At 69.5% G+C, this 57,208-nt stretch carries 54 protein-coding genes, 1 tRNA gene and 1 pseudogene (1 of these 56 cut by a window edge); 28 read left to right on the top strand and 28 right to left on the bottom strand.

The annotated features are described in order from the left end of the window. Window positions 1-1,579 (top strand): annotated as a pseudogene (gene mqo, locus MKK69_RS23900) (malate dehydrogenase (quinone)); it begins 149 nt to the left of the window's first position. A 55-nt stretch (window positions 1,580-1,634) separates the two neighbouring features. Here mqo and MKK69_RS23895 read toward each other — a convergent pair. The 5 genes from MKK69_RS23895 to MKK69_RS23875 all read right to left on the bottom strand — a co-directional run bounded on the left by MKK69_RS23895 (window position 1,635) and on the right by MKK69_RS23875 (window position 7,730). Continuing rightward, complete coding sequence (locus MKK69_RS23895) at window positions 1,635-2,369, bottom strand: DUF3750 domain-containing protein (protein ID WP_243972002.1); 735 nt, start codon at window positions 2,367-2,369, stop codon at window positions 1,635-1,637. A 25-nt stretch (window positions 2,370-2,394) separates the two neighbouring features. Next, window positions 2,395-3,297, bottom strand: a complete 903-nt coding sequence (gene mdcB / locus MKK69_RS23890; RefSeq protein WP_409564867.1) for a triphosphoribosyl-dephospho-CoA synthase MdcB — start codon at window positions 3,295-3,297, stop codon at window positions 2,395-2,397. A gap of 118 nt (window positions 3,298-3,415) precedes the next feature. Then, complete coding sequence (locus MKK69_RS23885) at window positions 3,416-5,398, bottom strand: acyl CoA:acetate/3-ketoacid CoA transferase (protein ID WP_243972001.1); 1,983 nt, start codon at window positions 5,396-5,398, stop codon at window positions 3,416-3,418. A gap of 689 nt (window positions 5,399-6,087) precedes the next feature. After that, on the bottom strand, window positions 6,088-6,600 hold the full coding sequence (locus MKK69_RS23880) for a cupin domain-containing protein (protein WP_243971999.1): 513 nt from the start codon (window positions 6,598-6,600) through the stop codon (window positions 6,088-6,090). 155 nt (window positions 6,601-6,755) lie between these two features. Beyond that, on the bottom strand, window positions 6,756-7,730 hold the full coding sequence (locus MKK69_RS23875) for an amidohydrolase family protein (protein ID WP_243971996.1): 975 nt from the start codon (window positions 7,728-7,730) through the stop codon (window positions 6,756-6,758). Window positions 7,731-8,471: 741 nt separating this feature from the next. Between MKK69_RS23875 and MKK69_RS23870 the strand changes: the two genes are divergently transcribed. The 3 genes from MKK69_RS23870 (at window position 8,472) to MKK69_RS23860 (ending at window position 9,824) form a co-directional block, all read left to right on the top strand. Further along, on the top strand, window positions 8,472-8,858 hold the full coding sequence (locus tag MKK69_RS23870; RefSeq protein WP_243971994.1) for a hypothetical protein: 387 nt from the start codon (window positions 8,472-8,474) through the stop codon (window positions 8,856-8,858). Between the two features lie 73 nt (window positions 8,859-8,931). Continuing rightward, a complete protein-coding gene (locus MKK69_RS23865; RefSeq protein ID WP_243971992.1) occupies window positions 8,932-9,108 on the top strand; it encodes a hypothetical protein in 177 nt (58 codons plus the stop codon). 413 nt (window positions 9,109-9,521) lie between these two features. Beyond that, entirely contained in the window at window positions 9,522-9,824 is a 303-nt protein-coding gene (locus tag MKK69_RS23860; protein WP_243971991.1) for a hypothetical protein, read from the top strand. Window positions 9,825-9,949: 125 nt separating this feature from the next. Here MKK69_RS23860 and katG read toward each other — a convergent pair whose 3' ends face one another. The 5 genes from katG to MKK69_RS23835 form a co-directional block, all read right to left on the bottom strand. Beyond that, entirely contained in the window at window positions 9,950-12,271 is a 2,322-nt protein-coding gene (gene katG / locus MKK69_RS23855) for a catalase/peroxidase HPI (RefSeq protein WP_243971989.1), read from the bottom strand. Between the two features lie 299 nt (window positions 12,272-12,570). Further along, a complete protein-coding gene (locus tag MKK69_RS23850) occupies window positions 12,571-13,707 on the bottom strand; it encodes a glycosyltransferase (RefSeq protein ID WP_243971987.1) in 1,137 nt (378 codons plus the stop codon). Window positions 13,708-14,021: 314 nt separating this feature from the next. Further along, window positions 14,022-15,404 (bottom strand): sensor histidine kinase, encoded by a 1,383-nt coding sequence (locus MKK69_RS23845; protein WP_243971985.1) that lies wholly within the window; start codon window positions 15,402-15,404, stop codon window positions 14,022-14,024. After that, the gene (locus MKK69_RS23840) at window positions 15,401-16,078 is read right to left on the bottom strand and encodes a response regulator transcription factor (RefSeq protein ID WP_243971983.1); all 678 of its coding nucleotides are present in this window, start codon (window positions 16,076-16,078) and stop codon (window positions 15,401-15,403) included. The genes MKK69_RS23845 and MKK69_RS23840 overlap by 4 nt, the downstream gene beginning before the upstream one ends. 272 nt (window positions 16,079-16,350) lie before the next feature. Further along, the gene (locus tag MKK69_RS23835) at window positions 16,351-16,914 is read right to left on the bottom strand and encodes a cytochrome b (RefSeq protein WP_243971981.1); all 564 of its coding nucleotides are present in this window, start codon (window positions 16,912-16,914) and stop codon (window positions 16,351-16,353) included. A 782-nt stretch (window positions 16,915-17,696) separates the two neighbouring features. Between MKK69_RS23835 and MKK69_RS23830 the strand changes: the two genes are divergently transcribed. Continuing rightward, window positions 17,697-18,083 (top strand): hypothetical protein, encoded by a 387-nt coding sequence (locus MKK69_RS23830; protein WP_243971979.1) that lies wholly within the window; start codon window positions 17,697-17,699, stop codon window positions 18,081-18,083. 42 nt (window positions 18,084-18,125) lie between these two features. Here the strand turns inward: MKK69_RS23830 and MKK69_RS23825 are convergent, their stop codons facing one another. The 3 genes from MKK69_RS23825 to MKK69_RS23815 all read right to left on the bottom strand — a co-directional run bounded on the left by MKK69_RS23825 (window position 18,126) and on the right by MKK69_RS23815 (window position 19,690). After that, window positions 18,126-18,839, bottom strand: a complete 714-nt coding sequence (locus MKK69_RS23825) for a hypothetical protein (RefSeq protein WP_243971977.1) — start codon at window positions 18,837-18,839, stop codon at window positions 18,126-18,128. Between the two features lie 210 nt (window positions 18,840-19,049). Continuing rightward, window positions 19,050-19,316, bottom strand: coding sequence for a hypothetical protein (locus MKK69_RS23820; RefSeq protein ID WP_243971975.1), 267 nt, complete (start codon window positions 19,314-19,316; stop codon window positions 19,050-19,052). A gap of 116 nt (window positions 19,317-19,432) precedes the next feature. Beyond that, on the bottom strand, window positions 19,433-19,690 hold the full coding sequence (locus MKK69_RS23815) for a hypothetical protein (protein ID WP_243971973.1): 258 nt from the start codon (window positions 19,688-19,690) through the stop codon (window positions 19,433-19,435). Window positions 19,691-19,995: 305 nt separating this feature from the next. Here MKK69_RS23815 and MKK69_RS23810 point away from each other — a divergent pair, with 305 nt between their 5' ends. Next, a complete protein-coding gene (locus MKK69_RS23810; protein ID WP_243971971.1) occupies window positions 19,996-20,280 on the top strand; it encodes a hypothetical protein in 285 nt (94 codons plus the stop codon). A 144-nt stretch (window positions 20,281-20,424) separates the two neighbouring features. Here MKK69_RS23810 and MKK69_RS23805 read toward each other — a convergent pair whose 3' ends face one another. Then, window positions 20,425-21,381 carry an alginate O-acetyltransferase AlgX-related protein gene (locus MKK69_RS23805; protein WP_243971970.1) on the bottom strand — a complete coding sequence of 319 codons (957 nt, stop codon included), beginning with the start codon at window positions 21,379-21,381 and terminating at the stop codon, window positions 20,425-20,427. 134 nt (window positions 21,382-21,515) lie between these two features. Then, window positions 21,516-21,806: a PilZ domain-containing protein gene (locus tag MKK69_RS23800; RefSeq protein ID WP_243971969.1), complete on the bottom strand. Its 291-nt coding sequence runs from the start codon at window positions 21,804-21,806 to the stop codon at window positions 21,516-21,518. A 450-nt stretch (window positions 21,807-22,256) separates the two neighbouring features. Here MKK69_RS23800 and MKK69_RS23795 point away from each other — a divergent pair, with 450 nt between their 5' ends. Beyond that, window positions 22,257-23,288, top strand: a complete 1,032-nt coding sequence (locus tag MKK69_RS23795; protein ID WP_243971968.1) for a hypothetical protein — start codon at window positions 22,257-22,259, stop codon at window positions 23,286-23,288. 18 nt (window positions 23,289-23,306) lie between these two features. Here the strand turns inward: MKK69_RS23795 and MKK69_RS23790 are convergent, their stop codons facing one another. Both MKK69_RS23790 and MKK69_RS23785 read right to left on the bottom strand, forming a co-directional pair. After that, window positions 23,307-23,648: a hypothetical protein gene (locus MKK69_RS23790; RefSeq protein WP_243971966.1), complete on the bottom strand. Its 342-nt coding sequence runs from the start codon at window positions 23,646-23,648 to the stop codon at window positions 23,307-23,309. Window positions 23,649-23,718: 70 nt separating this feature from the next. Next, on the bottom strand, window positions 23,719-24,582 hold the full coding sequence (locus MKK69_RS23785) for a formyltransferase family protein (protein ID WP_243971964.1): 864 nt from the start codon (window positions 24,580-24,582) through the stop codon (window positions 23,719-23,721). Window positions 24,583-24,692: 110 nt separating this feature from the next. On the opposite strand from MKK69_RS23785, the gene MKK69_RS23780 reads away from it, so the two are divergent. Both MKK69_RS23780 and MKK69_RS23775 read left to right on the top strand, forming a co-directional pair. Then, a complete protein-coding gene (locus MKK69_RS23780) occupies window positions 24,693-25,427 on the top strand; it encodes an SDR family NAD(P)-dependent oxidoreductase (RefSeq protein ID WP_243971962.1) in 735 nt (244 codons plus the stop codon). A gap of 4 nt (window positions 25,428-25,431) precedes the next feature. Further along, window positions 25,432-27,030 carry a cryptochrome/photolyase family protein gene (locus tag MKK69_RS23775; protein WP_243971960.1) on the top strand — a complete coding sequence of 533 codons (1,599 nt, stop codon included), beginning with the start codon at window positions 25,432-25,434 and terminating at the stop codon, window positions 27,028-27,030. Here the strand turns inward: MKK69_RS23775 and bcsS are convergent. Next, complete coding sequence (gene bcsS, locus MKK69_RS23770) at window positions 26,997-27,713, bottom strand: cellulose biosynthesis protein BcsS (protein WP_243971958.1); 717 nt, start codon at window positions 27,711-27,713, stop codon at window positions 26,997-26,999. The two genes, MKK69_RS23775 and bcsS, sit on opposite strands and share 34 nt — an antisense overlap. A gap of 300 nt (window positions 27,714-28,013) precedes the next feature. Between bcsS and MKK69_RS23765 the strand changes: the two genes are divergently transcribed. Continuing rightward, the gene (locus MKK69_RS23765) at window positions 28,014-28,619 is read left to right on the top strand and encodes an exopolysaccharide biosynthesis protein (protein WP_279598581.1); all 606 of its coding nucleotides are present in this window, start codon (window positions 28,014-28,016) and stop codon (window positions 28,617-28,619) included. Window positions 28,620-28,625: 6 nt separating this feature from the next. Here the strand turns inward: MKK69_RS23765 and ldtR are convergent, their stop codons facing one another. Beyond that, the gene (ldtR, locus tag MKK69_RS23760; protein ID WP_243971956.1) at window positions 28,626-29,138 is read right to left on the bottom strand and encodes a transcriptional regulator LdtR; all 513 of its coding nucleotides are present in this window, start codon (window positions 29,136-29,138) and stop codon (window positions 28,626-28,628) included. A gap of 161 nt (window positions 29,139-29,299) precedes the next feature. Further along, on the bottom strand, window positions 29,300-29,758 hold the full coding sequence (locus MKK69_RS23755; RefSeq protein ID WP_243971955.1) for a DUF6163 family protein: 459 nt from the start codon (window positions 29,756-29,758) through the stop codon (window positions 29,300-29,302). 210 nt (window positions 29,759-29,968) lie between these two features. Here MKK69_RS23755 and hemB point away from each other — a divergent pair, with 210 nt between their 5' ends. From hemB to MKK69_RS23700, 11 genes are all read left to right on the top strand, one after another. Continuing rightward, on the top strand, window positions 29,969-31,015 hold the full coding sequence (hemB, locus tag MKK69_RS23750) for a porphobilinogen synthase (protein ID WP_243971953.1): 1,047 nt from the start codon (window positions 29,969-29,971) through the stop codon (window positions 31,013-31,015). Next, on the top strand, window positions 31,012-31,380 hold the full coding sequence (locus tag MKK69_RS23745) for a hypothetical protein (RefSeq protein ID WP_243971951.1): 369 nt from the start codon (window positions 31,012-31,014) through the stop codon (window positions 31,378-31,380). Before hemB ends, MKK69_RS23745 begins: the two co-directional genes overlap by 4 nt. Window positions 31,381-31,473: 93 nt before the next feature. Further along, window positions 31,474-31,962, top strand: coding sequence for an RDD family protein (locus tag MKK69_RS23740; RefSeq protein ID WP_243971950.1), 489 nt, complete (start codon window positions 31,474-31,476; stop codon window positions 31,960-31,962). A 124-nt stretch (window positions 31,963-32,086) separates the two neighbouring features. Next, the gene (locus tag MKK69_RS23735) at window positions 32,087-32,833 is read left to right on the top strand and encodes an arginyltransferase (protein ID WP_243971948.1); all 747 of its coding nucleotides are present in this window, start codon (window positions 32,087-32,089) and stop codon (window positions 32,831-32,833) included. A gap of 103 nt (window positions 32,834-32,936) precedes the next feature. Then, on the top strand, window positions 32,937-34,244 hold the full coding sequence (gene purB / locus MKK69_RS23730) for an adenylosuccinate lyase (protein WP_243971946.1): 1,308 nt from the start codon (window positions 32,937-32,939) through the stop codon (window positions 34,242-34,244). A 39-nt stretch (window positions 34,245-34,283) separates the two neighbouring features. Continuing rightward, on the top strand, window positions 34,284-34,529 hold the full coding sequence (locus tag MKK69_RS23725) for a DUF2335 domain-containing protein (RefSeq protein WP_243971944.1): 246 nt from the start codon (window positions 34,284-34,286) through the stop codon (window positions 34,527-34,529). A gap of 52 nt (window positions 34,530-34,581) precedes the next feature. Further along, on the top strand, window positions 34,582-34,935 hold the full coding sequence (locus MKK69_RS23720) for a hypothetical protein (protein WP_243971941.1): 354 nt from the start codon (window positions 34,582-34,584) through the stop codon (window positions 34,933-34,935). Between the two features lie 28 nt (window positions 34,936-34,963). Then, window positions 34,964-35,815, top strand: a complete 852-nt coding sequence (locus tag MKK69_RS23715) for a D-amino-acid transaminase (protein WP_243971939.1) — start codon at window positions 34,964-34,966, stop codon at window positions 35,813-35,815. A 110-nt stretch (window positions 35,816-35,925) separates the two neighbouring features. Then, window positions 35,926-36,213 (top strand): hypothetical protein, encoded by a 288-nt coding sequence (locus MKK69_RS23710; protein ID WP_243971937.1) that lies wholly within the window; start codon window positions 35,926-35,928, stop codon window positions 36,211-36,213. A 143-nt stretch (window positions 36,214-36,356) separates the two neighbouring features. Continuing rightward, a complete protein-coding gene (locus tag MKK69_RS23705; RefSeq protein ID WP_243971935.1) occupies window positions 36,357-37,649 on the top strand; it encodes an adenylosuccinate synthase in 1,293 nt (430 codons plus the stop codon). A 281-nt stretch (window positions 37,650-37,930) separates the two neighbouring features. Then, window positions 37,931-39,340 carry a histidine kinase gene (locus MKK69_RS23700; protein ID WP_243971933.1) on the top strand — a complete coding sequence of 470 codons (1,410 nt, stop codon included), beginning with the start codon at window positions 37,931-37,933 and terminating at the stop codon, window positions 39,338-39,340. 52 nt (window positions 39,341-39,392) lie between these two features. Here MKK69_RS23700 and rpoH read toward each other — a convergent pair whose 3' ends face one another. Together rpoH and MKK69_RS23690 are read right to left on the bottom strand one after the other, a co-directional pair. Next, a complete protein-coding gene (gene rpoH / locus MKK69_RS23695) occupies window positions 39,393-40,286 on the bottom strand; it encodes an RNA polymerase sigma factor RpoH (protein ID WP_243971931.1) in 894 nt (297 codons plus the stop codon). Between the two features lie 237 nt (window positions 40,287-40,523). Further along, window positions 40,524-41,528 carry an RluA family pseudouridine synthase gene (locus tag MKK69_RS23690; protein WP_243971929.1) on the bottom strand — a complete coding sequence of 335 codons (1,005 nt, stop codon included), beginning with the start codon at window positions 41,526-41,528 and terminating at the stop codon, window positions 40,524-40,526. 103 nt (window positions 41,529-41,631) lie between these two features. Between MKK69_RS23690 and MKK69_RS23685 the strand changes: the two genes are divergently transcribed. Continuing rightward, a tRNA-Glu gene (locus MKK69_RS23685) sits at window positions 41,632-41,707 on the top strand. A 591-nt stretch (window positions 41,708-42,298) separates the two neighbouring features. Here the strand turns inward: MKK69_RS23685 and MKK69_RS23680 are convergent. The 6 genes from MKK69_RS23680 to MKK69_RS23655 form a co-directional block, all read right to left on the bottom strand. Beyond that, a complete protein-coding gene (locus MKK69_RS23680) occupies window positions 42,299-43,462 on the bottom strand; it encodes a VWA domain-containing protein (RefSeq protein ID WP_243971927.1) in 1,164 nt (387 codons plus the stop codon). Next, window positions 43,459-45,756, bottom strand: a complete 2,298-nt coding sequence (locus MKK69_RS23675) for a DUF5682 family protein (RefSeq protein ID WP_243971925.1) — start codon at window positions 45,754-45,756, stop codon at window positions 43,459-43,461. The genes MKK69_RS23680 and MKK69_RS23675 overlap by 4 nt, the downstream gene beginning before the upstream one ends. A gap of 9 nt (window positions 45,757-45,765) precedes the next feature. Beyond that, window positions 45,766-46,866, bottom strand: coding sequence for an ATP-binding protein (locus MKK69_RS23670; protein ID WP_243971923.1), 1,101 nt, complete (start codon window positions 46,864-46,866; stop codon window positions 45,766-45,768). Next, window positions 46,863-48,449, bottom strand: a complete 1,587-nt coding sequence (locus MKK69_RS23665) for a DUF5691 domain-containing protein (RefSeq protein WP_243971921.1) — start codon at window positions 48,447-48,449, stop codon at window positions 46,863-46,865. The genes MKK69_RS23670 and MKK69_RS23665 overlap by 4 nt, the downstream gene beginning before the upstream one ends. Then, a complete protein-coding gene (locus tag MKK69_RS23660) occupies window positions 48,449-49,801 on the bottom strand; it encodes an SWIM zinc finger domain-containing protein (RefSeq protein WP_243971919.1) in 1,353 nt (450 codons plus the stop codon). Before MKK69_RS23660 ends, MKK69_RS23665 begins: the two co-directional genes overlap by 1 nt. 226 nt (window positions 49,802-50,027) lie before the next feature. Next, window positions 50,028-50,381, bottom strand: coding sequence for a hypothetical protein (locus MKK69_RS23655; RefSeq protein ID WP_243971917.1), 354 nt, complete (start codon window positions 50,379-50,381; stop codon window positions 50,028-50,030). Between the two features lie 307 nt (window positions 50,382-50,688). Here MKK69_RS23655 and MKK69_RS23650 point away from each other — a divergent pair, with 307 nt between their 5' ends. The 6 genes from MKK69_RS23650 to MKK69_RS23625 all read left to right on the top strand — a co-directional run. Continuing rightward, window positions 50,689-51,321 carry a LuxR C-terminal-related transcriptional regulator gene (locus MKK69_RS23650; RefSeq protein WP_243971915.1) on the top strand — a complete coding sequence of 211 codons (633 nt, stop codon included), beginning with the start codon at window positions 50,689-50,691 and terminating at the stop codon, window positions 51,319-51,321. A gap of 164 nt (window positions 51,322-51,485) precedes the next feature. Beyond that, window positions 51,486-53,132: a hybrid sensor histidine kinase/response regulator gene (locus MKK69_RS23645; RefSeq protein WP_243971913.1), complete on the top strand. Its 1,647-nt coding sequence runs from the start codon at window positions 51,486-51,488 to the stop codon at window positions 53,130-53,132. A gap of 531 nt (window positions 53,133-53,663) precedes the next feature. Next, entirely contained in the window at window positions 53,664-55,124 is a 1,461-nt protein-coding gene (locus MKK69_RS23640; protein WP_243972025.1) for a helix-turn-helix transcriptional regulator, read from the top strand. A gap of 248 nt (window positions 55,125-55,372) precedes the next feature. Beyond that, complete coding sequence (locus MKK69_RS23635; RefSeq protein ID WP_243971911.1) at window positions 55,373-55,879, top strand: CsbD family protein; 507 nt, start codon at window positions 55,373-55,375, stop codon at window positions 55,877-55,879. Between the two features lie 100 nt (window positions 55,880-55,979). Then, entirely contained in the window at window positions 55,980-56,903 is a 924-nt protein-coding gene (locus MKK69_RS23630) for a PhnA-like protein (protein WP_243971909.1), read from the top strand. 122 nt (window positions 56,904-57,025) lie between these two features. Then, window positions 57,026-57,208 (top strand): CsbD family protein (locus MKK69_RS23625; protein WP_243971907.1); only part of this gene is annotated, 183 nt, incomplete at its 3' end.

Below are 57,208 nucleotides of genomic sequence, written 5' to 3'. Positions count from 1 at the left end.
CAGCAAGGTCGACGTGCTGCTGATCGGCGGCGGCATCATGAGCGCCACTTTGGGCGTCTGGCTGGACGCGCTCCAGCCCGACTGGTCGATCCAAATGATGGAGCGCCTGGATCAGGTCGCGATGGAGAGCTCGAACGGCTGGAACAATGCCGGCACGGGCCACTCGGCCCTCGCGGAGCTGAACTACACCCCGGAGAAGAACGGCAAGGTCGAGATCGCCAAGGCGGTGGAGATCAACGAGGCGTTCCAGGTCACCCGGCAGTTCCTGGCCCATCAGGTCAGGACCGGCGTGATGAAGGATCCGCAGACGTTCAGCAACTACACGCCGCACATGAGCTTCGTCTGGGGTGACGACAACATCGCCTATCCGAAGCGGCGCTGGGAGGCGCTGAAGGCCAGTCCCCTCTTCGCCGGCATGGAGTATTCGGAGGATCCGGAATAGCTGCGCAAATGGATGCCGCTGATGATGGACGGGCGCGATCCGAAGCAGAAGATCGCCGCCACGTGGTCGCCGCTCGGGACCGATTGCGAATGGGGCGAGGTCACCCGGCAATACGTCGCGTATCTGCAGAAGCAGCCGCACTTCAAGCTGCGACTCTCGACCGAGGTCGAGGGCATCGCGAAGAACCCGGACGGCTCCTGGCGGGTGACCTCCAAGAACCTCAAGGACGGATCCCGGCAGAGCGTCGACGCCAAGTTCGTCTTCATCGGGGCTGGCGGCGGCGCGCTGCACCTGCTGCAGAAGTCCGGCATCCCCGAGGGCGACGATTACGGCGGCTTCCCCGTGGGCGGCTCGTTCCTGATCAACGACAACCCGGACGTCGCCACGCTGCACCTCGCCAAGGCCTACGGCAAGGCATCGGTGGGGTCACCGCCGATGTCCGTACCGCACCTCGACACGCGGGTGATCGGCGGCAAGCGGGCGATCCTGTTCGGGCCGTTCGCGACCTTCTCGACCAAGTTCCTGAAGGAGGGATCGTATCTCGACCTTCTCAGCTCGACCACGAGCAGCAACGTCTGGCCGATGGTCCGCGTCGGCATCGACGAGTTCCCGCTGGTGGAATACCTCGCCGGGCAGCTGATGCTGTCGGACGACGACCGGATCGCCGCGCTGCGGGAATATTTCCCGAAGGCAAAGAAGGACGAGTGGCGCCTCTGGCAGGCCGGGCAGCGCGTGCAGATCATCAAGCGTGACGCCGACAAGGGCGGCGTGCTGAAGCTCGGCACGGAGATCGTCAATGCGCGGGACGGGAGCATCGCGGCGCTACTCGGCGCTTCGCCCGGCGCGTCCACCGCGGCGCCGATCATGCTGCAGGTGCTGGAGAAGGTGTTCCCCAAGAACGTCGCGACACCGGAATGGCAGGCCAAGATCCGCGAGATCGTCCCAAGCTACGGCACGAAGCTCAACGACGATCCCGAGCGCGTCGCGCAGGAATGGGCCGCCACCAGCACCGCGCTTCAGCTTCCGACGCCGCCCCGGATCGACCGCTCCGTGCTGAAGCCGGTCCCGGTCAGCGGCACCGTCCTGAACAGCAACGCCACGCCGGTGACGGAGCCCGTTCACGACCTCGCGCCCTGAGCGATCGGCGGCCGCGCCAGCGCATCGTCCGGGACTTCGGAACCGGCACGATGCGCTAGAAACCCACCCGTCCGAGAGCCGGCAGCTTGATTCCCGGGCGGCGCAGGTCGAGACCGGCGACGCCGCCGAGCAGGTTCAGTTCAAGGCCCTCGACCCAGCCAAGGGTCAGCCCCGCATAGCCGCCCAGGTTGATGCGGATGCCGGTGCCGGACGGCGTCCAGCCGATCCAGCGACCGTCATAGGGAAAATCCTTGCCGATCGCCGTGGTCGGCAGGCTGGCCCGGATCTCCGGGACCGCGGCCATGATCGCGGCCACGAAGGTGTTCGAGTTCGGCCCCGGCCAGACCACGTAGTCGCCGGGGCGGGCGTAGCGGTACTCGGCCACCGCCGTCCGGATCCGCGGCAGCATCGCTTCGGCCTCCGGACCATCCGCCGCGAAGACGATTTCGGGGGCGTTTCCGAACCAGCGCCCATCCGGCACGAAGCGGTCGACCCAGATCGGCTGCCCCCAGGCCGTGTAGTCGAAGCGGCGGTAGGCGCGCGCGCCGCGGTCCTTGATGACGATCCAGCTGTGTGTCGCGACAATGCCGCGCCAGCTCACCGTGCGGGCGGAGAAGATGCGCACGACCGCGCCCGGCTCGGCCTCGGCCGGCGGGAGCAGACCCGCGCTCGACCGGTCGGCGAGCCGCCAGTCACCGCCGGCCCGCAGCCAGTAGAGCGTGGCGGAGATCGCGACGGGCACGAGGAAGAGGGCAACGAGCGCGAGAAGCGCGAGCCTGATCAGGGTCACGATGAAACCGGGGCGGATGTAGAATTCAGCCGCATGTAGGGAGCGCTCGGCCGCGGGGGAATGCGACCGTATCGGCCGGCGGCCCAGGGGCCGCGAGGGCGTCGAGGAGGAGCGTTGCGGCCAGGAGATCGGCGCAGCCTCCGGGACTGAGCCGTGCCGCCACGAAATCGTGGTGGATCCGCGCCGCCCGGTCGCGCCAGCCCGGGGTCGCCACCCCGCCGGCCGCCCGGAAGGCCCCGGCGGACGCGCGCGCCACCGCCAGCCCGTCCGCGCCGCCGCGATGGAGCAGGTTCGTATCGTCGAGCACGGCGAGCAGGGCGAAGAAGCACTCCACGCGCGCAGCCTCCGGATCGTCCGGTGCCCGGGTCCGACCAAGGCGCAGCGCCGGTAACCCGATGTCACGGATCGTCGGGAAGCCGGCCGCCGCCTCGGCAGCGGCGCCCCCGACCCCGTAGCGCCGCGCGACGCGCCCCCCGTGGCTCATCGGCGAAGCGGGGGCCCCGGCGATCGCGGGACCCCAGAGTTCGCCCACCGCCACAGCGTGGGCCTCGGCCGAGGCCGGTGCCGCGCCGGACACGCCTGCCGCCGCGCAGATCAGGCCCAGGGAGAAGATGGCGCCGCGATGTGCGTTGACGCCGCCGGTGGCCCGCATCATCGCCGCCTCGGCCCGGATCCCGATCGCGCGCAACTCCGCCATGGCGGCGCCCCGGGCCCCGGCCGCGGCCAGATCGGCGAAAAACGGCCGGATCGCCGCCGCACTGCAGCGCAGGGTGCCGGCATCCATGTCGTCGTGGCTGCCGGAATCGACCAAGCTCACCAAGCCTGGCTTGGGCCAGGTCTCCAACTCGTCGATCAGCGCCGCGTGGGCGAGCGTCGCGACGCGCTCGGCCCAACCCTCTGAACCGGACGGCGACGGGACGCGGTGCAGATGCTGGCGCAGATCGAAGGCTCCCGGCAAAGCGCGTCGGCGCGGCCCGCGACCGGGCCGGTTTCGGGCGCTTATACCGAAGGATCGATCCGCCGCATCCCGGCGCGGCGCGCGACCCTCACGCCGCCGACGCCACCGCCGGTGAGATCCGCTTGCGCGCCTTCTTGTCCTCGGTGCTGCTGAGGAACGCCTGCGCTTCTTCCTTGCGCTCAAACACGTGGGGGGCGACGCCGCGCCGAGTCAGCGCCTCCTCCATCTTCAGGCGCAGGAAGGCACTCGTCGCGTAGCGGGTCGTGGTCGCGTAGTAATTCGCCTGGAGGTATTGCAGGACCCCGGCGTAATCATCGACCAGGTTCTCGTTGAGCCGGAAGCCGTCGTGGTTGATCACGGCGTTGACCCGCTGGCCGGCCTTGCGGCAGGCCTCGACGATGGTCATGCGCAGCTCGTCCATGTCGCCCATCACCCGGCAATACCAGCCTTCGAGGTTGATGAAGAGGATGTTGCGCTCGCCGTCGTAGCTGACACGCGATTTCAGATCGAGGTTGAGCAGGTCTGAGATCAGCTCCATCGGCTCGTCGCGGAAGATGCGCGGATCCATCGGCACCGGATTCCGCACCACGGGTGCGAAGTCCATATGGGCGAGAATGTCCCGCTCGATGTCGATCCCGGGCGCGACCTCGACCAGCTCCAGGCCGGCGGCGGTCAGTTGGAAGACGCAGCGTTCGGTCACGTAGAGGACCGGCTGGGCGCGCTCCACCGCGTAGGGCCCCGAGAAGGTGTTCTGCTGGACCTGGGTGACGAACTTGCGGGCCTTGCCCTCGCTCACGATCCGGACCTGGCCGTCCTGCACGGCGATCTCCAGCCCGCCGGCCGTGAAGGTTCCGGCGAACACCACCGTGCGGGCGTTCTGCGAGATGTTGATGAAGCCCCCGCAGCCGTTGAGCTTGCCGCCGAACTTCGAGGTGTTGACGTTGCCGGCGGCGTCGCACTCGGCCATGCCGAGGCAGGTCATGTCGAGGCCGCCGCCGTCGTAGAAGTCGAACATCTGGTTCTGGTCGATGATGCAGTCGGCGTTGGTGGCGGCGCCGAAGCTCGATCCGGAGGCGAGGACCCCGCCCACGGCTCCGGCCTCGGTGGTCAGGGTGATGTAGGGGGTGATCTTCTCCTCGTTGGCCACCGACGCGATCCCCTCCGGCGCGCCGACCCCGAGATTGACGACGCCGTTGGGCGGCAATTCGAAGGCGGCGCGGCGGGCGATGATCTTGCGCTCGTTGAGCGCCATCCGCTTGATGCCGGTGACGGGCACGCGGATCTCGCCGGCGAGCGCGGCGTCGTGCATGACGCCGTAGTTCATCCGGTGCATCTCGGGCTCGGCGACCACCACGCAGTCGACCAGGATGCCAGGCACGCGCACGTCCTTGGGCAGGAGGTAGCCGTCGTCGACGATGCGCTCGACCTGCGCGATGACGATGCCGCCGTTGTTGCGCGCCGCCATCGCCTGGGCGAGGCAGTCGAGGGTCAGGGCCTCCTTCTCGTAGGAGAGGTTGCCCGACGGATCGGCCGAGGTGGCGCGGATGAAGGCCACGTCGATCTTCGTGGCGGTGTAGAACAGCCACTCCTCGCCATCGACCTCGACCAGCTTGACGATGTCGTCCGTGGTCAATTCGTTGACCTTGGCGCCGCCATGGCGCGGGTCGACATAGGTCTTGAGCCCCACCTTCGAGAACAGGCCCGGCTGGCCCGCCGCGCAGGCCCGGTAGAGCTGCGAGATCACGCCCTGGGGCAGGTTGTAGCCGCGGATCAGGTTGTCCTGCGCCGCCTTGGCGACCTTCGGCATGCGGCCGAAATTGGCCGCGATCACACGCGCGAGCAGGCCCTGGTGATGCAGGCGCCCGGTGCCGAGCCCTTTGCTGTCGCCGGCGCCCGCCGTCATGATCAGGGTGAGCCCACGCGGCGAGCCGCTGTCGACGAACCGCCGTTCCAGGGCGGCGTGGAGCGCCTCCGGAATGCAGCTCTGAACGAACCCCGTGGTGGTGACCACGTCGTTCTCGCGGATCAGCGCGATCGCCTCATCCGCCGAGATGACCTTGTTCTTCCTCATGGAGTCCGTGAACCTCCCCGGATATCGGACGCGCGGCCGGCCGCGACGCGGGCCGACTCGAAGACTGGTCTGCACCAACCGCGTGCGGCCGGACTGGATCGGAGTTCAGGACCAGTCGAGTTCGGCATACGGCCCCTATTGCACCGCATCAATATTTGCGGCATCGCACGATGCGGCGAGCCTTTCCAAGCATAGTACTCCGGAAATGGCGTGGTGTGCCGCTAAAAACTCTTCGCTCTCCCATCAGAAAAATTGCGCGGCCGCCCTGCGCGCCCATCCGGATCCGGGGCTCGTTCTCATCGGGATACGAACTGCGCGATTGCAGTCGCGTGACGGTATCAACTTAGGTGTAACCCGAACGTCTCCTGACCTCGGCGTGTTGCGCAGCATCTTCGAAGGAGCCGTCCAGGGACTGAACGGCCGGCTGGAAGGCTGCTTCGAGGCACTACGCGACTTCAGGATGATGTCGAGACGGGGAGGGACCGGTCAAACAGGTTCGATGAGGGCAGAGACATCCGTCATCACGGCAAAACTGCCAAGCCCGTAAGCTCTTTCTTGCATAATGATTTAAATTACCGTGCCCGTTTTCCGTCTGAAGCTGACCATTCCTGGTCAAATATCTAGAATCGCTCTAATGCGATGCTCGGGCATGTCCGTGGCGAGCAAGTCTGCGATTTGGACGGGGCCACTCAACCGGGCTGCTTGTGGATCGGGTCGACCCAGTAAACGGTCTCCGGCGGTTCGACCGCTTCGACATCGGGCAAGTTCACCACCACCGCCTCGTTGTCGGAGCGGACCAGCACGCAATGCAGGGGTTCGTCCGTCGACGCGTTGATCTCCTGGTGGGGCACGAAGGGCGGGACGAAGATGAAGTCGCCCGGCCCGGCCTCGGCGACATATTCGAGCCGCTCGCCCCAGCGCATCCGGGCGCGGCCGGACACCACGTAGATGACGCTCTCGAGTTCGCCGTGGTGGTGGACGCCGGTCTCGGCATCGGGCTGAATCGCCACGGTACCGGCCCAGATCTTCTGGGCGCCGACCCGCGCGGCGCTGATCGCCGCCTGGCGAAACATGCCAGGGGTCTGTGCGGTGTTGGGGTCGAGGCGATCCCTTCGAATCACCCGCACCCCATCATGCTTCCAAGCGTCCACGGCCTGGCCGGGCTCGTGCGCGTGGGTGTGATCGTCGTCGCCGTCGTGCATGTCACATCCTCCGCCGCCATCATGGCACGACGCCACGCCCGCGGCACGCGGCCGGACGTCGTCCCGATTGAGGACTCGCCTGACACCAGAACAGCGACCGGGCGAGGCCGCCACCCTCCGGTGACCTCGCCTGTCGGCCGATTCGGCGACTTCCCTTAGAAGTCGTAGAGGCGCTTGGGATTGTCGACGAGGATCCGGTCCCGCGTCGCGCGGTCCGGCACCCATTCGGCAAGCAGATCAAGCAGGCGGCCGTCATCGACGTTCTGGGCCGGGGCGAGATCCGTCGGCTTGCGGTCCGACCTCGGCGTGCTGTCTGGGTGTGGCCAGTCGCTGCCCCAGACGAGCCGGTCCGGGTTCGTCGCCACGAGGGCACGGGCCAGCGGCAGCACGTCGGCGTAATCCGGTGCCCTGTCGGAGGCGCGATAGGCACCCGACAGCTTCACCCAGGCCTTCCCGCTGCGCACGAGGTCGAGCACGTCGCCGAAGCCGGGCTGATCGGGCCCGAGGGCAGCCTGGGCACCGGCGAAGTGATCGAACACGACCGGGACCGGCAGGGCCGACAGTTGCTGCTTCAGCGGAGCGATGACCGAGAGGCGGGAGTAGACCTGCAGGTGCCAGGGGCGCTGGCCGATCTGCTGGACGGCGCTGTCCAGCGCCTTGGCCGAGGCGGCGGGATCGAACACGCCGGCCTGCTCCAGATTGACCCGAATGCCGCGGATCCCGGCCTTCGCCAGCCCATCGAGGTCGGCTGGGCTGGTCCCCGGTCCGATCACGGCAACGCCGCGGGCCCGCTGCGGCCCGAGCACGCGCAGGCCGTCGAGCGTCGCCGCGTTGTCGGTGCCATAGACGCTCGGCGTCACGATCACCACGCGGTCGAGCTTGAGCGCGTGCTGGAGGGCGAGCAGGGCCTCGGGCGGATCGACCGGTGGCGTGTAGGCGCGCCCGCTCCAGAACGGGAACTTGGCCGGATCCGGGATGACATGGACATGGCAGTCGCACGCACCCGGCGGGACTTGGAGCCTGACGGGGGTCTTCACGGTCGGGGCCTCGTCGGCCGCCCGAGCCGACCGGTCGGTGAGGACGAAGCCGCCGATGGCGGCGAAAGCGAGCGTCTGTCTACGCGACAGCATGGGGTCTCCTCCGGATGTTTTGGCGGCCTTCTATGGGCGCGGTTCGGATCGGATCACTCGCGGACGCAAACCGCAAGTTGCCTCTGGATCGATGGGATCGCGCCAGTCGATCCGCCGGGTCGCCGAGGCGGTGAGGGGGCTCGTTCATCGGCGCGACGGCAGGGTGAGCGGACCCTTAACCAACTGTGCGCAATTGCACGGTCCGCCGCGATCCCACGGGGGCCCACCGACGTTCTCTCGGCAACCCCACCGGAGATGCTCACTCATGCTGATCCTCAATCCCATCACAGGACAGATGGTCGATGTCCCTGTGCCGCGGCCCGGGCCAAAAAAGACCTGACGCCGACGCGAGCACCCCAATTCTCCGATCGTCGATACGCGGCTAATGTCGGGTCATGAATTGGATGCGCAGCCGTTCAACAGTTGCGGCAAGTTCCCGTAGCAGCTGCCTTGCGGATGAAAATCTCAGGACGCTTGGACCGCTGATCGACGGCTGTCGGCCGGTCGAACACGCCCCTCTCCGAGGCCGGCCTCGGACGTCGTGACCGCCACGATCACGCGCAGCGGATCGGTACACACCGAAGCGGAACCATTAGCTGAGCCGTTCGTTCACGGGCCATGGAACACTATAAGTCCACCCTCACGACGGCTGCGGTTGCTGCATTCGGCCTTCTGGCCGCTGCACACCTCCTGCATCCCGGTAATTACGAGGACCAGCCGAGGCGGGTTCGCGCGCTCAGCGTGGGCGCCGTCGACTCGCCCAGCATTGTGGCCTGGGTCGATCCGCCGGCACGACAGAGTGTTTCGACGGCATTGTCCGGCGCCCTGATCGCGACGGCGCAGGCGGCCGAGGCCGCGCCGGCCCAGGCGCAGCTGTCGACGGCCGGGCCGGTCGCCGAAGCCGCCCCGTCGCCAGCGGCTGTGCAGGCGGTACGGAAGCCGGACACCTCCCGGCGGCACAAGGTGGTGCAGCGCAGGATTCGCACGCATCAGGCGGCGCTCACCCGCAGCGCGCGGAACGAGCCGGCCATGGATCGACCGGTTTCTTCGCCCGACCAAGTACAGACGGCCGCGACCCGGTTCGACCCGATCCGCGCCCTGATCCACGGTCTCGGCCTCGACAGCTGAGATATCGATCGCTGCCACGCGGAACGGTGGTTCGTCGAGATGCTTGACCATGCGGGCAGCATGGGAGCAGTCGATGCGTGTGTTTCAGGTGCGTCAGGGATCAACGGGGACGATCCTTTGGACCGGCTCAGCAGCAGACCCGATCGCCGCCCTCGATGCGATGGCCCATGAGGCCGGCTACTACGACCACAGCGATATCCCAGAGCATCTGCGCGTTGGCGGCCTCCATGCGGAGGAGGTCCGGGTCTGAAGCATTCGCGCGGTCAGCAGCCGGGAGATGGCAAGCGCAGCGGCATCGCCTGCTGAGCTACGCATCCGGCTACGCCGAACGGGCGCCAGCTGGGGAGCACCACTATCGGCTGCTACTCCGGCGCCTTCCGAAACGACGATGTGCATCCTGACCGGCGCATGAGACTACGCATCCGTCGGAACGCGATAGCCTATAATTAAGATTGCGTTTCCAGCGTTATGAAAATGCGGTACTCCGCACACATGGCATGCAAAGCGCCGTCAAATAATGATGGCTATTCCAACGCATATTAAGAGATGTCGATCCTAGCGATGCTACATTGCCGGCTCGAGATCTGATTTTTCCAGGTTGTATCCGTGGCAATATGCAATCTACACCGCCCGCTTCTCGTCGGCGCACCGATCGCGATCGTGATGGCGTTGCTCGCATTCGGCCCGGCCCAGGCCAGCCTGTCGAGCGTCGTCCGGATCGTGCTGCAGAAGAGCCGACGCTACGATCCGACCGATCTTTTTTTGCACCGCGGTGACACCATCACCCTGGTCAACGGCGACGAGAACGCCGTGCATCACGCCTTCATCGAGGCCGATCAGTTCTCGTTCGACGCCGGCGATGAAGAGCCCGGCAAGCAGGCGACGCTGACGCTGAAGGAGCCCGGGGACTTCGTGATCCAGTGTGGGATCCATCCGAAAATGAAACTCACGCTCCACGTGCAGTAGCCCGCCGAAACGCAGGCCGCGCCGGGCTTCGCGAGCGCTCGCGATCCGCGCCGTCTCCGATAGGGACGGCGCGGATCTGATGCCAACGGGCGCCGGTTGAGCCGGCGCACGCCGAGGTCGGACGATCAGGCCGCCATGGCCGCGTAGCGCTTGTGGCCCTTCACATCGAAGCGGTCGAGCATCATGACCTTGTCCCAGACCCGGACGAAATCGGCCACGAACCGCTGTTGACCATCGCTGCCGGCATAGGCGTCGGCGATCGACCGCAGCTGCGCGTTCGACCCGAAGACGAGGTCGCTGCGCGTGGCCTCGAAGCGCGCCTGCCCGCTCGCGCGGTCCTTGAGCACGAAGGTCATCGCCTCCGCATCGGCCTTCTCCCAGACGAGGTCGGTGTCGGTCACCGCCCGGAAGAAGTCATTCGTGAGCGCGCCGACGCGATCGGTGAAGACGCCGCGCTTCGACCCGTCGTGGTTGGCGTTGAGCGCACGCAGACCGCCGGTCAGGACCGCCCATTCCGGGGCGGTGAGGGTCATCAGATTGGCCTTGTCGAGGAACAGTTCCTCTGGCGAGACGCTGCGGGTCATCTGTCCGAACCCGTCATCGACGTAGTTCCGGAACCCGTCCGTCACTGGCTTCAGCCACTCGAACATCTCGATGTCGGTCAGCTCCTGCGTGGTGTCGACACGCCCGGGGGTGAACGGCACTGTCACGGCGACGCCGGCATCCTGCGCGGCCTTCTCCACGCCGACACAGCCGCCGAGCACGATGAGATCCGCGAGGGAGACCCGCTTCCCGTCGCTGCGCCCGTCATTGAACCGCGCCATCACCCCGCGCAGGGCCTCGACCACCGGCGCGGCGCGCCGGTTGACGGCCCAGTCCTTCTGGGGGGCAAGGGCGAGACGGCCACCATTGGCGCCGCCGCGCTTGTCGCTGTCGCGGTAGGTCGAGGCCGCCGAGAACGCCGCGAAGGCCAAATCGGAGACCGACAGGCCGGTCGCGCCGATTGCCTGCTTCAGCGCGGCGATCTCCGCATCACCGATCGGCGCGTAAGCCGCGTCGGGCAGCGGGTCCTGCCACAGGAGCCCGTCCTCGATCGTGACCTCCGGGCCGAGGTAGCGGTGCTTCGGACCCATGTCGCGGTGCGTGAGCTTGTACCACGCCTTGGAGAAGGCCTGGGTGAAGGCATCGAAGTCGCCGAGAAACTTCTCGCAGACTTTGCGGTACTCCGGATCCACCTTGAGGGCGATGTCCGAGGTCATCATCATCAGCGGATGCATCTGGCCGTCGACATGGGCGTCGGGGGTCCGCGGCGCATTCGGGTCCTTCGGCGTCCACTGGAGCGCCCCGGCCGGGCTCTTGGTCTGCTCCCACTCGAACTTGAAGAGGTTCTCCAAGTAGGCGTTGTCCCACTTCGTCGGGTCGGGCGTCCAGCTGCCCTCGATGCCATTGGTCATCGTGTCCTTGCCGGACCCTGCCCCCTTCGGATTGTGCCAGCCGAGGCCCATGGCCTCCATCGGCGCCATCTCGGGGGGCGGGCCGATTTCCTTGGCAGGCACCATGCCGTGGCTCTTGCCGAAAGCGTGACCGCCGGCGATCAGCGCCACCGTCTCCTCATTGTTCATGGCCATGCGGCTGAAGGTGACCCGGATGTCACGCGCCGAGGCCATCGGATCACCGCTGGCATAGGGCCCCTCGGGGTTGACGTAGATCAGTGCCTGGTGGGAGGCCGCGAGCGGGTTCTCCAGGTCGTAATCGGCGTCGCCGTTCTGACCGCGCCAGCGCTTGTCGCGGTTGACCATGTCGTCGAAGCTCGACACCGTGCCCATGTCGACGACCTCGGGACCCCAGTAGGTGGCGTTGTCCGCCTCCCAGGCGTCGAGCCGGCCGCCGCCGAAGCCGTAGGTCGGCAGACCCATGATCTCCAGGGCGCAATTGCCGGTCAGGACCATGAGGTCGGCCCAGGACAGGGCATTGCCGTACTTGTGCTTGATCGGCTGCAGGAGACGGCGCGACTTGTCGGTGTTGCCGTTGTCCCACCAACTGCTGATCGGCGCGAAGCGCTGCATGCCCGTGCCGGCGCCGCCGCGGCCATCCGCGATCCGATAGGTCCCGGCCGCGTGCCAGGACATGCGGATCATCTGCGGTCCGTAATTGCCGTAGTCGGACGGCCACCAGGCGACCGACGAGGTCAGGAACTGCTTGATGTCCCGCTTGAGCGCGTCGAGGTCGATCTTATTGAACTCGGCCGCGTAGTCGAAGTCCGGCCCGAGGGGATCGGCCGACACCCCGTTCTGGTGCAGGAGCTCGACCCTGAGGCGGTGGGGATACCAATTCTCCAGCGCGGGTTTGCCGCCGAAAGCACCACCAATCCGGTCGCCTCCGAACGGGCACTTACCTTCCATCTCGAAAGTTATGGTATTGGTTTTGTCAATCGTCATTTCGTTCATCGAAATCTCGCTTGCTATCGAATGACTGCGATCGATTTGGCTGGCCTGACCCGCAATGCCGTTGGCGGCCAGCCCTCGCTGCAATCGTCCATGCTCACCTTCGGCCCGACCGCTGAAATATGGCTCCGGCATCCGAGGTCGAGGTCACGCCGGAAGATTTGTATCCGCGGTCGTCTTCGAGCAGGCCCGAAGTCGGCGGAGCCCGAGCGACGTCCGGGCGCAGGCCGACCGATGGCCCACCCGGATCCGATCCTCCCGCCCGCCGGAGGGACAGGCCGCGCGCGCGACGCCGGACCCGCTCAGCCCGGCTGATCAGGCGGCCTGCGCGTGCTCTGCGCCGACAGGGCCGCCGTCAGCTCGGATTCGAAGTCGGCGAGCGAGGCGTAGCGGCTGAGCTTGTGGCTGTACGGGAACGACCAGCGCCCGTCGGTACCCCGCTCCGTGGCGTGGCCGCGCAAGCCGTCGATGAAGGCGTTGAATCGCTCCCGCTCGGCCGTGACCAGCCGCAGCGTCGTGGTGCGCACGTAATCCGGCGGCAGGGCCCGGGCCTTCATCGCCGCGACCCCGTCCTGAACGGACCGGGGATCGTCATCGACGACCAGCGTGGTGTCGGGATGCGAGAAGTGGTCCCGGCCTCCCTTGCTCCGGGTCGTGACCACGGGGAGCCCGGCCAGCAGGTACTCGATGCTGGCGTACATGGCCCCCTCGATCCGGGAGAGGCACAGGCCGACATGCGCCGAGGCCATGGCGCCGTTCACCGCCACATGGTCCATGGGCACGACATCGTCGGGCGTCAGCGCATTCAGAATGACGTGCCCCCGCGGCAGGGACCGGACGAACCGGTCGAGCTGCGCCCGCTTCAGCCGAGGCGACCATGTCCCGAACAGCTTCGTCACGTAGGCGCAGCTCGGCACGGTTCGGGCCAGCGCATGGCGTTTGATCGGCGCGATCTGCGCGTTGTAGATCGCGTCGAAATGCCGGGGCTGCTCGGGCATCGGGACGTACATCGTCTCGTCGACGAACATGTTCTGCGGCGCGGGATGGACATCGACCCCGAGACCGCGCAGCAGCCGCTCCTCTCCGGACGTGTTGGCGAGGACGATGAGGCGGGCACGGGGGTGCGCGGTCCGGAAGCGGCGGTGCTGGACGGCCAGGGAAACCGCGAAGGCCGCGCGTTCGAGGCTGTGCGTCAGCGGATGCAGGAAGATGAACGGAACGTCCGGGTATCGCGCCGCCATGTGATGGGCGACCCCGAAGGGTTTGGGCCGCGGCTGACAGCAGAAGATCGGTGGATCGTGGCTGAGGAACAGGCCCGGCACGATCGTCTCGGGCGGCAGATCCCGCGGGGCGCGGACGAACAGTTCGACCAGCCCGGACAGGTCGCCGAGGACCGGGACGTCGAACAGGTAGGGGTTGCGCAGGGCGTCCCAGCCCAACCGGCTGGATCGACCGGATCGGTCGCAGGTACCCTCTGCCCCGCCGCGCCGTTGCACGAACGCGGGGACACGCAGAGCCGCTGGGGGCGGTTCGCTCATCTGCTGTGTGCCTGATGGAAGGGGGCGTCCGGGCCGACTATCGGCGCGCACCGGCTGGACGGACCGCCGGAACGGCAGGGCATCGAGTAGGGTCGGTCCGGCCCCGCCGTCGAACACGCGTCGTCGGACCGGACCCATCGCTGCCGCGGCGGATCCTAGCCCTCAAGCTTACGCAGACCTTACGGCGTGCGGGTCAGGACGCGGCGAGAACAAGGTCATTTCAAGGCCCGGTTTCCGGCCAGCAATAGTGACGGCTCTGCCCGGGCCTCTTGCGCGAAGTCCATGATTGCGACGGCGCCGCCGTCCGGCGCGTTGCGCAGGGCAAGCCGCCCGCCATGCGCCGTCATGGTCCGTTCGACGATCGACAGCCCGAGCCCGATCCCGTCCTCCCGGCCGCTGCGGAACTCCCGTCCCTGTACGGCCCCCGGTGCCAGTAGATCGGGCCCGAAGCCGCCGCCGCGATCCCGCACGCTCAGCGCGCCCGCCGCCTCGACGGTCACGGTGATCGTCGTGCCGGGAGGCGCGTGCATCAGGGCGTTCTCGATGAGGTTGCGCAGGGCCCGGGCTAGGTAATCGCGAAGACCCGCGACCGGGACCGGCCGCTCCGCGCCGAGGAGCTCCATCGACAAGCCCCGGGCGATCGCGGCGGGACCCAGCATGGCCGTCACCTCGCGGGCGACCATCGACAGGTCGACGACGTCGTCCGCCTCGACGTGGAGGCCGCCGAGCCGGACCCGGTCGAGGAGCTGCTCGACGAGGCGCTCCATACGGCAGAGATCCTCCGTGATCGGACGCGCGATCGTGCCGCCGGCCATGGCCATCCGGGTTTTCATGATCGCGAGCGGCGTGCGCAGCTCGTGGGCGACGTCCCCGACGAACTGCTCCAGGACGAGGTAGCCCTGCTGCAGCCGCGCCAGGCTCTGGTTGACGGCCCGGACTAGGATCAGGACCTCGTCCGGCATCGCCCCCTCCGAGAGGCGGGTGCCGACATTGCCGGGTTCGATCAGCTCCGCCTCCTGGGCGGCCCTGCGGAGCGGACGCAGTGCAAGGCGTGTCACCAGCAGGTTGACCGCGACCGTCCCGGCCAGGAAGGGGATCCAGATCCAGGCGATGTCCTGGACGAACTCCTCCAGCACCGTATCGAACACGAGGGGCCCGTTGGGGAAAGCAATCTGCAGGATCAGCGGCGGTTGCGTTGTCCGGACGGTGCTCGACAGGCCATAGAGCGGCGCCTGCCCTGGGCGCGGCAGCATGAAGAATTGCTCCTGCGGGCCCTGCGGCACGACGAGCGGCGCGGCGATGCCCGGCGCAGCCGCCAGCAGCTGACCCTGCTGCGTCAGCAGGACGTACACGCCGCCGTCGTCGATGACCTGATGGGCAACGGTCCCGGTATGCCCGTCGCGGCCGTTCTCGGGATCGGCCGTGACTTCCCGCGCGAGGGTGTAGGCGAAGCTCCGGAGCGTCCCCTCGCGGAATTGGCCGTTCAGGGTCTCGAAGCGGTCGTACAGGAACAGGGTGGCGACCCCGATCGCCAGGACGAACAGGGTCACCGTCGCGACCGCGAGCCTCGTGAACAGGGTCGAACGCACCGGCCTCACGGGCGAGCGTCGGTCAGGACGTAGCCAATTCCCCGCAGCGTGTGGATCTCCAGCTCGGCATGCGCGCCCGCGAGCCTCTTGCGCAGGCGGTGGATGAGAACCTCGATGGCGTTCGATCCGACCTCCTCGTCGAAGCCGTACAGGGAGCTTTCGAAATGGGCCTTCGACACCACGGTCCCGGTCCGGCGTAGCAGCAGTTCCAGGGCCGCGAGTTCCTTGCGGCTCATCTCCACGTCGCACCCGGCGATACGGACCTGCCGGCGGACCGTGTCGAACTCGACGTTGCGTCCGGTCAGGCGCAGCCCCAACGACTGCCCGGGCCGGCGCATCAGAGCGCGCAGGCGCGCCAGGAGCTCCTCCATCTCGAAGGGCTTGCGCAGGTAGTCGTCGGCGCCGCCGTCGAGGGCGTCGATCAGCGCCTGGGTGCTGTCCCGCGCGGTCAGGACCAGGATCGGGCAGCCGGGCCGGCCTCCGCCCTTGCTGGGCAGGAGCGTCATGCCGTCGCGATCCGGCAACCCGAGGTCCAGGACGACGGCATCGTACGCGGCCGTGGCTAGCGCGGCCTCCGCATCCTCGCCGGTCCGGACGAGGTCGACAACGAAGCCTTGGACGCGCAGGGCATCGCCGATCAGCGCGCCCAGCCGGCGGTTATCCTCGACCAGAAGAATACGCACCGGCGTCTGTGGGCCTCAGCACGGATTGCGTTCAGTGTTCGAACGCAATCGGGGGACGGCGGTCTACCTCCGAACCTGCGGATCACCATTCAGAGCACCCGCCGATCGTGAATACCACGCCGGGCGGTATTGCCGACTAAAAGGGTTTTCACACTCGAGGCCGCTCTCTCAAAGACATCGGCCGTTTCCGACCAGAATCCTTATCGCGAGGACCAGAGCCTCACCTTCGCGGCGGCGGCCGGGGCGCTCGGTGCCAGGGGGCTACACCACCGTCACGGCTTCACGGGCAGCATGCGGCGCAGGATCGTATCGTGCCACAGGTAATGATGCACCAGCGCCGCCGCGGCGTGGAACAGAGCCAGGACCATCAGGATGTTGGCGGCCAGGCCGTGCCATTGCGTCAAAGGCCTGCGCCACGCGGCATCGCCGAGCTGCGGCAGAGCGATGGATCCGACCAGCGGGACACCCCGCACGAAGGCGTTGGCGATGCCGAGGCCGACGACGGCGAACAGCAGCCCGTACAGGGCCCCATACGTCGCCTTCGCCAACTGGTGCAGCGGACCCGGATCCGCGACCGGCAAGCTGCGGCCCCGCGTCCGTCGCCAGAGGAGGAGCCCGACAATCAGCGCGGCAACGACGAAACCGGCATCGAAATGCGCCGACCAGATGCCGGTGCGCAGGGTCCCCTTGGGCAGAAGATCTTCGAGGAAGGTGCCGATCAACCAGAGGATCAGCACGAGGGCGGCGGTCAGCCAGTGCAGGGCAATCGTGCCCCGGTCGTAGGTCGCGGCGCCGGGCGGGGCCGGCTCGATGGTGACGGTCGGTTTCGAACTCATCGCGGCATCTCCACAGCGGCCGTCTGGGGGTGTGGCGGCACGGAGCGAGCCTCCGCGCCGCTGGCTGCGGACGGCTGGCGCGGCAGGATGCGGCGGCCCTTCGCGCTCAGGAACCACAATCTCGGCACGTCGCGGCCGGTCCGACCGGGGAGTCTCGGCCTGACGAGCCCGCGTTCGAGGAGGGAGCGCACGGTGCGCATCTCCCAGGGCCCGAGTGAATGCAGCGACCCCTCGGCACCCAGACGCTGCAACATCGTCCGCTGCCCGGGGGTGAGGGCGCGCCAAGCCCGTGTTCCATCGTGGTCCGTCATCGCAGATTGGAATTAATCTAAAGTTCTCCGGACGTGCAAGGGGGGACGAGGCTGCGTTGGACGATCGGAGCCCCGATCTCGCGTCGGGGCCCGGATCGACCGGGATTGGGGTGCGGCCGCTTCCGGGATCTCGGCGCTGCACCGCCCCTGGATCGCGTATCATCCCTGTCAGCAAGGCTGTGTGACGCTGGGCCTGGGCGCCACTCAGTCATCCATCGTGGAGCGAAGCAATCCGGCGCCGAACGTCTACCAGACTCGTCTTGGACGACGTCCACTAAATTCGGTTTCATTATCCAATCCCTCGAGATCCTGCCGATCCGAGGTGCGGGGCACGGAATATGCCGGGAAATTGACTTTCCCCCGAGGCGCCGGGGCCGGAACGGTCCGCTCCCGCCCGGTGTTTCAGACCGCGCCGCGGCCATCAAACCGGTCAAGGGGGCCGCCGGCGCTGTTCCTGAAAGGATCCCGTCAATGGACAAGACAGTCGCTGGCCTGATCGGAGCCGTCACGCTCCTGGCCGCCGTCGACCCGGCGCTCGCCGCGATGCCGGCCCCGACCGGCCTCAAGGCGGCCATGCAGGCCGAGAGCTACGCCGACCTGCTGAAGCCGATTCCCGACGCGGTGGCGCTCCTCAAGGAATCCGACGCGGCCGAGGCGAAGGCCGAACTGCTAGCGCCCGCCACCGAGGGCGAGGCGACGGTCCAGGAGGCTCAGTACTACTACCATCATCACCACCACCATCACCACCGCTTCTACCGCCGCTTCTACCACCACCATCACCACCACCACCGCTTCTTCCGGCGGTTCCACCACCATCACCACCATCACCACGGCTACTTCCGCCCCTACGGCTACTGAGCAGCCGGCCGCGGAGAGGGGCGCGACCCTCTCCGCGGTCCGTCAGCGCGTGCTCTTGGCCGCGCCGAGGATGCGCCGGTAGGTGCCGTCGAACACGGTGTTGGTCGCCGAGGTCCACTGCGAATCCGACGCCAAAGTCGACCGGCTGGCATAGATCCGCCGGGATTGCAGTTCGCGCTCGGCGGCCTCCTCCTCGGGCATGGGCACGAGTTCGAAATCGGCCTCCGCCGGCACAACGGTCACCTGCATGAACGGCTCGCCGGGCCGGAAGACGTGGGTGCGCCCCTCGTCGGGGGACTTGAAGACCATGAAATACATCATCGGCCACCAGTTCCGCAGGAGCGCCGGCACCGCGACCGGGACGGTCCCGGACCGGTCGGTATAGAAGCGGGGATGGGTCTCGGTCTTGATCGCCCAACCATCCTCTACCTTCAGGTCGAGGAGGATCTGATATGTGTAGTAGGCGTCGCCGAAGGTCCGGAACGGCGGCCATTGCATGCCGGGCTCGGGCGGTTCGCCGAAATCGCCCTCGAAGACGAGCGCGCCATCGCGGGTGCGGACGCGCAATTCGGCTTCGTAGGGGTAGAACAGCTCGATTCCCGCCTTGGCTGCCTCCGAGAACGGCAGGCAGTGCCACGCATATTCCTGCGCCCCGTCGGTGCGGGGCTCCGGGTTTCCCGCCCAACCGGGGATCTCCAGCCGCGTGCGCCGCGGGCGCAGGCCCGGCTCCATCAACCTGAACTTGACGTGTCGCATGGCAGCCGTCCCGATGAGTCCGGTCCCCGTAACGTCCTGCGGGTCGAGAGGGTTCAGCGTTCCGCTTGCGGCTGGCAGCAGCCCGGACGTCGGGCGTGGTCACGCGGGTGCAGTCTGTCACGGAGAGCGCTACGGGCGCGAACATCCAACCCTAGTCCCGGCGCCGACAACCGGCAGCGCGCACGCGTTCGCGAGTGCGTTGGATCGCGCTCAGGCGGCGTTCGGAGCGGAAGGTACGTCGACCGCGTGCTGGGCCCATTCGCAGGGCTGGATGAGCCCGTGGTAGACCGCGATCTCCAGCTGGAGGATCCTGCGACATTCGTCGGACAGGTCGGGAAGAAGATCGCAACCGTCCTGATCGATCGCGGTTCTGAGGAACGCGAACGGGCGCGCCTCGTCGTACGAGACCAGAACTTCGCGCTCCGCATACGGATCCAGCGGGTCGATACAGTAATGAGCCGGCATCAGAGCATCCATACGCACGCGACGCATCCCGGATAGCTTGGACCCGCGGTCAGGGCAGCCCGATGGAGATTGCTGATCGGCCCGGAGAACCGTTGCTTCGTCGTCCGATAGCCGGTGCGCGCGGCGCCTCAGCGATCGACGGACACGTCGGCGCCCGTGGTGGGCATGACCGCGTAAGCCGTCGGGAATTCGGCGCGCAGGGCCCATAGGGCGGAGCGGATCGCGCCCCGCACCTGAGCCGATGCGCCCTGCGACTCGGCTTCCGCGCGGAGGTCCTGGAGCGCGTACAGGAGCTTCCTCCGCTGCGGAGCACCCGGCAGGCCGTGATCGGTCGTCAGCAGGGTCAGCAGGGCCCGACCGAGTGGATCCGCGAACAACGTCGACATGTCGGACTTCCTGGTCAGTCTGTCGCGCTGCGTGGGCGTGCAATACACTCATGAGGGCGTAAATCGACCTCATGCGGAAGCATAGAGCGTAGCCGTTACGGAGTATGAGCCGGCCGCCGATGTGGGCAGGCCACTACCGTGGAACGACCGGCCTTCGTCCGGGCGGGACCGCCGGCCGCACGCATGGTCGGCTGCCGGACGCATCACGTCGTCGAACCTCATAGCCGCCGTGCATGCACAGGCAGATCGGAACCCATCGACGCGGTTGGTGTTGGCCCCGCAACGCAACTGCGAAGGGTCGATCGATGCGTAAACTTGTACTCATCTCCGCCATGACGCTGAGCCTTGGAGCTATCGGCGCGAGCGGCGCACAGGCGCAGGGTTATGGCTACGGCGGCGGCTACCGCGACGGGTACGGCCGCGGTTATGACCACGGCTATGGCCGGAACCGGGATTACGGTTACCGCCGCCACCGCGGCCTCTCGACGGGTGCCGCCGTCGGCCTCGGGATCGCCGGCGCCGCGGCAGGCGCCGCGGCTGCGGGGGCCTTCGACCGCAGCGGTCCAGGCTATTACGGCCGCGGCTACTGAATCCTTCCGCCGGAAACGACCTGAAGCCCTGCCGCACCTGCGCGGCAGGGCTTATTCATGGACGGTGTGGGCGGCGGTCCGAAACGGCTTCGCCCTGGCATAGGCCGCTCGCCTGCGGCAACGAAGCTCGGGCCGCGCGTCCATCTACCGGAGGTACCGCCCGAGCCACTGACGCAAGGGTGGCCTGACCGAGCGTCGCGCGCGCCGCTCCGCGAAGGCGTCGATGCGGATCCGATCTGTTGGAACCTGGCGCAAGAAGCGTTCGGCGATCTCGAAGATCACGATGTCGGGCCGGGTCGCCTCGATATAGGCCCAATCGAGATTGGCCGACCAGATCGCGTGGACCTCGCCGAACGTCTCCGCCAGCATGGCGGTGAGGCGTGCCCCCGGGCTGTAGATGTACGAATCCCCGAACAGCACCACCCGGCGCGGATCCGGAGCCGCGGGGTTCCTCATTACGACACGCGACCCCACGAACAGGCCACGCTGTCGGACCACCTGTCCGGTCTCGCGCACCCGGACCAGCGCGTTCGCGTCGACCCGTTCGGCGCGGCGCGGGAAGTCGTAGGCGACATAGGCTTCATCGACGGGCGGCTGAAGCTTCTCGCCGAGGTCGAAGGTGAAGCGCTCGCAGGTCTGCGTGCCCGCGAAGACATGCTCGGCCACCGGCGCGTCAAGGGCCTCGCACAGGGCGCGGTAGGCCGTGAGATAGCCGCGATACGTCCAGTGCGTGTCCGTCCGCAGATAGACCGGCTCGTCGGCCCTCGCCGCCAGCAGCGGTGTCAGCAGATCGACCATCGGGGCGAGGCCGTCTACCGCCAGAAGCCGCGCGAGGCGCATGCCGGGCGGGTCGTCGAGACCCGGGAAGGCGCGGCCGAGGGTGTCGGGATAGACAGCCAGTTTGTCCGGTACGACAGCGTGGACGTGCCGGATCCCGAGCCCGTCCAGCCGGCGGGCCCGCCGGTTGATCAGCCGCGCCCAGCGTCGGAGGATCCGGCGCGACAGGGCGGTGTCCCCGTAGAATCTTTCGACTTCCCCAGCCCGCCCGACCCAGTAGAGCCAGCCGTCCTGCCCCACGGCCACCCCATTGCCGCTCGTCATGACCTATCCGTGCGTCCGTCGCTCGGCCGACCATCCTCGCTGGTGCGGCTCCCCCGTGGGCCTCGACGGATCCGGACCGGATTGCAAGGCCGCAGCCGGCCGGCGCGTCTGTGCCGACTGTGTTTCGCCCCGCGTCATTCCCCGTCCAGGCAGAACACCACGCCGGCGGTCCGCTCCTTCCGCCAGACGACCTTGACCGCATAACGCATCTTGGCGTCGGTCAGGACCAGTTCGAACGCGTTCTCCAGCAGCGTCACGTGTGAGCCGAGAAATTCCAGCATCGCGCCGCGGTCAGAGATATTCCTGATCTGACAGGGGAACCGCGCCCCATCCGGATGCAGCGCGAAGGCCAGCAGTGCCGTGGGTTTTCGTGCGGTACGGCGTCGTTCCACGGCGCCGCTGCCGGGCGTGGCATTGCGAGACATGGCCGATGTTCCTGCTCATGTCGGCCAACATGGCGCGAGTTCAGTAAAAATGCAGTCGATTTACTAATATGTAATTGACGACTGCACATCTCGCGACGCCGCGCAGGTCCGCGAAGCCGACGCCACCGGGGAGCCCTATCGGCGGTCGTGACCGCGCACGGGCGGGCCCTTGCCGGCCTTGATGAATTTGCCCACGATCAGGCCGAGCGGGACGGACATCAGGAACCAGGCTCTCAGAAATCGCAGCGCCTTCATCGTGAACCGCTCCCTGCTTGCCACCCGTGTCGATATCAGACCCCGGCGCTGTCCGGGATCCCTGGCCGGGGGCCGCATGGCCCTGGAACGACGGTGCGGTCGTTCCCCGGACCACGGGGCCTATCCGATCCGCTGTTAAATTCCTCACCCCGGTGGCCGCTCGGGGGTACACCGGAGGGTCATCGGGAAACCACCATGCGTCTGCACACGGGCCTCGCGCTGCTGCCGAGCCTCCTCGCTCTCTCCGGAGGATTGACCTCCCCCGCGTCAGCCGAAGCGCCGGGGGCGCCGCCGACCCTCACGGCGGCTCTCCCCTGGCCGCAGAACTTCTCCCAGAACGTCCAGGGCACGGGCGTGCCGGGGCTCGATGGCGGACACGCCTTCCTGTGGAACCGGCCCGGGGGTTTCGATCCGGTCTCGACCCTCCGGGTCGATCGGCACGTGCCGGAGGGGTCGGGGGAGGCCACCCATACCTACAAGGCGCTCTGGGTGCTCGGTTCCTCCGGGCCCCACAACGCCGGCTACGAGTGGACAATCACCGGCGAACAGCACAACCGGGCGCTTGCCAGCGCCGGCGCACAGAACGTCGCGGTCAACGGGACGATCTTCAAGGAGCCCAACGGCGTCGGGCCGGTCGGGCCGTCCTGGGCCGGGAACTTCAACTGCGTAGACATGACCGGCGAGGCCGACCCGGTCGCCTCCTGCATCGGCGCCGAGATCGACGTCTCGGCGCAATCGCCGACGACGGATCGCAACCGCCAGCGGGTCGGCCTGCAGGTATCCACCGGCGGCGTGCCGGGCGCCCACACCGGATACGGCATCCTGATGGGCAATCTCTCCGGATCCGTCACCGACCGCGGACTCTCGTTCCAGGGCGAGGGCACCTACGGTATCGGGATCGACGCCGCCGCGGCCCGCTTCACCGGCGTCCCGATCCTGCTTGGCCCGGGGCAGATGATCGGCTTCGACGGCACGCGCCAGGGTGGGTTCACCCGAAGCCTCGGCTTCGACGGGCGCGACCTGATCTACGGGATCGGCGGCGCGCCGGTGTTCCGCGTGAGCGATGCCGGCCGGGTCGAGGCCGCTGCCATCCGCGAGACGCTGCCGCGACCGCCCCGGAGCAGCGGCGAGGCCTGCCTCCCCGGCGACCACGCCTGGGACCAGGCCTACGAGTACCGCTGCGTGGCGCCGAACCGCTGGAAGCGCGCGCCGCTGAGCGACTGGTGAGCGCCGCGGCGCCGGCCGTCAGCGGTCGAGGATGCGCACCACCGCGCGCGTGGCGGGATCGACGACCACGATCTTGTCGCCCGGCGCCACGAAGTAGCCGAAGCGGCGTAGACGGGGGTTCGGGGCCTCCGTGAAGGGCGCGAGCCGCACATCCTCGGGCACGATGCTGCCGGGCCGCAGCGGGATCGAGCCGACGATGGGGCCGGGTCCGACCGGACGGCGCACGATGTAGTCGCGCACGACGACATCGTCGTCGGGGCCGAACTCGTCCGGCTCCACGATCACGGCCTGCGCGAAGGCGGATCCGGTGAACAGGGCGGCGAACCCGAGGGCGGCCGCGAGGCTTGCGCGTTTCGACATGTCGGGCTCCGTGACCACCAGGGCCCGCGGAAACACCGCCGATCCCGGATCGGTTCCCGCCCCGCTCCGGTCAGCGGCCGATCTGGGCGGCCTCGGTCAGCGGCAGCGGCGACCACCGGGTGATCTGAACGTATCCGTCCAGGGCCGCGACCACGATGTGGCGGCGGTGCCGATGCACCACCGCACCGGCCGCGTGGGTGTGGTGTTCCTGCCAACCCTGGGCCTCGGCGACGAAGACCCGGGTCTCGCCCAAGCGGGCGATCGTCTCGACGGTGCCGAAGGCCCGCACCCGCCGCAGGATCGCGGTCACGTCCTGCCGGAAATCGAGGGTGCGGTCGGAATCGCTGGCGCGGGGCCAGTAGGAGCCGTCTCCCTGCGGCTCGGCGAAGCGCCATCGGTTCGGCAGGTCGCGGCCGAGGGGGCCGGCGACGAGGCGCCGGGCCGCCATCTGGCATTTGGCCAGCAGGGTCTCGTGATTCTCCTGCGGGCTCAGCGGAAACATGTCCTGGGCGAGGATGTCGCCGGTGTCGAAGCCGTCAGCGAGCACATGGGCGGTCACGCCCCAGGTCTCGTAACGGTCGAGCACGGCGCGGAACAGCGGGTAGGGGCCGCGCCCGATCGGGAGCGGCGACGGATGGATGTTGAATCCGTAGGCGGCGCGGCCGCGCCAGCCGCGCACCAGCCACGGATAGCCCGCCACCACGAGCGCCCAGTCCTTGCCGTGCTCGGCCTGGATCGCCTCGATGTCGCGCTCCCGGATCCGCGAGAGCTGGATCGGAAGGCGCAGCGTCCGCGCGCGGGCAACGATCACGTCGTTGTGGTCGTAGATCCCGTCGCAGGGGCGGGTGAACAGTTTGATCGGCGTCCAGCCGGCATCCAGAAGCCCCTCGAACACGCCGCCGAGGAAATCGATGCCGGCGAACGCGAACTTCATGCTTCCCGCCTGCGACTCTGTGCACGTGCCGCGCGCAGGCCTATCGCCTGCCCGACACCGCCACGGGCCTTACCTTGATCCCATCGGATTGGGTAGCGCGGGGGTTCCACGTGGGACGGGTCATCATCTACGGCGGAACCGGGGGGATCGGCTTGGCGACCGCAGCCGCCCTGCGTGCCCGCGGCTATGCCCTGCATCTCGCCGCCAGGGAGGGCGATCGGCTGTCCGAGGCCGCCGAGCGACTTGGCGAGACCACGTTCAGCGCCGGCGACATCGCCGATCCCGCCTTCTTCCCCGCGGCGACGGAGGAAGCGGGCCCGGACCTCGCGGGGCTCGTCTACGCGGTTGGGACCATCAATCTGCGTCCCCTGGGCAGGCTGACGCGGGCGGACGTGGAGACCGATTTCCGAATCAACGCCCTCGGCGCCTTCTCGGCGGTACAGGCGGCGGCCGGTGCGCTGAAGCGCGGCGGTGGCGAGGCGGGGGCCGGAATCGTGCTGTTCTCGACGGTCGCGGTCGCCCAGGGCTTCGCGGCGCATGCCTCCGTGGCCATGGCCAAGGGGGCGGTCGAGGGGCTGGCGCTGTCGCTGGCGGCCGAACTCGCTCCGCAGATCCGCGTCAACGTGGTGGCGCCGTCGCTGACCCGGACGCCGCTCGCCGCCGCGATCACCGGCAACGAGACCCTCGCCCAAGGCATCGCCGCGATGCACGCCATCCCGCGGCTCGGCCGGCCGGAGGATGTCGGTGCGCTGGCCGCCTTCCTGGTCTCGGACGAGGCGGCCTGGATCACCGGTCAGGTGATCGGCGTCGATGGCGGCCGTTCCAACCTGCGGACGAAGGGCTGAGGCGATGCCCGTAAAGCGCCCCGCTGGATCCTGTCGAACGCTGCGCTTCGTCCTCGGCGACCAGCTCACCCGCCGCGTCTCGAGCCTGATCGACCTCGATCCGGAGCGCGATGTCGTGCTCATGGTCGAGGTGCGGGACGAGGCGACCTATGTCCGCCACCACAAGCAGAAGATCGCCTTCCTGTTCGCCGCCATGCGCCACGCCGCGGCCGACCTCGCCGCCGAGGGCGTGACCGTCGACTACGTTCGCCTGACCGACCCCGGCAATACCGGCAGCTTCACCGGCGAATTGGAGCGGGCGGTCGCCCGGCACCGTCCCGAGCGCGTGGTGGTCACGGAGCCCGGGGAATGGCGGGTCTGGGCGATGATGCAGGACTGGCGGGAAACGCTCGCCGTGCCGGTGGAGATCCGCGACGACAACCGCTTCCTCTGCCCGCGCGCGGATTTCACCAATTGGGCCGAGGACCGGCACCATCTGCGGATGGAAACCTTCTACCGCGGCATGCGCCGCCGCACCGGTCTGCTCATGGAGAACGGCGAGCCGGTCGGCGGGCGCTGGAACTTCGACGCCGAGAACCGCAAGCGCCTGCCGCGGGGGCATCGGGTACCCGACCGGATCGGATTCCAGCCGGACGCGGTCACCCGGGAGGTGATCGCCCTGGTGGAGCGCGAGTTCGACGGGCATTTCGGCGATCTCGCCACGTTCTCCTGGCCCGTGACGCGGGACGATGCCCTCGCCGCGCTGCGGGATTTCATCGCCGCGTGCCTGCCGACCTTCGGTGACTATCAGGACGCCATGAAGACCGGCGCGCCTTACCTCTATCACGCGCTGATCTCGCCGGCCCTCAATGCCGGTCTGCTGACCGCCGACGAGGTCTGCCGGGCCGCCGAGCGGGCCTATCGCGAGGGCGCAGCGCCCATGCACTGCGTCGAAGGGTTTATCCGGCAGATCCTCGGCTGGCGGGAATACGTCCGGGGTGTCTACTGGGCGCGGATGCCCGCATATCGCGAGACGAACGCCCTCGAAGCGGGACGGGCGCTGCCGTGGTTCTACTGGTCGGGAGAGACCGAGCTCAACTGCATCGCCCAGGTGGTCTCGGACACGCGCGCCCATGCCTACGCCCACCACATCCAGCGCCTGATGGTCACGGGCAACTTCGCCCTGATCGCCGGCCTCGATCCGGCGCAGGTCGAGGAATGGTATCTGATCGTCTTCGCCGACGCCTACGAATGGGTCGAGCTGCCCAACGTGCACGGGATGGTACTCTGGGCCGATGGCGGCGTGATGGGCTCGAAGCCCTATGCCGCATCGGGGGCCTATATCGACCGGATGTCGGATTATTGCGGATCCTGCACGTATGACGTGAAGGTCAAGTCAGGAGCCGCGGCCTGCCCGTTCAACTACCTGTACTGGAATTTTCTGATCGAGAACGAGGATCGACTGGCGCAGAATCCCCGGATGGCGATGCCGTACCGGACGTTGCGCGGCATGACGGACAAGCGGCGCGCCGAGATCCGCCGCGACGCCGCCGCGTTCCTGGAGTCCTTGAGTAGCCGGCCCGATGCCGCTCACCAGGGCGACCAGACCGCGAGCGCCATATAGGGACCGGTCGTCCGCCGACCGGTCTCGGTCTGGACGCCGGCGGAGACGCGGACAGCGAACCGACCGACGGCGAAATCCGTGGCATGCAGGCCGAAGTTCCATTTCCGATAGCCGGTGGCGTCCGTGTACAGACTGAGTTCCGGCCCGAGATAGGCCCCCCAGAGGCGGTAACCCCAGGCTGCGCGGGCCCACAGGCTGTCGCGCGCCGAGCCCACGATCACGGTCATCTGGAGCAACGTCGCCTCGGTCGGACGCGCCCAGATTTCGCCGTGGAGGCGCAGGGCGTAACGGGCGGGCAGAAGGGCCGGCCCCCGGTTGCCCACGAGCATCTCCCGCGTGAACTCGGGGCCCGCGAAGGCTGCGACCACGCCCCAATCGAAGTACCACTGGTAGCCGACAACCAGGGCGCCGGCGGCCGTGTAGCGCCGGCGGGCGCCGTCCGGGCCGCGCTCGTCCCGGCCTCCGCCGCCGACGCTCGCCAGCACGACGGCGCCGTCACGATCGAGGGCCGGCAGGCCGATTTTCACCCCGGTCGTCACGAAGGTCGCGGCCGCGGCGTCGAGGCTGCCGAACAGAAGCGTGTCGATTTCCCCGGCCCGGGCTCCAGCGGGAAACAGCGCGCAGCGGAGAAGGTCCGTGGCCGCGCAGATGAAAATGCCGCTCTGCCTCGATAAGACGCGCACGAGTCGCACCGATCGACCCTGACGCAGGGACGATGTCCGATGAACCCGAGCAAAACGAGCGGTGCGCCCGACGTATCAACGGAAAAAAGCGTCGCCTCTGGTTCTGCAGGGTCGCAAGAGACGATGAGATCCATCGATAGATCTTCAAGAAACATCACCGTTGCTCGGCCTGAGGCCGCCGTCTTCTGATCGCGACCGTCTGCGGTCGGCTCCGTGCCGCCCTGTCGCAAAGCTGCCATGCTTGGCCTGCCACAGGATCTCGGCTAGAGCGCCCGCGGGACAGCGAAGGTTGGCGGATCCTTGACCTCCGGTGCACGAACGTCGGACGTCCTCACGGTGCTGGCGAGCCAGGAGGGCGAGCGCCTCACCGTGGGCGACATCGTCGCGGTCCTCCGGGATCGCGCCTTCGCGCTGCTCGTCGTGCTGCTCGGCTTGCCGAACTGCCTGCCGATGCCGCCGCCGATCCCGCTGATCTGCGGCCTGCTGCTGCTGCTCGTGGCCGTTCAGATCGCCGCCGGCATGTCGGCGCCCTGGCTGCCGCGGATGCTGCTCGGCCGTTCCATCGCTCTGGCCGACGTGCGGCGCGCCGTGACCCGGGCGGTGCCGGTGCTGCGGCGCCTCGAGCGCTGGTCGCGCCCGCGCATGAGCGTGTTCGAGACCGCGCTGGGTATGCGCGGCATGGGCGTCGCTCTGCTGGCCCTGGCGCTCGCCCTGATCGTGGCCGCGCCCATCGTCGGGCAGATCCCTCTCGGGCTCGCCGTCTGCCTCGTGGGCCTCGGCCTCGTCGAGCGGGACGGCATCGTGGTGATCTGCGGCCTGGTCATCGGCCTGTTCGGCGTCGCGATCAACGCCGGCTTCGCCTACGCGGTCATCGCCGGGATCCTGGGACTTCTGAACCTCTGGTAGGGCACGTCAGAGGCGATAGCGGATCTGGTCGGTCCAGAACCGCTCAAGACGGCCGAGCGCTAGGTTGAGCCGGTTGAAGTCGTCGTCGGAGATGCCGCCGATCGGCGCGATCGTGCGGGCGTGCTTGTCGTAGAGACCCTGGATGATCTCGTGCACCTGGCGACCCTTGTCGGTCAGGCTGATCCGGACCGAGCGGCGGTCGGTCTTCGACCGGGCGTGGTGCAGGTAGCCCGACTCCACGAGCTTCTTGACGTTGTAGGAGACGTTGGAGCCGAGATAGTAGCCCTTCGTCCGCAGCTCGCTCGCGGTGAGCTCCTTGTCGCCGATGTTGTACAGGAGCAGGGCCTGGACGCTGTTGACGTCCTCGCGGCCGCGGCGCTCGAACTCGTCCTTGATCACGTCGAGGAGCCGGCGGTGCAGCCGTTCCACCAAGTGGAGAGCCTCCAGATAGGAGCCTTTCCCGGCCAGCGGCTCGTCGGCGGTCTCGATCTGCGTGACCCGGGCGCTCTGCGTCTTCATCTCTGCCTCGCCATCCAATGCTGCGGTATCCGTTCGATGCGGTGCAGCTGATGATGGATAAGCTATCGCTCGGGAATGAAAGGCGATTTAAGCGACAGGATGAATTCCCGATTTACACTTCGCGGTAAAGACAAACTGAAGCGAAGATCAGAACGGTTCGTTCACCGTGCTTCTTGCGCGGCCAGCCAGGACAGCAGGAAGTACAGCGTCACCACACAGCCCCCGAATACGAGTAGCGCGAGCGGCATCGGCAGGAGTTGCGGTGTCAGGACCGCGAGCGTCATTGCGGATGTCACGGCCAGCAGCCAGATCACGCCGCCCCAGGCACTCGTCAGCCACAGGCCGATCGACGCCGCGGCGTCCACCACAGCGAAGGCGACGATCGCCGCCTGACGGCCGAACGGCTCGGTCTCGAACGGCCGCGCCCCGGGGATGACGTCGAGGATCGTGGCCCAGGATGCGATGCTCTTGAGCAGCCAGAGCAGCGCCGTGAGCCGCATGAACCAGATCAGCACCGTGTCCCACGTGCCGGAGGCGGGGCCCTGGGCGCGCTCGATCCGGTCGGTCGGGATCTCGCCGGGCCGGGGGGCCTTGCGCCGGATCGGAAGGTAGCCGGGCACTACGGCGTGCTCGCGGAGGGGAGGGGCCGGTGCATGATGAGGGCCGGGATCCTGATTGATGGCGGCGGGGATGCCGGGTTGAAGCGGTTCCGCGACTCTGCGTCAACGGTCGGGTTTCGCCGCCTCGGCCCGGTGTGCTAATCCGGCGCTTCCGGCGCGCCTGCGCCGAGCGATCCGCGGCGTCGGCCGCGCGAACGGTAGCGAAGCCGCATGTCAGACACCTTGCCAGAGCCGCGTCCCCTCGCCCTGGAGGCCGCCCGCGTCGAGGGCCTCAAGATCACCCAGCGCCCGCGCCGCAACCGCAAGGCTGCCTGGTCGCGTCGCATGGTCCGCGAGCACACGCTTACTGTCGACGACCTGATCTGGCCGATGTTCGTCATCGACGGAACCGGGCGGCGCGAGCCCATCGCGTCGATGCCGGGGGTCGAGCGGCTCTCCGTGGACGAGATCGTCCGCGACGCCGAACGCGCGGCGCGGCTGGGCATTCCAGCCGTGGCGTTCTTCCCGTTCACCGAGGTGGCCCTGCGCGACCCGACGGGATCGGAGGCGCTCAACGCCAACAACCTCGTCTGCCGGGCTGTGCGCGCCGTGAAACAGGCGGTCCCCGAGGTCGGGATCATGACCGACGTGGCCCTCGACCCCTATACCAGTCACGGCCATGACGGCGTGATGAGGGGCGGCGCGATCCTCAACGACGAGACCGTGGCGATCCTCGTGGAGCAGAGCCTGATCCAGGCCGAGGCCGGGGCCGACATCATCGCGCCCTCCGACATGATGGACGGTCGCGTCGGTGCGATCCGGGCCGGGCTCGACAAGGCCGGCTACCTCGACGTGCAGATCATGGCCTACGCGGCCAAGTATGCGAGCGCCTTCTACGGGCCGTTCCGCGACGCGATCGGCACCAAGGCCGCGCTCGTCGGCGACAAGCGCACGTACCAGATGGACCCGGGCAACTCCGCCGAAGCCCTGCGCGAGGTGCGCCTCGACCTCGACGAGGGCGCCGATTCGATCATGGTCAAGCCGGGGCTGCCCTATCTTGACATCATCCGCCGGGTCCGCGACACGTTCCAGGTGCCGACCTTCGCCTATCAGGTGTCGGGGGAGTACGCGATGATCGAGGCGGCCGCACGGAACGGCTGGCTCGACGGCGACCGCGCGATGGTGGAGGCGCTGCTTGCCTTCAAGCGGGCCGGAGCGGACGGCGTCCTCACCTATCACGCCCCCCGGGTCGCCGAGCGCCTGCGCAGCCAACCGTGAAGCCCGCGCACCGCTGGCTCCTCGGAGCGGCGGTCGCGGCGGGCTTCCTCGGCGGGCTCGCGGCCTGCCAGGACACCCAGCGGCGCGAGCGGGTCGCCACCTGTCGCCGGGCGCTACCGGCGATCGCGCCGCAACCCGGGATCCGCCTGCTGCGCGCCGCACCGGGGTCGGCGGCCGATACGGTCCGGGTCGATTACGTCGAAGGCACCCGCCAGCACTGGCTGACCTGCCGCTTCGATGCGGGCACAACCCTCCTGGCCCTGGGCACCGAGGGTCGCAGCCTGTCGGGTCCCGCGCTGTACATGCTGAAGCGCTTCTATCTGGACACGCCCGATGCCGAAGCCGGCGACCCGGTCGAGCGCTGACCGGCCCGAGCGTCTCCGCGCGGAGGCCCCTTGCGACCCCCGCGCCCCGCACCCACTTCATCGTCCGCAGCCTCGCTTGCAGGACGCGACATCATGCAGAACACGCAATCTGGTTACGCCCCGCGATTCGAGACGACCGGTTACGCGGCCTCGCTGCCCGTCCCGTTGGTGCGCGCGAGCCTGGGCGGCCGCACCGTGGCCTACCTCCTCGACATCCTGTTCATCATGGGCTTCACCGCCCTTCTGACCCTGCTGATCACGGTCGTGGGCGTCGTGACCTTCGGGCTGGGCTGGACCCTGTTTGCCGTCCTGCCGGCGAGCGGGATCATCTACAGCGCGATCACCGTCGGCGGTGCACGGCAGAGCACGATCGGGCAGCGGCTGATGGGTCTGCGGGTCGTGGCACCCGAGAGCGGTGCCCGGGTGGACATCATCACGGCGGCCGTCCACGCCCTGTTGTTCTACGTGGCGGTCTCGACCTTCCTGCTGTGGTGCGTGGACGTCGCCTTCGGCCTCGTCCGGTCCGACCGGCGGCTCGGGCACGACGTGCTGCTCGGCCTCGCCGTCGTCCACGCACGCTGAGGCGTCTGTGCCGCGGTGAAAATCTGGCCCGGCGGCGGCCCGGGGCATTGAGCCGGGCCGCCACGCCTGTACATTGGCACGCCGGCGCCGAGAGGACAGACCCGGTGCAGGGTCAAGACCGAGCGTGACCAGTCATCCGCGCGACACACCGCAATTCTACCTCACCGCGCCCTCGCCGTGCCCCTATCTGCCGGGTCAGGAGGAGCGGAAGGTGTTCACCCACCTCGTCGGGCGGCGCGCCCGCGATCTCAACGAGATCCTGACGCAGGGCGGATTCCGCCGCTCGCAGACCATCGCGTACCGGCCGGCCTGCGAGACCTGCCGGGCGTGCATCTCGGTACGCGTGGTGGTCGACGCGTTCGAGCCGAGCGCGAGCCAGCGGCGCATCCTGGCCCGCAATGCGGATTGGGTCGGCACGCCGGAGCCGAACCGGCCGGCTTCCGAGCAATACGCCCTGTTCCGTCGCTACCTGGATGCCCGGCACGGCGACGGCGGCATGGTGGACATGACGGTGCTCGACTATGCCATGATGGTCGAGGACAGCCATGTCGACACGCATCTGGTGTCGTATCGGCGGCACGGGCCGGACACGGCGATCACCGGGCGCGGTTCGGGCCCGCCGCTGGCCTACTGCTTGACGGATGTCCTCGCCGACGGTCTGTCGATGGTCTACTCGTTCTACGATCCCGCTGAGGCCGGGCGCTCGCCGGGCACCTTCATGATCCTGGACCATATCCGGCGCGCCCAGCGCCTCGGCCTGCCGTATCTGTACCTCGGCTACTGGGTCGAGGGTTCGCGCAAGATGGACTACAAGTCCCGATTCCTGCCGCAGGAGCGGTTGATGGGCCAGGGCTGGGTACGGGCGGACTGACGCTCCGCATCCGGTGCCGTTCCGCCATGACGGATCCGCATTGAGTGCCTGGGGCGGTGCATGCTACCCGCCTGGCACGTGTTCCGGACCCTGCCGAGGCCCCATGATCCCCCGCTACAGCCGCCCCGCGATGACGGCGATCTGGTCGCCCGAGACCCGTTTCCGGATCTGGTTCGAGATCGAGGCCCATGCCACCACGGCGCTCGCCGAGATCGGCGTCGTCCCGAAGGCAGCCGCCGAGACGGTCTGGGCGAAGGGCAGGGACGCCGTCTTCGACGTCGCCCGCATCGATGCGATCGAGGCGGTGACCAAGCATGACGTCATCGCTTTCCTGACCCATCTCGCGGAGATCGTCGGTCCCGAGGCGCGCTTCGTCCACCAGGGCATGACCTCCTCGGACGTGCTCGACACCTGCCTCAATGTGCAGCTTGTGCGCGCCGCCGACATCCTGATCGCCGATGTCGACGCGCTGCTGGCGGCGCTGAAGAGCCGCGCTCTGGAACACAAGCACACGCCCACCATCGGCCGCTCCCACGGCATCCATGCCGAGCCGGTGACCTTCGGTCTCAAGCTCGCCCAGGCCTATGCCGAGTTCGCGCGCAACCGGGCGCGCCTCGTTGCGGCCCGCGCGGAGGTCGCCACCTGCGCGATCTCGGGGGCGGTCGGCACCTTCGCCAACATTGATCCCCGGGTGGAGGACTACGTCGCGGCGAAGATGGGCCTGACGCCCGAGCCGGTCTCGACCCAGGTCATCCCGCGCGACCGCCACGCGATGTTCTTCGCGACGCTCGGCGTCGTCGCCTCGTCGCTGGAGCGTCTGGCCATCGAGGTCCGCCATCTCCAGCGCACCGAGGTTCTGGAGGCGGAGGAATTCTTCTCCGAGGGCCAGAAGGGTTCCTCGGCCATGCCGCATAAGCGCAATCCGGTGCTCACCGAGAACATCACCGGCCTGGCGCGGATGGTGCGCGGCTACGTCACCCCGGCCCTGGAGAACGTCGCCCTCTGGCACGAGCGCGACATCTCGCATTCCTCCGTGGAGCGGATGATCGGCCCCGACGCCACCGTGACCCTCGACTTCGCCCTGGCCCGCATGACCAGGGTGATCGAGAAGCTGCTGATCTACCCGGCCACCATGCAGAAGAACCTCGACCGCCTCGGCGGCCTCGTCCATTCGCAGCGGGTGCTGCTGGCGCTCACCCAGGCCGGGGTCTCCCGTGAGGATTCCTACCGGCTGGTCCAGCGCAACGCGATGCCGGTCTGGCGCGGGGAGGGCGACTTCATGGCGCTGTTGAAGGCCGATCCCGAGGTCACCGCCGCACTCACGCCGGAGCAGATCGAGGACTGCTTCGATCTCGGCTATCACTTCAAGCACGTCGACACAATTTTTTCGCGGGTGTTCGGCGCGGCCTGAATGCGCCGGGAAGGCGCAGGTCGTGCTATGAGGTTCGGCATGGCCGATTCCTCCGCATTGCCCGCGCCAAGCGAGCTGGAGAAGTATGAGCAGGTCCTGCCCGGATCTGCCGAGCGCATCGTCGCGCTCGCAGAACGCAGGTCCGATCGAGATCTCTGGGTTCAGAAGCTGCTCGCGCGCGAGGAGCGCTTTACGCGGCTGTTATCATACGGTTCACTGCTGATCGCCGCATCCGGGGCGTGCGTGGGCTTCGCCGCCTTCTTCCTAAAGGCTTTCGAACACTGAGATGTCCGGGCCACCGAAGCCGTCGAACGGCGCTTGGCCCGATCTCGGTGTGGTGGCGGACCTCGAAGCGCTCGTTCCGGGCAGTGGCGCGCGCTTCCTGGACGCATACTTTCGTGCCTTGGAAACGGATGACGACGAACGACGGGCTCAGCTACGGACCATGGTGGCCGATGCTTCGCACGCGCGGATCTATCGGCATCTGTGCTTGTTCCTCGGCACGGCTCTCGCGTCGGGCACCATAGCCTTGGGTGCATTCGCAGTGGCTCAAGGTGCCAATGTCTACGCCATCGCAGCCCTGGTCACGCCGATCGCGGGACTGGCCGGTGTGTTCGTCTGGGGTGGCCAACGTCCGAATGGTGTTGGCCATGCAGGCAACGCGGTCGATAAGCGCCACTCGGATTTTTGACCTGAGACTTCGATAGAGAGCCACCATCATGAGCCGCATCGTCTACCTCAACGGCGAATTCCTCCCCTTCGCGGAGGCCCGCGTGCCGATCATGGACCGCGGCTTCCTGTTCGCCGACGGGATCTACGAGGTCTCGGCGATCCTCGACGGCAGGCTCGTCGACAACGCCGCGCATCTCGCCCGCCTGGATCGCTCCCTGGGCGAGATTGGTATCCGTAACCCGCACGATGCGGCCGGCTGGGAGCGCCTGCAGACCGAGCTGGTCGCCCGGAACGGCGTCACCGAAGGGCTGGTCTACATGCAGGTGACGCGCGGCGTCGCCGAACGCGACTTCGCCTTCCCGAAGGGAGATGTCGCACCCACCGTGATGATGTTCACGCAGGCCAAGACCGTGCTGGCCAACCCGCTGGTCGAGACCGGCGCCCGAGTGATCACCGTCGAGGATCTCCGCTGGAAGCGTCGGGACATCAAGTCGGTGGCTCTGCTGGCCCAGGTGCTCGCCAAGCAGCAGGCCGCGGAGGCCGGCGTCGCGGAGGCCTGGATGGTGGAGGACGGGGCGGTCACGGAGGGCTCCTCGTCCACGGCGTTCATCGTCAGCCGCGACCGGGTGCTGGTGACCCGGCCGCTGTCGACGGCGCTCCTGCCCGGCATCACCCGGGCTTCGGTCCTGAGGCTCGCCCAGGAGGCAGACCTGCGGATCGAGGAGCGCCTGATCCCCGTCGCGGAGGCCTACGAAGCCCAGGAGGCGTTCTATACCAGCGCCTCGGCCTTCGTGATGCCGGTGGTCGAGATCGACAACCGGCCGATCGGAGAGGGCCGTCCCGGTCCGCTCACCCGACGCCTGCGCGAGCTATACATCGAGACGGCCCGCCAGGGTTGAGGCCCGGATCCCGCCCCGGGGCGCTGCCACAGCCCGAGTCGACGGCAGGAACGGATCCACGCTCCGTCTGTTCCTCCCCGAATTCGTATCCCGAAACGGGGAGGCTCCTCTTGCCGAAGACGCTCCTGCTGGCCGCCCTCGCGGCGACCGCATTCGCCGCGACGACCCTTGTCGGGTCGGCCGACGCGCAGACGCCCGACCCGGCCCGGCCGCCAGCGACCGAGACGCCCTCCCGGGACCAGTCGCTCAGTGACAGGCTCCGGCAGAACGACGGTGTCATCAAGCCGCCCGAAACCGGAACGACCGGGACCGTGGTGAGCCCGGACCAGTCCGGCTCGATGCCGGTGATCAAGCCGAACGAATTGCCGGGGCGTTCGCCGGGAACCGAGGCGAAGTAATCCCCTGCGACCGGTCTCGGGGGCCGCCATGCGGCCGGATTGCTTGATTTCGCTGCCTGGATCGCGGAAACGGCTCACGACGTGCGCCGCCTGCACCCGTGGATGGCGCCGTCCCGGTTTCCGTCGCGGGTAAGCAGGCAGACATGGCCAACGTCGTCGTTGTGGGCGCCCAGTGGGGCGACGAAGGCAAGGGGAAGATCGTCGACTGGCTGTCCGAGCAGGCCGACATCGTCGTCCGGTTCCAGGGCGGGCACAATGCCGGCCACACGCTGGTCATCGACGGCGTGACCTACAAGCTGGCACTGCTGCCCTCGGGCGTGGTGCGCGGCAGCAAGCTCTCGGTGATCGGCAACGGCGTCGTGGTCGATCCCTGGCACCTCGTGGACGAGATCGACCGGATCCGGGCGCAGGGCGTCGAGGTCTCGCCCGCCTCCCTGCGGATCGCCGACAACGCGACGCTGATTCTCCCGCTGCACCGCGAGCTCGACCATTTCCGCGAGACCGCCAATGCCGGCCTCAAGATCGGCACCACCAAGCGCGGGATCGGGCCGGCCTACGAGGACAAGGTCGGGCGCCGGGCGATCCGCGTGGTTGACCTCGCCGACCCGGACGCACTGCCGGCCAAGATCGAGCGCGTCCTGACCCACCACAACGCCCTGCGGCGCGGCCTCGGGATCGACGAGGTCAACGCCGAGACCCTGCTGGCCGAGCTGAAGGCCATCGCACCGAAGGTCCTGCCCTATGCCGACACGGTCTGGCGGCTCCTCGACGAGGAGCGCCGGGCCGGCAAGCGGATCCTGTTCGAGGGGGCGCAGGGCGCCCTGCTCGACGTCGATCACGGCACCTATCCCTTCGTCACCTCGTCGAACATCGTGGCCGCGCAGGCCGCCACCGGCTCGGGCCTCGGCCCAGGGGCGATCGGCTACGTGCTCGGCATCGCCAAGGCCTACACGACCCGGGTCGGGGAGGGGCCGTTCCCCACCGAGTTGTTCGACGAAATCGGCGAGACCATCGGCAGCCGCGGCCGGGAGTTCGGCGTCAACACCGGACGCAAGCGCCGCTGCGGCTGGTTCGACGCCGTGCTGGTGCGCCAGACGGTCCGGACCTCCGGTATCCACGGGATCGCCCTGACCAAGCTCGACATCCTCGACGGGTTCGAGGAAATCCGCGTCTGCACCGGCTACATGCTGGACGGGAAGCCGATCGATCACCTCCCGGCGAGCCAAGCCGCCCAGGCCCGCGTGGAGCCGGTCTACGAGGTGATCCCCGGCTGGTCCGAGACCACCGCGGGCGCCCGGTCCTGGGCGGACCTGCCGGCGCAGGCGATCAAGTACGTCCGCCGGATCGAGGAACTGATCGGCGCGCCGGTGGCGCTGCTGTCGACTTCGCCGGAGCGCGACGACACGATCCTCATGCACAACCCCTTCGAGGATTGACGCGCGGAACGCTATCCCGTTGACGACGCGTCTTTTCGACGATCCCGTCTGTATCCACGCCGCGTGACCGCGATCTAGAACGGACACGCGGCTCGGCAGCCGTCCTGGAGGCCGGCGGCCAACGAAGACACGACCGGCGTTCGGCCGCGGCCTCGCGCTGGGAGGACACGACATCACCGGCCGAGGGCCGTGACCGACCCGGCCGGGACGGGCGCGGTGTTCGGCTTCCGGCCACCGACCGGCATCGCCGGATAGCGGCCGTAGGGGCGGATCAGGGGCACATGGCCGATTACTACCCGCTTCTGGCACGCGCACTCGATGCGCTGCCCGATCGAACGCCCGCCCTGCGCAAGGCGGTCTACGACCGTGCGCGCAACGCCCTGATCAGCCAGCTCCGCTCCCTCGACCCGCCGCTATCCGAGGCCGATATCGACCTCGAGCGCCGGGCCCTCGACGCCGCGATCGAGCGGCTCGAAGTCGATCACGGCGGACTTCCGGCCCCGGCCAACGATGCCGCGCAGGCGACGGAGGCCGCCCGACAGCCCGCCGCGCAGCCCGTGTTGCCGGAGCCGTCGCCCCCCCAGCCGGCTCCCGAGCCCACTCTTCCCGCCGCTGGGCCGCCCTTCAATGCGCCCGACGACGCGCCCGCGGAGGCACGCTACGAGCCGCCGACGCTCACACCCGAGCCGGAGCCCCGTGAGGCCCCGATCGCGATCACCCCGCGGCGCCCAGGCCCGGCCCAGGCGGCCGCGCCCGAGCCGTTCGCGCCGGCCGCCGCAGCCCCACCGGCCGAGGATCCCGATGCCGCCGCGTCGGCGATCGATTCCGGCAACGCCCGCCAACGCCCACGCATCGAGGTCGTGCCCCCGCGCGCCGGCCGATCCCGGGTGCTGCGCAATGTCTTCGTCGGCGGCGTGCTCGCCGTGGTCATCGCCCTGATCGCCGTTGCGGCCTTCCTGCTCCGCGACCGGCCGCAGATCCTCGCCTCAGGGGGTGCCGAAACAGCGAACACGCAGCAGCCCGAGGGCGAGACAAAGTTCGGCGACCGCGTCGGCGGTGACGCGACGCCCGCCCCACGCGCCGCCCCGCGACAGGAAAGCGCCGCGCCGCCGCGCGCCGCCGCGCCGGCCAATGAGTCGACGGTCTCGGTCGCCCAGCGGGCCGAACTCATCGAAGAGGGGGCGGGCGGCGAGAATGCGCAGCCGACATCGCTCCCGGGCCGGGTGACCTGGCGCCTCGACACGGTGAACGGCGAGCAGGGGCAGCCGCTCCAGAACGCCGTGGTGGCAACCGTGACCGTTCCGGTTGCGGGTCTCACGCTGGTCATGACGATCCAGCGCAATCTCGATACGACTCTGCCGGCGTCCCACACGGTGAACCTGGCCTTCAGCCAGACCGGCGGTGGCGGCGGCCGGATGGTCCAGGATGTCGGCCTGCTTCAGGCAAAGGACGATCAGAACGCCCGCGGCTCCCCGGTCTCGGGCCTGCCGGTGCGCGTTCGCGACAACCTGTTTTTGATCGGGCTCTCGTCGCTCCCGAACGACGTGGAGCGCAACACCGACATGCTGCTGCACCGGAACTGGTTCGATCTGGCCCTGCGCTACACGTCCGGCCGGCGCGCGGTCCTGACGTTCGAGAAGGGTTCGGCCGGGACGCAGGTGATGAAGAGCGCGTTCGACGCCTGGCAGTGAGCGCCGCGGCCCCGGCGGTGGGGAGGCGCGACGGGCGCGCCCACCCCGGGGATCAGTGGGCTTCGATACCCGCCCGGGGCAATTCCCGGTTGGCGATGTTGCGCTTGACCGCCTCCTGCACCTTCTCGAAGGCGCGGACCTCGATCTGCCGGACCCGCTCACGGGAGACCCCGAACTCGCCGGAGAGATCCTCCAGGGTGATCGGATCCTCGGCGAGCCGCCGGGCCTCGAAGATGCGGCGCTCGCGCGGGTTGAGCACGCCGAGGGCGTCGCGCAGGGCCGAGAGACGGTTCTGTCCCTCCTGCTCGCGGGCGAGCACGGTCTCTTGGCTCGGGGCGTTGTCGACCAACCAGTCCTGCCACTCGCCCTCGCCCTCCTCGCGCAGGGGCGCGTTGAGCGACGTGTCGCCGGACAGACGCCGGTTCATGTCGATCACGTCCTGCTCGGGCACGCCGAGGCGGGTGGCGATGTGTGCGACCTGGTCGGGCTTGAGGTCGCCTTCATCCAGCGCCGAGATCCGGCCCTTGGCCTTGCGCAGGTTGAAGAACAGCTTCTTCTGGTTGGCGGTGGTACCCATCTTCACCAGCGACCACGAGCGCAGGATGTATTCCTGAATCGCGGCCTTGATCCACCACATGGCGTAGGTCGCCAGCCGGAAACCCTTGTCCGGATCGAAGCGCTTGACCGCCTGCATCAGGCCGACATTGCCCTCGGACACCACCTCGCCGATCGGCAGACCGTAGCCGCGGTAGCCCATGGCGATCTTGGCCACGAGGCGCAGGTGCGACGTCACGAGGCGATGCGCGGCCTCGCGGTCACCCGCATCCCGCCACGCCTTGGCGAGCGTGAACTCCTCCGTCGGCTCCAACATCGGGAACTTGCGGATCTCGTCGAGGTAGCGCGACAGGCCACCTTCGTTGGCGAGCACGGGCAGCGTACCGGCCATGGCAATCTCCTGAACCTATGTCCCCCTGTCGGGCGGACGCGACGGACAACAGTGCCGTCCACTCGGGCCGCTCTTGAGCCGACCCTGTCGGCAACCCATGTTCGCATGGGCCGCCGGCGAGCCGGTCGCAATTGAGGACACCTACGTCGCCACCAACGCGCCATCGGCCGATTTGGTCGTACCATGGCACGATGTGACGCGGTACGGGGTGATCTTTCGCACGCCGCAGGGGAGCGGTTACAGCACCGTGCCATCCCTCACGCCGGCCCGCAGATGCGTCACGAGCGCGGCGAGATCGGCGTGGAGCGGGCTCTCGAACCGCAGCGTCTCGCCGGTGCGCGGATGGCTGAACCCGAGCAGCGCCGCGTGCAGCGCCTGTCGCCCCAGAGCCTCCAGGGCGGCCCGGGCATCCGGTGCCAGGCGTGCAGCCTTGGTCCTGAACGCGCCGCCATAGACCGGATCCCCGAGCAGGGGATGGCCGCGATGGGCAAGATGCACGCGGATCTGGTGCGTCCGCCCCGTCTCCAGCTGGCAGCGTACCAGGGCGGCCTCCGGGTAGACCTCGGTGACGGCGTAGTGCGTGACCGCGTGCCGGCCGGACTCATCGGAGACCACGGCGATCTTCTCACGGTGGTAGCGGGAGCGGGCGAGATTCGCGCGGATCGTGCCGGCGCGCGGCTGGGGCAGGCCCCAGACTACGGCCGCGTAGGCGCGTTCCAGCGGCCCGGTGCGGCCGTGATCGGCGAACTGCGCGGTGAGCCCCTGATGGGCGGCGTCGTTCTTGGCGACGACGATGAGCCCGCTCGTATCCTTGTCGAGGCGGTGGACGATGCCGGGGCGGCGCACCCCGCCGATCCCCGACAGGCTCGCCCCGCAATGGGCGATCAGCGCGTTGACCAGGGTCCCGCTCTCGTGCCCGGGGGCGGGGTGAACCACCAGGCCGGCCGGCTTGTCGATGACGATCAGGTCGCCATCCTCGTAGACGATCGGCAGATCCGCGGCCTCCGCGGCCGGTACGGCCGGCGCCGGCGGGGGCAGCGTCAGGGCGATGCGGGCACCGGCCGCGACCTTCTGGGCGGGATCGCGCACCAGCGCGCCATCCCTGGTCACGTGGCCGTCCCGAATGAGATCCTGCAACCGGGCTCGGGACAGGTCCGGAAACAGCGCCACCAGGGCGCGGTCGAGCCGCTGGCCGCCCTCCGCGACGATCCCGGCGCGGTCCTCGATATCCCTGTCCACCACGATCCCTGTCCGCGCTCGATCCGCCCGGTCGCGGCGGATTTCCCGAGGAAGGCCCTTGCCCCCCCGGCGGCACGTGGCTATAGCACCCCCGCACCGCCGGAAAGCTCCCATCGTCTAGCGGTCTAGGACGTCGCCCTCTCACGGCGAAAACAGGGGTTCGATTCCCCTTGGGAGCGCCACCGGTGCATCTTTTGCAAGCTTTGACAGCGCCTTAACAGAAGTGTTCTCTGAACCCGCAATTGCGGTGGGACCACGTTCTCCCTTGGCGTAGTGCTCACCGATAACCTTGCGCAGGCGCCTGGTCCGGGTTTCCCGGTCGAGCGCGATGTCGCCCTTCGCCGAACCGCCGAACCGCGCGTCGCTTGTGGCCAGCCAGTGCGTCTGGCTGGCGATCAGGGCCGTGCGGATCTCCACGACGCCCTCCGCGAGGACGGCCTGGGTCGTCCGGTTGAATGCGACCTTTGGGTTCACGCCGGAGGTGATGGCCCAGGATTGATACGTGAGCGGCTGAAGCATCGGGATGCCCTCGCTCCGGTACTTCTCCGCACAGGTCTGCGCCGAGGCGAAAGACGCGCAGAACCTTGATCCGATCAGCGAACGAGAATGGATTCTCTGCATCCAGTCTTCTGAAAATCGTTGGTCGGCCCGTGCCGAGATCGGCGAGACGCCGGGGCTTGACGCAGGGATGGCACGCGGCCCGTCAATGCGTACGCGCGAACGGGTTGGAGCGCGGCCGAACAGGTCGCACCCGATCGGTGCCCCCTGAGGGGTCAGGCGTCCGGCCCCGGATCCGCCCGCACCGCCGCGATGCCGGCCGCGGCCGCCCAGGCTTCAAGGTCGGCCTTGCGGATCGCCGCCGCCATCATGTCGGGGAACAGGTCGGGCGTGCAGGCGAAGGCCGGCACGCCCAAGGCCGCCAGCCGAGCTGCGAGCGCACGGTCGTAGGCCGGGGCGCCGAAATCCGACAGGGCGAGCAGCGCCACGAACTGCACCCCGGCGGCGACGAGGCGCTGCGCGTGGCCGAGCAGCCCCTCCATGACGCCCCCCTCGTAGAGGTCGGAGATGAGCACGAGAATCGTGTCCTCGGGCCGGGTGATGCGCGAGGCGCAGTAGCCCACCGCCCGGTTGATGTCGGTGCCGCCGCCGAGCTGCACCGAGAACAGCACCTCCACCGGATCATCGAGGGTGTCAGAGAGATCGACCACTTCGGTGTCGAACACCACGAGCCGAGTCGAGACCGCCGGCAGCGACGCCATCACGGCGCCGAAGATGCTGGCATAGACCACGGAGGCGGCCATGGAGCCCGACTGGTCGATGCACAAAACCACGTCCTTCAGCGCGCCCCGGCTCCGGCGCCCGTGGCCGAGCCGGGTCTCCGGGATGATCGTGCCATAGTCCCCCTGGTAGTGGCGCAGATTCGCCCGGATGGTACGGTTCCAGTCGATCTCGGCATGGCGTGGCCGCCGGTTCACCCGGGAGCGGTCGATCGCGCCGTTCACCGCCTGCCGCACCGGCTCTTCGAGCTTGCGCATCAGCTGCTCGACCACCCGGCGCACCACCAGCCGGGCGGTCTCCTTGGTCCGGCCGCCGAGCAGGCTGCGCATGGCGATGAGCGTCGAGACCAGCGCCACGTCGGGCACCACGGCCTCCAGCATCTCGGGCTCGGTGAGCATGCGCTTGAGGTCGAGCCGCTCGAACGCATCGCGCTGCATCACCTGCACCACGGAGGCCGGGAAGTAGTCGCGGATATCGCCAAGCCAGCGCGGCACGGAGGGCGCGGAGGCGCCGAGCCCGCCCTTGCGGTCGGAATCGTAGAGGGCGCCGAGCGCCTGATCGATCCGCAGGTCGCGCTCCGACAGGGAGCAGCCGGTGCCGTCGGCCGGGCCGCCGCCCAGGACGAGGCGCCAGCGGCGCAGGCGCTCGGTCTCGCTCACGCCGTCGCCTCCGATGTTTTTTCCCAGGCAGCGGGCTCGGGCCCGAGGAGCAGGCGCAGGATCGGCAGCACCCGCTCGGCGCGCGCCGCATCGAACGTCGCCCCCGGGAGTCCGTCGCCGGCGCCCGCGCCCTCCGGCCGGGCTAGGGCCTCGCCGATGACGCGGCGCTCGGCCGGGGCCAGCGTCGCGAAGGTCCGGCGTACCAGGGGCAGGAGTTCCGCGAAGGTTTCTTGGGACAGGCCGCAGAGCCAGGAATCGATCAGGGCGAGCAGGCCCCGGCCGTGGATCAGCGTCGTGCCGCTGTCCTCCAGAAAGCCCTCGATCCAGGCCGCCGCCGCCAGGGCCCCGGTCGCCCGCGACAGGGCGCGGCGCAGATGGTCGCTCGCCTCGGCGTCCGTCAGGGCGCCACCCTCGTGGAGGAGGCGCACCGCCCGGCCGACCACCCGGCCGTGGACATGCTCCTGGTCGGCGAGCGCCCGCAGGGCGTCCCGCGAGACCGACGTCAGGTCCGGATCCTCCTGGAGCGCGACCGCCCCGGAGACCGCGACGATGCGGGTCTTCGCGGCGGCGGCGGCCGCATCGTCGAGGCTCTGGCAGGCGGCAACGAGGCCGGCGGCGGCCCGGGGCAGCAGCCCCCGCACCAGGGCCAGGACCGGTGCCGTGTCGGAGGCCCGGACCGAACCGTAGCGGGCGAGTTCCGCGAGCGGCGGCAACGCCTCCATCAGGTCGAACACGTCCGCCGAGACGGCGGCGCGGGCATCGAGCGCCCGGATCACGTCGCCGCTCGCCGCCGCGAGGTCGGCATCGAGCAGCGTGCCGATCAGCGCCGCGAGCTCGGCCATCCAGGTCGCGCCCCGCGCCTTGGCGCGGACCCGCTCGGCGGCGGCCTCCGCGACCGTGCCGCCATCCGCGGAGGCCGCCACCAGCTCCACCACCCAATCGGGCTGCCAGGCGAGGGCCCACGCCTCCCTGAAGGTGCCGCGCCCGCGCGCGTGGCGGGGCGTCCCCCAGGGGATGTCGAGCAGGCGCAGCCGGTTGAGGAACCGGCTGCGGGCGAGGTCGGTCTCCTTGCGCAGGTCGAGGGTGATCTCGCCGGCCTCCGCGCCGGGCTTGAGCCGCAGGCGCCGGCACTGGGCCTCGAAATCGACCTCCACGGGGGTGCCGGCGCTGCGCGGCAGGGTCGCGCCGAGGCGCTCGCCGATCACGAGCTTGCGCCGGATCAGGGCCATCGGGGCCGGGTCGGCGAAGCACAGGGTCGCGAGAGCCGCCTCGTCGAGATCCTCCAGGGCGGGCTGCGCCCGGCCGCGGAAGCCCGCCAGGGCCTCGGCAAGGCGAGTGGCCTCGATCACCGAGGCCGGCGAGGCGTCGAGATCGGCTGCGCGCAGCAGGGCGGCCGCCCGGGCGAGCCAGCGGGCCGCGACCCGGCCCTCGTGGTTCCACAGGGTGTCGTACCATTCGGGCGACAGCACGCCGGCCCGGTAGCCGCTCGACGCCGCCAGGCGCGGATAGGACCACGGCGCCCAGGCGGCCGCGACCTTCGCCTTCGGCAGGCCCTTGAGAATCGCGGTGTCGGCCGCGGCCTGGCCGCGGGCGTCGTGGCGCAGCAGCGCCGGGACGTGCCACCCGCCGCAGACCACGGCGATCCGCGCGAACCCGTCCCGGGCGGCGCGCCGGATGCCGGCCCGCATCTGCGCCTCACGGGCCGCGTCCTCGGGTTCGGCCCCCTCCGGCTCCGCCTCGCGCAGGGCCGTCATCGCCTCCGCGATGGCCCCGAACACGTCGCCGGCCTCACCGCCCCGGCTCTCCACCAGGGCGTCCCACCAGCGCTCGCCGTCGGCGTGCCCGGCCGCCTGCGCAAGCTCGCCCAGTGGATCGCGCCGCATCGCGGCGGCGGGGTCCGGGCGTTCGATCGCGGGCTCCGCTGCGGCATCGGCTGCCGCCGCCTCCGGAGGCCTCGGCCCGGGCGGGAACCCGTCCGCGAGCCGGACCGCCTGCGGCAGGTCGATGAACCGGACCGGGATCCCGGCGGCGAGGCCGTGCCGCAGGGCGACCCATTCCGGCGAGAACCCGGCGCAGGGGAAGAAAGCGCAGGAGCGCGGCCGGTCCGGCCGGTAGACCAGGAGCGCCACCGGCGGGCTCATGCCGGGATCGGCGGCGAGCGGGAGCAGCGGCTCGGCCTCCGGCGGCCCCTCGATCAGCAGGCAATCCGGCGTGAACCCGTCGAGCGCCGCCCGCAGCGACCGGGCCGAGCCCGGCCCGTGGTGGCGGATGCCGAAGATCCGGATCTCGGCCATGACGCGCCTTCAGCCGATTTCGCGGGCAGCGCGGTAGAAGTCGGACCAGTCCGGCCGCTCCTTGACCACGGTCTCCAGGTATTCCCGCCAGACGATGGCGTCCTGCACGGGATCCTTCACCACGGCGCCGCCGATCCCCGAGACGAGGTCCCGCACCGCGAGCCGCCCGTCGCCGAAATGGGCGGCGAGCGCGAGGCCGTTGCCGACCACGCTGATCGCCTCGGCGGTGGAGAGCGTGCCCGAGGGCTGCTTGACCTTGGCCTTCCCGTCCGCGGTCACGCCCTCGCGCAGCTCCCGGAAGATCGTCACCACCCGGCGGATCTCGTCGGCCCCCGGGGGCTGGGCCGGGATCTCGAAGGCGCGCCCGAGGGCAGCCACCCGCGATTCCACGATGGCGATCTCGGCCTCGATCGTGTCGGGCGGCGGCAGCACCACGGTGTTGAACCGGCGCTTGAGCGCGCTCGACAATTCGTTCACGCCCCGGTCGCGGTTGTTGGCGGTGGCGATGAGGTTGAAGCCCTTCCGGGCCGGCACCTCGTCGTTGAGTTCGGGGATCGGCAAGGTCTTCTCGGACAGGATGGTGATGAAGCTGTCCTGCGTCTCCGAGGGGATGCGGGTCAGCTCCTCGACCCGGGCGATCTGGCCCCGCTCCATCGCCCGCATCACCGGCGAGGCAACCACGGCGTCGCGGCTCGGCCCCTTGGCGAGCAGCAGGGCGTAGTTCCAGCCGTAGCGGATCGCCTCTTCGCTGGTCCCGGCCGTGCCCTGCACGGTGAGCCGCGAGGTGCCGCAGATCGCCGCCGCCAGATGCTCGCTGACCCAGCTCTTGGCGGTGCCGGGAACGCCGAGCAACAGCAGCGCCCGGTCGGTGGCGAGCGTCGCCACGGCGATCTCCATGAGCCGCCGGTCACCGATGTATTTCGGGCTGATCGCAGCGCCGGAGGGCAGCGACCCACCCATCAGGTAGGTGACGACCGCCTGCGGCGACATCCGCCAGTTCGGCGGCCGGGGCCGGTCGTCGGCGGCGCACAGGGCGGCGATCTCCTCCGCGAAGGCCTCCTCGGCGGCCAGGCGCAGCCGGGCCGTGGCGGACGTGTCGGTCGGGCTCATCGTGGGGCGGTCTCCGGAACGGTCGGATCGGGAGCGAAGTCGCGCCGCATGGCGGCGCGCAGCTCCAGGGTCTCGGCGAGGCGGGCGAGGGCGCCGGCTAGATGCCGGTCGCCGTTCTGCGGGAACCGGTCGCGGAGTGCGCCCGCCGCGGCCGCGGCATCGCGGCTCGGCCAAGCCCGCTCGGCCAAGCCGTCAATCAGGCGGCCGAGCTGCCAGGGCGGGTCCGGTACCGTGCCGCGCCCAATCAGGGCGGCGAGCCAACCGAGCAGGACGCGCGTGAACGGCTCGGAGAAGCGCGACGGTCCCTGTCCGAGATGCACGAGCACGTTCGCCGTCGCGTCGGCCCGGATGAGTCCCTCCACCAGCCGTTCCCAATCCGTCGCCGGCAGCAGGGCCGCCGCCGCCGCCCAGTCGGCCCGGAGCGCTTCGGAGGGTGCGACGCCCGGGAGCCGCCCGGCGCAGGCCTCGCCCAGCACCGTCGCCAGAGCCTCGCTCCAGGCGGGCTCGCCCGCGCGGCGCGCAGCGGTCAGCAGACCGGCGCAGATCTCGCGCGACCAGTCGGTGCGCAGCGCCAGCTCGATCCAGCGCCGCGGCGGGTGTTCGGCCAAGGCGTGGAGCGGTGACGCCGCCAGCACCTCCCGCAGCAGCCCGGCCCGGATGCCGCTCCCCTGCCCGGCATGGGCACGCGGGGCGATTCCGTCCCGGGCCAGCGCCGGATCCTCCTCCGGCAGGGTGACGACCAGGGTGTAGGCGGTTCCGAGCAGCCGGCGCTTGGCCTCGATCCGGAGGGCTTCCCGCGCCCGGGCCGCCATGCGGGCCGCGAAGGCCGAACCCGGCAGGCGGGGAAGCAGGTACTGCGCCTCCGCCCGGACTTCGGCGGCGCGGTCATTCAGGCAGGTTTCGAGGAACGGACCGTCCGCCTCCGACAGCCCGACCGCCAGGGCCGCCACGAACCGCGCGCGCAGCCCCGCCTTCTCGGCGGTGAACCCGGCTGCGAGGGCCGCGCGCGCCGCCGCGGCGTCGCCTGCGCGCAAGCTGCGGAAGGCGGCCTGGCGATCCGCGGGAGCGCCCAGGGTCCAGTCGGGCGCGGTTGGCGTGGCCTCCGGCTCGCCCGCGCCGGCACAGGCCCGGTCGAGCCAGGCGAGTTCGGCGCCGGCGACCCGCGCGACCGCCTCCGGCAGGTCGCCGCGGCGGGCCGCCAGTGCCGGCAACAGCCAGGCCGGCGCCCGCAGCCCCGCCTTGCCCGCGAGATCGCACCATTCCGCCACGCGGGCCCGGTCCCCCTTGGTCAGGAGCAGGGCGAGGCGCGACGCCGCCGCGGGCGGGCATTCGGCACCCGCGGGTGGGCGCACGGTCACCGGCACCAGCGCGTCCGGCGCAAAGCCTGACCCGGCGAGGTGGTGGATCCCGTGGGCGGCGAGCCGCGCCAGCAGGGTGGCGCCGGCATCGGCGCTCGGGTCGAACACCACGCGGTCGTCGCCGGTCCCGTGCGCCCCGGTGCGGTCGGCCCCAAGCAGGGCGGCCGCCAGGGTCCGATCCCAGGCCTCCGCAACCGCGGTCGATCCGGGCGACACGGCGTCCATCAGGCCGCCCGCAGAAGGATCGGGCGCGGATCCTGCGCCGGGACCGCGAAGCGGCGCCCGGCGCCGCCCACGGCCAGGACCTGGAGGCCGAAGCCATTGAAAAGACCGAACAGATCGACCGGATGGCCCCCCGACACCGCCAGCACGGCGGGGAGGTGCGGGTCGGCCCGCAGGGGCAGGCAGCCGGTGGCATCGCCCGCCGCCAGGCCGCCGCCGCCCGCGAGATGCCCGAGCCGCACGCCGGCCACGCAGACCGGCCAGGCCTCGGTCCAGGGTGCGCGTGCCAGGGCTGCCGCGAAGCTGTCCCGGGCTCGAGCCACGCTCCCAGCGCCCGGCAGCGCGGCGGCGGCGGCCACGACCGTGCGGTCGCGGAGGACCGCCCGGAGCGGCGGGTCCCCCGGATGGAAGGCGAGGCTCCCGACGTAATCCTGGCCCGGGGACGGCACGAGCGGCAGAGCTCCCGCCCCGGCGGCAAAATCGATCACCTGAGCCGGAAGGCCGGTCCGGCGCCCCACGAGCCAGACGGTGCGGACCGTCAGCCTGTCCTCCTCGGTGACGGTGTGGGCGAGGACGGCCCACTCGTCGGGTACCCCCGCACGGGCCGCCAATGCGTCGGCGCTCACGGGGAAGCCGATGGCGCCGCGCACGCCGGCCGCCTGTTCCGGCGCGAGCGCGTCGAGGCGCTGGGCCGCCCGGACGAGGAGCGCGAGCCGGCCGATGCCGAGGGCCAGAGCCGTCTCGGGGGCAGCCGCGCCCGGCCGGGACCCCGCCGCGGCGAGGCCCGGCAGGGCGCGGACCCGACGGGCGAGGCCGGGCGCCTGCCCGTCGACCAGACGCCCGGCCATGCGGTCCCAGAACGCGTAGGGCTCGGCCCGGGCCGCCGCGAGCCCGCGCCGCATCAGATCGCGCAGCCACAGGTCGAGTTCGTCCAGGGCGGCGGAGACCTTCTCCGCGCGGGCTTGCCGCCGCCGGTCCTGTGCGGTTGCGTCGACGGGTTTGGCGGCGTCTCCCACTCGGCTCGCGGCGACGCGATTCTCCCGTCCGCGGCTCCAGGCGGCGACCCAGTCCGGCGGCGCGGCCTCGGGCAGCGCCGCGGCGGTCCCGATTAGCATCAGTCCGATCGCGTGTTTGCAGGGGAATTTCCGGCTCGGGCAGCTGCACTTGGCCGCCGGCCCGGCCGGATCCGCCACCGTCCGATAGGGCGCGGCTCCGCTGCCCTTGATCTCGCCCCAGACCAGGGTGCCGGTGCGCCCGAGCCCGTGCCATTTCGCCGGCTTCGCCTGATCCTGGCCGGCCTTGCGGCTGGCCGCATCCGGGGCGAAATCGAGGATCTGATCGGCGGACAGGGTCATGCGATCGGATGTTGTCGTGCCGATTCGGTGCCGTTGCGTGACGGTAGAAGACGCTCGGCGAGTTGGAAAGTGTCGTCGGCCGATTCGGCCGCGGAAATCAGGTTTCTCAGCTTCCCTGCCAAACGTTTTTGTGGGCTATCATCCAGTTACAGGCTAAGTATTTGACTATTTCAAGCAATACGACTGCCAAATTTGCAATAATTGCGGCGGACTTTCTTATGGCCAGCTAATGCGCCCGCGCAAAATATGGCCCCTGTCCACTCCGGTGTACCGGTAGCACTACGCGCGACATCTCGAGGTTGATCGGCCCGTCGGCGACGGTGAAGGCCGGCGACAGGTCGTTGCCGATCCGGATGCGCACCGCGCCGCCGGCATCGGCCGTCGTCTTCGACAGCCGCATCATGCCCTGCGACGCCTGGCAGGCCTCGGCCGCCTCGCGGCCGCCCGCGAGCAGCATCCCCGCCACTGCGCCCGCAGCCACCAACCCGCCGACGATCACGATGCGGCTCGGCGAGAGCATCGGCTTGCCCGAGCCGGGGCGGGCTGTGCCGCGATCGAGAACCGTGTCGTCGACCTGCACTCGGTGCGCACTATTCTCGTGTTCGATTTTTGACATTCGTCAGGGCCACGAAAACGGAACGATGTAATTCTCATGCCAAATTCTCTCAAAAGATCCGCCAATCGACTAGGATTGATCATATAGATTCAAAAATACCATGGTATATGCCTGTGCGGCCACCAAACCGACTTCTAGGCAGACGGAAAAAACCGGTCTATTGGTGCTCCGGACCTATCGCAACAGGCTTGACGAGGCGCAGGTCTTTCCCGGTCTGGCAGCGTCGACGCGGCCTCGGAGGACCGATTGCGATGCCGCTTCTGGGAGTGGAATGAACGGCTCAGCCTGCGAGACCCTGATCGTCGCCGACGATCATCCGCTGTTCCGTGAGGGCATGCGGCAGATCGCCGAACGGCTCTACCCGCAGGCTCTCGTCCGGGAAGCCGCCACGATGGAGCAGGTCCTGGCGACGGCCCGTACCGGGCCACCCCCGCAGGCGTTCTTCCTGGACCTCCTGTTTCCCGGCCTCGATCCGCGGCGGTCGATCGGCGCGCTGCGCGTGGAATTCGAGCGCGCCTCGATCGTCGTCGTGTCGATGATCGAGGACGAGAGCCTGATTCGGGCGGTGATGGCGGACGGCGCCGACGGGTTCATCGGCAAATCGTTGCCTGCGTGCGAGATCACCCGGGCGATCGCGGCGATCCGCGACGGGGAATTGGTGATCCGGCGCAGCGCCGTCTCGGGCCTCGGCACGCCGCGCTGTCCGCTCCCGCCCCTGACGCGGCGCCAGCACGAGGTGCTGCGCCTCGTCGCCCAGGGGCGCACCAACAAGGAGATCGCCCGGGAGCTCGACATCTCGCCCTTCACGGTGCGTATCCATGTCTCGTCGCTCCTGAGGGCGCTCGACGTCCCCTCCCGGTCCGCGGCCGCCGCGAAGGCGGCCAATGCCGGCTTCGGGGGATGACGGGACCACGGCCGGGCTGCGACGCGACAGGGCATCTGGACTCGACAGGTCGAGGACAGCGCGCCGGGGCCGGCCCGGAGCGGACGCCGGAGGGGCGCCCCGAGCAAAGGCACGGGACGGCATCGGCGCCGCGCTGCGCCTCGCCGGGCAGCCCTGAGCCGCCGATGACCCTATCGCGAAGCCGGCCGGACGAGGATTACGACAACGAGAAGGCCCAGGCGCTCATCCGGGCCGTCATCATCGGCTGCGTCTGCCTGTATCTCCTGCCCCAGATCCTCGGCGGGATCGCCCCGCCGGAAGCCCGGTTCGTCGCGTACCTGGTGACGTGCCACTGGCTCTTCGCCGTGGCGCTGTACGGCTGGATCGCCCGGCATCCCGGCGGCAACACACCGCGGCGCGTGATTACCGTCCTCCTCGACCTGGGTGGGATGACCTACGCGATGGCCGTGGGCGGCGCCCCGTTCCTGCCGCTGTACATGATCGTGATCCGGCTGATCGTCGGCAACGGCTTGCGCTACGGGACCGGCGCCCTGACGGCCTCTACGGTCGCCGCCCTGATCTCGATCGCGGTCACGACGTACTGCAACGCCTATTGGCGCGACAATCCCTTCGTCGTCCTGACGCTGACGGCCATCACGCTCCTCGTGCCGACCTACCTCTACACCCTACTGAAGCGCCTCCGCGGCGCCTACGCCCGCGAGCAAGAGGCGAATCTGTCCAAGTCGCGCTTCCTGGCGCAGGCGAGCCACGATCTGCGCCAGCCGATCCACGCGATCAGCCTGTTCACCGCCTGCCTGCGGAGCGCCAGGCTGGGTCCGGACGAACTGCAGATGGTCGAGAACATCGACCGGTCCCTGCAGAGCGTCTCGCGCTTGTTCAAGTCGCTGCTGGACATCTCGACCCTCGACAGCGGCAAGTTGGAGCCCCGTCTGGAGCCCGTATCGATCGACGCGATCATCGAGGACGTGCGGCGCCAGAATTCCGAGGCGGCGCTGCGCGACGGGACCGCTTTGCGCGCGCGTCCCTGCAAGTGCGTCGTGAATACCGATCGGGCGCTGCTCACCACCATGGTGCAGAACATCGTCAACAACGCGATCAAGTACGCCCCCGGCCGGCCGATCCTGATCGCCTGCCGCCGACGGAGGGGCCGCCTCGCCATCCAGGTCTACGATCGCGGTCCCGGGATCGCGGTCGAGCATCAGGAGCGGGTCTTCGACGAGTTCTACCGGGTCCGCCAACGCGGCGACCGGGACCTTGAGGGAGTCGGTCTCGGCCTGCCTATCGTTCGCCGCCTCGGGACTTTGCTGGACCTGGCGGTGACGCTTCGCTCGGTGCCGGGCCGCGGGACCTGCGTGAGCATCGGCAACCTGCCGGTCACCCGGGACCCTGGGCCCGCGGCGGCCGGGGATGCACGCGACCCGTCCCCGACGATGGGCGGCCTGCGGGTGCTTCTGGTCGAGGACGACGAGGCCGTGCTGAGGGCGACGGCGAGCCTGCTCGAGACCTGGGGATGCCGGGTTCAGGCCGAATCCGCGATCCCCGACGCCGTCCCCGAGATCGATCTCCTCATCACCGATTTTGAACTCGGGAACGGCGTCACGGGAACCGAGTGCATCGCGGCGGTTCGCGGCCTCCTGGGGCGCGCGCTGCCGGCGGTGGTGATCAGCGGACACGATGCGACGCGCGTACGCGCGGACTTGGGCGCGCCGGACATCCCGATCCTGTCGAAGCCAGTTCGCCCGGCCGAGCTGCGCTCCGTCCTCCTTGCGGCGCGGTTGAGGATGCGCCCCGATCCATCGCCCGACAGATGAAGGCAGTCGTCGGGATGGCGGGAGCCTGAACTGGAACGCGGGAGCGAGCCGGCCGATGGCCAGCGACAGGGCATAGCGGTGCAACCGCGGCACCAAGCCGATCCGGTCGTCCTTCACGGCACCCGGGGCGTGCCGGCCGATCGCGGCACCACCGAGGATTGGGTCAGGCGTCCCAGGATCGCGCCGAGGGGCGAGCGAGGGTCTTTCGCAACACCGTCCGAATCGTTTTGGCGTGGCCTGTCGCCGTTTTGCCCCGGCATCTGGGTGTGACCGGAGCTGGCATCGCTGGGCGGTTCCCGCTGTTTGCTGGCGGGTTGCCCGTTCGGATGTTCACATCGACCGATGGTCTGGAACCCGTCGGGTTCTTCGGCGCAGAGAGCGACCGGCACTCATCTCTGGTCGATATCGACGGCGCCAATGATGCAAGTATACCAGTGATAATTCCCGACCGACCGGAACCACGTTGCGCGCGACCCGTTTGAGCCGCGTTGCCGATGGGGCAGCGGTGCGCGGATGGGAACCGGTCGGATCGTGACGGAGGGCGTCGACAGGCACGAACTTCGGCAGATCATCGCCGGCCTCAGCGAGGGTGTGATCCTGGTCGAGCCCGACCAGTCGATCGCCTATGCCAACGCCGCCGCCCTGGCGATGCACGGGGTCGAAACGCTCGACGAGCTCGGCTCGACGGTCGATGCCTATCGCGCGCGCTTCTCGCTCCGCTACCGCAACCATCGGGCGCCGGAGAATTACCCGATCGAACGCGTCGTTGCCGGCGAAACCTTCCACGATGTGGTGGTCGAGGTCACCCGCGCGGACCGGCCCGATTGCGATTTCGTCCACTCGCTCCGAAGCCTGGTCGCCACCGACCGCGATGGTGCCCCGAGCTGCCTCGCCCTGATCCTGAAGGATGTCTCGGATCAGTTCGAAGCCGAGGATCGCTTCGAGCGGACCTTCAACGCCAATCCGGCGCCGGCCTTGATCACGCGGCTCGCAGATCTGCGTCACGTGAAGGTCAATCACGGCTTCCTGGAGATGACCGGCTACACCCGTGAGGCCGTGATCGGACGGAGCGTCTACGAGGTCGACGTGCTCGCCAATGCCCGCAACCGGGACTTGGCGGTCTCGCGTCTCAACGAGGGCGGCACGATCCCGCAGATGGAGGCGTGCCTCGACCTGCCCGATGGCGGACGGCGTTTCGTGATCGTGGCCGGGCAGCCCATGGAGATGGGCGACGAGCCGTGCATGCTGTTCACCTTCGCCGATCTGGAGTTGCGCCGCAAAGCCGAGACCGCGCTCCGCCAGAGCGAGGAGCGGTTCGCCACGTCGTTTCGCCTCACGCCGATCCCGACCATCCTGGTCCGGGCGGACGACTTCACGGTCACCGGCGTCAACGAGGCTTTCGGGCGGGTCTTCGGTCTGGGAGAGGATCGGGTCGTCGGGCGCAGCCTGGACGAGGCCGGTCTCTGGGTCGCGCATGCCCAGCGGGCGGCGTTCGAGGCCGCGGTCGCCCGGGACGGGAGCGTCCTCGGCGTCGAAGTGTGCCTGCGTCACGAGAACGGATCCAGCCTCGACTGCATGGTCTCCGCGGAGCGGGTCACCATTAATGATGCCGACTTCGTGTTGCTGGTTCTGCAGGACATCACGGATCGCAAGCACACCGAGCGCGAGTTGTTCGGCGCCATCGAAGCGGTGATGGCCGATACCTCGTGGTTCAGTCGCGGCCTGATCGAGAAGCTCGCCAACCTCCGCCGCCCCGGCCGGGAGAGCGCGGACGGATCCGCCCCGAACCTGACGGTGCGGGAGCGCCAGATCCTGAACCTGATCTGCGCAGGTCTCGACGACGACGCCATCGCGCGCAAGCTCGGCCTGTCGCGCAACACCGTGCGCAATCACGGGGCCGCGCTGTACCGCAAGCTCGGCGTCCACCGACGCACCGAGGCGCTCGTCTGGGGGCGCGAAAACGGGTTTCCACTTCACGCGGCCGGTAGCTGAATTTCAGAATACCGGTACGAAAGCACTATTGTAACGGCTGGGGCGATCGACATCTGACGGTCGGTCTTTCCTGACCCGGGACGAGCGGACGGCTCGAGCGCGTTAGCCGGTCGAGGAGCGCAAGCGTGCGGTCCAGGACGCAAACGGCCCCCCCGCCGACACCCGGCCGGGGCCCGGGGCTGAGCGTCATGCATCGCGTGGCGGCCCGGTGGGTCGCTGGAACGAACAGAACAGAGAGGAAGAACGACATGGTGGACACGGATCGGATCACGGGCGCCGCGAAGGAGCTGGGCGGGAAGGTGCAGGGCGCGGTCGGCGACCTGACCGGCTCGCATCGGGACTCGGCCGAGGGCCGCGCCCGGGAGGCGGCGGGACAGGCCGAGGGCCTGTACGGCCAGGCCAAGGACACCGTCCGCGACGCCGCCGGGCACGTCGCCGACACCGCCCGCCACATCGGCGGCAAGGTCCGCGACACCGTGGGCGACGTCGTCGGATCGGGGGATGTCGAGGACCGCGCCCGCCGCGCCCAGGGCGCCGCCCAGGACCACTACGACCGCGCCGAGCGCGGCGTCCGCCACGCCGCCGACGAGGCCTCGGACTACGCCGAGGACGCCTACGCGCGCGGCAGCCAGTACCTGCGCCGGGGCACCCGCGAGGTCGGCCATCAGGTCGCCGAGTACCCGCTCGCCTCGCTGCTCATCGCCGGCCTGGCCGGCTTCGGCCTCGGCCTGCTGGTCAGCGCCACCCGCGACTGAGCCATCCCCTCGCCCCGACGCGCCCGCCGACGCCGAACCGGTATCCCTGTCGGCGGTGGGCGCTCCAGATCCTCGACGACCCCTTTTCCGGAGTGACAGCGTGACCCCCATCCAGACCGCCGCGACACCGCTTTCCCCCGACGCGCATGCCGACACGCGCGCCGTCCTGCTCAACCAGGTGTCCTGGGGCGCCATCTTCGCGGGCGCCGTGACCGCCCTCGTGACCCAGGTGATCGTCAACCTGATCGGCGTCGGCGTCGGCCTGGCCTCGGTGGGCCCCAACGCCGCCGACAACCCGGCCGCCTCGACAGTGTCGATGTCGGCGGGCGTGTGGTTCGTGGCCTCGGGCATCGTCGCCTCGCTGGCCGGCGGGGCGATCGCGGGCCGGCTCTCGGGCAAGACCCTGCCGGGGGCGGCCGCGCTGCACGGGCTGGTGTCCTGGGCGGTGACGACCCTCGTGGTCCTGTACCTGCTGACCTCGGCGGCCACGGGGCTGGTCGGGGGGACGCTGAGCACCGTCTCGGGGGCGCTGGGCGGGGCGGGCAACCTCGTGGGTGGGACCGTGCAGACGGCGGCCCAGGCGGCGGCGCCGTCCCTGTCGAAGATCTCGAACCCCCTCGACGGGATCGAGAATTCCGTGCGCCAGCAGGCGGCCGGCCAGGACCCGCAGGCGGCCCGCGACGCGGCGGTGGCGGCGGTCAAGGCGCTGTTCACGGGTGATGCCGGGCAGAAGCAGCAGGCCGAGGCGCGGGCGGCCGACGCCCTGGCCAAGGCGCAGAACATCCCGGTCGATCAGGCCAAGCAGCAGATCCAGGACTACGAGAAGCAGTACGACCAGGCTGTGGCCACGGCCAAGCAGAAGGCCGAGGCCGCGGCGGTGACGGCCAAGTCGGCGGCCACGCAGGGGGCGTTCTACGCGGCGATCGCCCTGGTCCTGGGGGCGCTGGCGGCATTCCTGGGCGGGCGCCTGGGCGCGCCCAAGCCGGCGACGCTGCTCGGCACCTACGAGACCCGGCGCGTCTGACCCGGCGCGATCCGGTCGGCCCCCGCGGGCTGCGGGGGCCGGCACCACCGGCGCGGGCCCGGCCAACCCGCAACCGCGAACCTCGACCGCAACCTCAACCGCAACCTGAAGGAGCGCACGCGATGAGCAGCACCGGCGACAAGATCAAGGGCCTGGCCAACGAGGCCGTGGGCAACGTCAAGCAGGCGGCCGGCAAGGCGACGGGCAACGACAAGCTCGTGGCCGAGGGCAAGGCGCAGGAGCTGAAGGGCGAGGCGCAGAAGACGGTGGGCGACGTCAAGGACGGCGCCAAGAGCCTGGCCGAC

It is taken from the genome of Methylobacterium sp. J-026, from assembly GCF_022829585.1.
Classification (GTDB): Bacteria; Pseudomonadota; Alphaproteobacteria; order Rhizobiales; family Beijerinckiaceae; genus Methylobacterium.
Note: the sequence above shows the minus strand (reverse complement) of the source record. Positions and strands in the feature narration are given on the sequence as shown.

Coding starts and splice junctions, on each gene's coding strand:
- MKK69_RS23725 (WP_243971944.1), top strand. CDS start 34,284: ATGGCCGATTCCTCCGCATTGCCCGCGCCAAGCGAGCTGGAGAAGTAT.
- MKK69_RS23650 (WP_243971915.1), top strand. CDS start 50,689: ATGAACGGCTCAGCCTGCGAGACCCTGATCGTCGCCGACGATCATCCG.
- MKK69_RS23805 (WP_243971970.1), bottom strand. CDS start 21,381: ATGACGAGCGGCAATGGGGTGGCCGTGGGGCAGGACGGCTGGCTCTAC.
- MKK69_RS23875 (WP_243971996.1), bottom strand. CDS start 7,730: ATGCTGTCGCGTAGACAGACGCTCGCTTTCGCCGCCATCGGCGGCTTC.
- MKK69_RS23675 (WP_243971925.1), bottom strand. CDS start 45,756: ATGGCCGAGATCCGGATCTTCGGCATCCGCCACCACGGGCCGGGCTCG.
- MKK69_RS23810 (WP_243971971.1), top strand. CDS start 19,996: ATGCGTAAACTTGTACTCATCTCCGCCATGACGCTGAGCCTTGGAGCT.
- MKK69_RS23825 (WP_243971977.1), bottom strand. CDS start 18,839: ATGCGACACGTCAAGTTCAGGTTGATGGAGCCGGGCCTGCGCCCGCGG.
- MKK69_RS23670 (WP_243971923.1), bottom strand. CDS start 46,866: ATGAGCCCGACCGACACGTCCGCCACGGCCCGGCTGCGCCTGGCCGCC.
- MKK69_RS23785 (WP_243971964.1), bottom strand. CDS start 24,582: ATGAAGTTCGCGTTCGCCGGCATCGATTTCCTCGGCGGCGTGTTCGAG.
- MKK69_RS23665 (WP_243971921.1), bottom strand. CDS start 48,449: ATGGACGCCGTGTCGCCCGGATCGACCGCGGTTGCGGAGGCCTGGGAT.
- katG (WP_243971989.1), bottom strand. CDS start 12,271: ATGAACGAAATGACGATTGACAAAACCAATACCATAACTTTCGAGATG.
- MKK69_RS23705 (WP_243971935.1), top strand. CDS start 36,357: ATGGCCAACGTCGTCGTTGTGGGCGCCCAGTGGGGCGACGAAGGCAAG.
- MKK69_RS23635 (WP_243971911.1), top strand. CDS start 55,373: ATGGTGGACACGGATCGGATCACGGGCGCCGCGAAGGAGCTGGGCGGG.
- MKK69_RS23740 (WP_243971950.1), top strand. CDS start 31,474: ATGCAGAACACGCAATCTGGTTACGCCCCGCGATTCGAGACGACCGGT.
- rpoH (WP_243971931.1), bottom strand. CDS start 40,286: ATGGCCGGTACGCTGCCCGTGCTCGCCAACGAAGGTGGCCTGTCGCGC.
- MKK69_RS23815 (WP_243971973.1), bottom strand. CDS start 19,690: ATGTCGACGTTGTTCGCGGATCCACTCGGTCGGGCCCTGCTGACCCTG.
- MKK69_RS23880 (WP_243971999.1), bottom strand. CDS start 6,600: ATGCACGACGGCGACGACGATCACACCCACGCGCACGAGCCCGGCCAG.
- MKK69_RS23645 (WP_243971913.1), top strand. CDS start 51,486: ATGACCCTATCGCGAAGCCGGCCGGACGAGGATTACGACAACGAGAAG.
- purB (WP_243971946.1), top strand. CDS start 32,937: ATGATCCCCCGCTACAGCCGCCCCGCGATGACGGCGATCTGGTCGCCC.
- MKK69_RS23715 (WP_243971939.1), top strand. CDS start 34,964: ATGAGCCGCATCGTCTACCTCAACGGCGAATTCCTCCCCTTCGCGGAG.
- MKK69_RS23835 (WP_243971981.1), bottom strand. CDS start 16,914: ATGAGTTCGAAACCGACCGTCACCATCGAGCCGGCCCCGCCCGGCGCC.
- MKK69_RS23860 (WP_243971991.1), top strand. CDS start 9,522: ATGGCGTTGCTCGCATTCGGCCCGGCCCAGGCCAGCCTGTCGAGCGTC.
- MKK69_RS23700 (WP_243971933.1), top strand. CDS start 37,931: ATGGCCGATTACTACCCGCTTCTGGCACGCGCACTCGATGCGCTGCCC.
- MKK69_RS23800 (WP_243971969.1), bottom strand. CDS start 21,806: ATGTCTCGCAATGCCACGCCCGGCAGCGGCGCCGTGGAACGACGCCGT.
- ldtR (WP_243971956.1), bottom strand. CDS start 29,138: ATGAAGACGCAGAGCGCCCGGGTCACGCAGATCGAGACCGCCGACGAG.
- MKK69_RS23660 (WP_243971919.1), bottom strand. CDS start 49,801: ATGACCCTGTCCGCCGATCAGATCCTCGATTTCGCCCCGGATGCGGCC.
- MKK69_RS23885 (WP_243972001.1), bottom strand. CDS start 5,398: ATGAGGAAGAACAAGGTCATCTCGGCGGATGAGGCGATCGCGCTGATC.
- MKK69_RS23775 (WP_243971960.1), top strand. CDS start 25,432: ATGCCCGTAAAGCGCCCCGCTGGATCCTGTCGAACGCTGCGCTTCGTC.
- MKK69_RS23865 (WP_243971992.1), top strand. CDS start 8,932: ATGCGTGTGTTTCAGGTGCGTCAGGGATCAACGGGGACGATCCTTTGG.
- MKK69_RS23790 (WP_243971966.1), bottom strand. CDS start 23,648: ATGTCGAAACGCGCAAGCCTCGCGGCCGCCCTCGGGTTCGCCGCCCTG.
- MKK69_RS23820 (WP_243971975.1), bottom strand. CDS start 19,316: ATGGATGCTCTGATGCCGGCTCATTACTGTATCGACCCGCTGGATCCG.
- MKK69_RS23795 (WP_243971968.1), top strand. CDS start 22,257: ATGCGTCTGCACACGGGCCTCGCGCTGCTGCCGAGCCTCCTCGCTCTC.
- MKK69_RS23830 (WP_243971979.1), top strand. CDS start 17,697: ATGGACAAGACAGTCGCTGGCCTGATCGGAGCCGTCACGCTCCTGGCC.
- hemB (WP_243971953.1), top strand. CDS start 29,969: ATGTCAGACACCTTGCCAGAGCCGCGTCCCCTCGCCCTGGAGGCCGCC.